Below are 56,204 nucleotides of genomic sequence, written 5' to 3' on the forward strand. Positions count from 1 at the left end.
GCACCGCTTCGACCCGCCCGAGACCCGTCTGGAGGCTGCCTCGTTCGCGGGGAAGGCGCTCGCCGTACGGCTGCACCGCGCCTTGGAAGAGGCCGCGCCGCCGCCCCAGGCCCGGGCGGCGGCGGCCGCGCCCTCGGTGACCTCGCGGTGGCGGGTCAGGCCCAGGTAGTCGTTGCCGGCGAGGTCCAGGAGCGGCGAGTGGGCGGGGCGGGGACGCAGCGTCCGTACGAGTCCGGCGCGGCGGCGTCGGTCCGCCTCCTCGTCTATCCAGCCGAACGCCATCGGTCCTCCAGAGCTTTTGTAGGCAGTGCACAGACACTAGCGGGGCGGCCAGCCGCCCCGGATGTGGTGATACCCACACCTCGAAGCGTCAGAGTTGTGTGAACTCTCCTTGGCCCCGGACGGCTCCTTAGGACAGGATCGGCTCTCATGGACCTGCTGAACACGCTGGTGGACAAGGGGCTTCGGCGCGAGGTGCCGAGCCGCGAGGAGGCGCTGGCCGTCCTCGCCACTTCCGACGACGACCTGCTCGATGTGGTGGCCGCGGCCGGCAAGGTGCGTCGGCACTGGTTCGGCCGGCGGGTGAAACTCAACTATCTCGTCAACCTCAAGTCGGGCCTGTGCCCGGAGGACTGCTCCTACTGCTCGCAGCGGCTCGGCTCCCAGGCCGGCATCCTCAAGTACACCTGGCTCAAGCCCGACGAGGCCTCGAAGGCGGCGGCGGCCGGATTGGCGGGAGGTGCCAAGCGGGTCTGTCTGGTGGCGTCCGGGCGCGGGCCGACCGACCGGGACGTGGACCGGGTCTCCGACACCATCAAGACGATCAAGGAGCAGAACGAGGGCGTCGAGGTGTGCGCCTGTCTGGGACTGCTCTCGGACGGCCAGGCGGAGCGGCTGCGCGAGGCGGGCGCGGACGCGTACAACCACAACCTGAACACCTCCGAGAGCACGTACGCGGACATCACGACCACGCACACGTACGCCGACCGGGTGGACACGGTGCACAAGGCGCACGCGGCCGGTCTGTCCGCCTGCTCCGGTCTGATCGCCGGGATGGGCGAGAGCGACGGGGACCTGGTCGACGTGGTGTTCGCGCTGCGCGAGCTGGACCCCGACTCGGTGCCGGTCAACTTCCTGATCCCGTTCGAGGGCACCCCGCTGGCCAAGGAGTGGAACCTCACCCCGCAGCGGTGTCTGCGGATCCTGGCCATGGTGCGGTTCGTCTGCCCGGACGTGGAGGTGCGGATCGCGGGCGGCCGGGAGGTCCATCTGCGCTCGATGCAGCCGCTGGCCCTGCACCTGGCCAACTCGATCTTCCTCGGCGACTACCTGACCAGCGAGGGCCAGGCGGGCAGGGCCGACCTGGAGATGATCGCGGACGCCGGTTTCGAGGTGGAGGGCACGGACCAGGTGACGCTGCCCGAGCACCGGACGACGGCCCAGGGCGGATGCGGGTCGCATGCGGAGGCCGGTGACGGGTGCGGGCCCCACGAGGGCGCCGGCGGGTGCGGGTCGCGGGACGGTGCGGGCAGCGGGGTGTGCGGGTCCGCTCCGGCGCCGGCGGCCACCGCCCGGGCGCCCCGGACGGATCTGGTCGCCGTGCGCCGTCGAGGTGCCGGAACGGACCTCGCGCCCAATGCCTGACCTGACCGTGCCCGAGCTGCTGGAACTGGACCGGCGGCACGTGTGGCATCCGTACGGGCCCATGCCGGGCCGGCGTGACCCGCTCGTCGTGGAGTCGGCGAGCGGGGTGCGCCTGCGGCTGGCGGACGGCTCGGGCGAGCTGGTCGACGGCATGTCGTCCTGGTGGTCGGCGATCCACGGCTACAACCACCCGGTGCTGAACGAGGCCGCGCGCGAGCAGCTGGGCCGGATGAGCCATGTGATGTTCGGCGGGCTCACGCACGAGCCCGCCGTACGCCTCGCCAAGCATCTTGTCGACATGTCGCCCGACGGTCTGGAGCATGTGTTCCTCGCCGACTCGGGTTCGGTGTCGGTCGAGGTCGCGGTCAAGATGTGCCTCCAGTACTGGCGTTCGCTGGGCCGCCCGGCGAAGCAGCGCCTGCTGACCTGGCGCGGCGGCTACCACGGCGACACCTGGCAGCCCATGTCGGTGTGCGACCCCGAGGGCGGGATGCACGACCTGTGGACCGGAGTGCTGCCCCGGCAGGTCTTCGTGGACGCGCCGCCCGCCGCCTACGAGGAGTCGTACGCCGAGCGGTTGCGCTCGGCGGTCGAACGGCACGCCGGCGAGCTGGCCGCGGTGATCGTGGAGCCGGTGGTGCAGGGCGCGGGCGGGATGCGGTTCCACTCCCCCGCGTATCTGCGGGTGCTGCGGGAGGCCTGCGACGCGCACGACGTGCTGCTGGTGTTCGACGAGATCGCGACCGGGTTCGGGCGGACGGGCGCGCTGTTCGCGGCGGAGCACGCGGCCGTGACGCCGGACGTGATGTGCGTGGGCAAGGCGCTGACCGGCGGCTACCTGACGATGGCGGCGACGCTGTGCACCGCGCGGGTGGCCGACGGCATCTCCCGGGGCGAGGTCCCGGTGCTCGCCCACGGCCCCACCTTCATGGGCAACCCGCTGGCGGCGGCCGTCGCCTGCGCCTCCGTCGAACTGCTGCTGGGCCAGGACTGGCTGTCCGAGGTCAAGCGGATCGAGGCGGGCCTGCGGGAGGGACTGGCTCCGGCCGCGGAGCTGACGGGGGTGCGCGACGTACGGGTGCTCGGGGCGATCGGGGTCGTCCAGCTCGACCACGCCGTCGACATGGCGGCGGCCACCGAGGCCGCCGTACGCGAGGGCGTGTGGCTGCGGCCGTTCCGGGACCTGATCTACACGATGCCGCCGTACGTCACCGGCGACGCGGACGTGGCACGCGTCGCGCGCGCGGTGTGCGCGGCGGCGCGCGAGGGATGAGCGGGAGGAACGGCAGAGGTGAGCAGAGGTGATGACGTGCCGGTCCTGGTGATCACGGGCACGGGCACGGAGGTCGGCAAGACGGTCACGACCGCCGCCGTCGCCGCCGCCGCCCGTGCGGCCGGACGCTCGGTGGCCGTGCTGAAGGCCGCGCAGACGGGCGTACGGCCGGACGAGCGGGGAGACGCCGCGGAGGTGGCCCGGCTCGCGGGTGCCGTGACAACGGCCGAACTGGCCCGGTATCCCGAGCCGTTGGCGCCGGCGACCGCGGCGCGGCGGGCCGGGCGGGCGCCGGTGCACCCGCGGGAGATCGCCGAGGCCGCCGCCAAGCTGGCCACCGAGCACGACCTCGTGCTGGTCGAGGGAGCGGGCGGGCTGCTCGTCCGGTTCGACGCTGCGGGCGGGACCCTGGCCGACGCGGCCGAACTGCTGGCGGCGCCGGTGCTGGTGGTGGCGCCGGCGGGTCTGGGCACCCTGAACGCGACGGAGCTGACGGCACGTGAACTGCGCGCCCGGGGGCTCGACCTGGCCGGGATCGTGATCGGCAGCTGGCCCGACGCGCCGGACCTGGCGTCCCGCTGCAATCTGGCGGACCTCCCCGACGTGGCCGGAGCCCCGCTGCTCGGGGCCCTGCCCGCCGGGGCCGGCGCGCTCGCGCCCGCCGGCTTCCGTGCCGCGGCGCCGGGCTGGCTGGCACCCCGGCTGGACGGGACGTGGGACGCGGAGGCGTTCCGCAGGCGGGAGGCTCCCGGCCCCGGGACCTGAGACGCCTCAGCCTCCGCGCGGCGGCGGACCGACGCGACGCAGCCGACCGGCCGGCGCCACGCTGCCGGCGGGCCGGCCCGTCATGATCGGTCACCCCGGTGTCCGGGAACCGGGGCGGGACTTCACCCGGTGACGTGACATCGGGGGTGCGACGGGCCCGTCGGGGGGACAATCGGGGTGAGGCCCGCCTGTGAGGGAGGTTGCCATGCGGCTACGGTCCGCCCGTTCGGCGAAGGTGTCCCGGGATCCCGTCCATCATCCGCTGTTCGCCCGGTACTACGCCCGGATCAGTGTGGGCGCCGAGTCCCGGATGGGCATGGGCTCGGTACGCCGGAGGCTGCTCGCCGGGCTGTCCGGGCGGGTGATCGAGATCGGCGCGGGCAACGGCCTGAACTTCGCGCACTACCCGGGCACGGTCGCGGAGGTCGTGGCGATCGAACCGGAGCGGGTGTTGCGGCAGTTGGCGGTGGAGTCCGCCCTGCGTTCCGGGGTTCCCGTCGATGTCGTGCCGGGTGCGGCGGAGGCACTGCCGGTCAAGAGCGAGGCCTTCGACGCGGTGGTGCTCTCCCTGGTGCTGTGCAGTGTGCGGGACGTGCAGCGCGCCCTCGGTGAGGCGCGTCGGGTGCTGCGGCCCGGGGGCGAGGTGCGGTTCTTCGAGCACGGGCGGGGCGGCGGCCTAGCGATGACCTTCACCCAGCGCGCCCTGGACCGCACGGTGTGGCCGCCGCTGATGGGCGGCTGCCATCTGGCCCGCGACCCGGTGGCCGCGCTGCGGGACGCCGGGTTCGAACTCGGGCCCTACCGGCGGATGTCGATGCCGGAGAACGGCCCCACGCTGCCCACGTCGTACTGCGTGCTGGGCACCGCCTGGCGCCCCGCGCTCACCCGGCGGTGATCACAGGCTCCACCGGCGCAGCTCCCGCGCGATGTCGTCGACGGACGCCTCACCGCTCTTGACCAGCCGGGCCAGTTCGCGCACCTGCTCGGGCGAGGTGACGACCTTCAGACCGCTGGCGACGAGGTAGGCGTAGGCCACGGCGGACGCGAACAGGGCGTTGGACCGCTCCAGCGCGGGGACGTGGATGAGGAGTTGGAGCAGCGCGGCGGCGCGCGCCTGCGGGCTGTCGTAGACCGGGACGTCGAATATCTCCGCCTGGTGGCGGGCGACGGCGGCGACCAGGGCGCCCCAGTCGGTGACCTGGGGGTCTCCCGGGGTCTTCTGTTCGGCGAGCATGAGGAGCCAGGCCAGGTCGATCGTGAGACGGCTCAACGGATCAGTGGCGACCTTCGCTCGGGCCCTCGCGGTCCTCTCCCGCGCTTGAGGCCGCGTGCGCGGGGCCGCCCCCGTCGAACTCCTCGGCGAAGACGGACTCGTACTGCTTCATGAAGTCGGCGGCGGCCTCGACGAAGGTGTGGCCGACCTCGCCGGTGTCCTGCCGGACCAGTTCCTCGATGTAGCGGTTGACGCTCATCCCGCGGGCCAGGGCGCGTTCGCGGGCGGCGCGGGCCGTGTCCTCGTCCACGCGCACGTTCAGCTGGGTCTTCGCCATACCCTGACGCTAGCGCCGGAACGCTAGCAGCGGCAAGGCCCTCTCACTCCGGGACCCTCCGCGCGGAAAGTGCCCCTTACACGGGCATCGGGGACCCGACCTGGGGTGGAGGGCGGCTCGGCCGCAGGGAGGATTCCGGCTGTGGGCTCCGTCACACTACCCTCGGCCTCCTGCGTACCGGAGCGAGGAGGCAGTCTTGTCCACCCCTGCTGCTCAGCATGTGCCGGGTCAGGCGTCGGCCGACGGAATCGCCGCCCGCGCCCGCGGCCTGACCAAGGCGTACGGCTCGGGCGAGACGACCGTGCTGGCGCTGGACGCGGTGGACGTGGACATCGCGCGCGGCCGGTTCACCGCCGTGATGGGGCCGTCGGGCTCCGGCAAGTCCACGTTGATGCACTGCCTCGCGGGGCTCGACAGCGTCTCGGCCGGTCAGGTGTGGCTCGGCGACACGGAGATCACGGGCCTCAAGGAACGGGAGCTGACGCGGCTGCGACGGGACCGGATCGGGTTCATGTTCCAGTCGTTCAACCTGATACCGACGCTGAACGCGGCCGAGAACATCACACTGCCGATGGACATCGCGGGCAAGAAGCCCGACGAGAAGTGGCTGGACCAGGTCATCGACACACTGGGGCTGCGGGACCGGCTGAGGCACCGGCCCTCCCAGCTCTCCGGCGGCCAGCAGCAGCGGGTCGCGTGCGCGCGGGCACTGGCCTCCCGGCCCGAGCTGATCTTCGCGGACGAGCCGACCGGCAACCTGGACTCGCGGGCGGGGCTGGAGGTCCTCGGGTTCCTGCGCGAGGCCGTCGACCAGCTCGGGCAGACCGTCGTCATGGTCACCCACGACCCGGGCGCCGCCGCCCACTCCGACCAGGTGCTGTTCCTCGGGGACGGGCGGATCGTGGACGAGTTGGAGCGGCCGACGGCGGAGGCGGTCCTCGAACGCATGAAACGGTTCGACGTGAGCCGCGCCCCGTACGACGGGACTCCCCGGGACGGGAGCGAGGGCGAGGGCCGGGGCGCCTCCGCCGGGGAGGCCTGACCCGTGCTGAAGGCGACGCTCCGCAGTTTCCTCGCGCACAAGGGACGCCTGCTGCTGTCGGCGCTGGCCGTGGTGCTGTCCGTGGCGTTCGTGGCGGGCAGCCTGATCTTCTCCGACACGCTCAGCCGGACCTTCGACCGGCTCTTCGCCACGACCGCGCCGGATGTCACCGTCAGCCCGAAGAAGACCCTGGACGAGGCGGTGCCGTCCGGGATGACGGTCACGCTGCCCGCCGCGCTCGCGGAGCGGGTGGCCCGCCTCGACGGAGTCGCCGAGGCGCGCGCGGACGCCGAGGCGGCGAACATCACCGTCGTCGACAGCGAGAACGAGTCCGTCGGCCCGACCACGGGCGCCCCCACGATCGGCACGGACTGGAGCCCCGACCGGCGCAGTCCCGTCGAGCTGACCTCCGGCCACGCGCCGCGCGGGCCGGGTGAGGCGCTGCTCGACTCGGAGTCCGCCGACCGCCGGGACGTACGGATCGGGGACACGCTCACCGTGATCGCCGGACCGGGTTCGTTCAAGGTCGAGGTCGTCGGCATCGTCACGTTCACCACCACCAACCCCGGCGCCGCGCTGGTCTACCTCGACACCGCGACCGCGCAGTCCAAGCTGCTGGGTGACGCGAAGGCCGCCACCAGCATCTCGGTGGACGCCGAGGAGGGCGTGAGCGACGCGCAGCTCAAGCAGCGGGTGGCCGCCGCGCTCGGCACGGACCGCTTCGAGTACCGCACCGCCGACGAGCAGGCCGAGTCGGACGTCCAGCAGCTGGGCGGATTCCTCGACGTCATCAAGTACGTCATGCTCGGCTTCGCCGGAATCGCCGTGCTGGTCGGCGTGTTCCTGATCGTCAACACCTTCTCGATGCTGATCGCCCAGCGCACCCGCGAGCTGGGTCTGCTGCGCGCGCTCGGCGCCGACCGGCGCCAGGTCCGCCGCTCGGTCCTCACCGAGGCGCTGCTGCTCGGCCTGGTCGGCTCCACGCTGGGCCTGGCCACCGGCATCGGGCTCGCGGCCGGGCTGATCGCGCTCATGAACACGCTCGGCATGAACATCAGGTCGAGCGAGATGGTCATCGGCTGGGTCACGCCCGTGGCGGCGTACGTCGTCGGTGTCGGCGTCACCTTCGTCGCCGCGTACCTCCCGGCCCGGCGCGCGGCGGGGGTGTCGCCGATGGCGGCCCTCGCGGACGCGGAGATCGCCGGCGTCGGCAGGCCGCTGCGGACGCGGGCCATCGTCGGCGCGGCCGTGGGGGCGGCCGGCACGGCGGCGCTGGTGGGCTGCGCCCTCGCGTCCGAGACCGGTTCGGCGGCCTCCCTGCTGGCCCTCGGTGTCGTCCTGACCCTGCTGGCCACGGTGATCGCGGGCCCGCTGCTGGTGCGGCCGGTGATCCGGGTGCTGGGCGGGGCCTTCCCCGCCCTGTTCGGGTCGGTCGGCCGGATGAGCCAGCGCAACGCGCTGCGCAATCCGCGCCGCACCGGCGCCACCGCCGCCGCGCTGATGGTGGGCCTCGCCCTGGTCGGCGGGATGTCGGTGGCGAGCGCGTCGATGACCGAGTCCTTCGACCAGCAGATCGACAAGACGCTGGGCGCCGACTACGTGATCCAGAACGGCAGCTTCCTGCCCTTCCCGCGGGAACTCACCGAGGCGGTGCGCGTAACTCCGGGCGCGGGGCTCGTCGTCCGGTCCCGGTTCACCCCGGTCGCGGTCCGGCTGCCGGACGGCGACCGGGTCGAGACGACCGCCGCGGCCTACGACCCCCGGCTCGACGAGGTCGCCCGCATCACGTACGCCGAGGGCGACACCTCCGCGGCGCTCGCGCCCGGCCGGATCGCCATGGACCTGGGCTTCGCCCGCGACCACGGTGTCCGGCTCGGCAGCGCGATCCCGGTCGAGTTCCAGGGCGGGCGCACCACCGAGCTCACGGTGGGCGCCCTCACCGACCAGGACGCCGCCGAGGGCTTCGGCACCCAGGGCGGCCTGTACGTCGGCATGGCCACGCTGGAGGAGTTCGCGCCGGGCGGACAGGACTCCGCGCTGTACGTGAACGCCGCCTCCGGGACCGGCGACGACGACCTGCGCGCGAACCTGGAGCGGACGCTCGACCCGTATCCGCAGGTGCAGGTGCGTGACCTCGCCGACTACAAGGAACTGATCCACGACCAGATCGCGGTCCTGCTCTACCTGGTGTACGCGCTGCTCGGGCTGGCGATCGTGATCGCGGTGCTCGGCGTGGTCAACACCCTCGCCCTGTCGGTCGTGGAGCGGACCCGGGAGATCGGGCTGCTGCGGGCCATCGGGCTCGCCCGGCGCCAGCTGCGCCGGATGATCCGGCTGGAGTCGGTGGTGATCGCGGTGTTCGGCGCGGTGCTGGGGCTCGCCCTGGGACTGGTGTGGGGGGTGTGCACCCAGCAGGTACTGGCGTTGCAGGGCATGAAGGCGCTCGCCGTGCCCTGGATGACGATCGTCGCGGTGGTGGTCGGCTCGGCGGTGGTGGGCGTCGTGGCGGCGCTGCTGCCCGCGCTGCGCGCGTCGCGCATGAACGTGCTGGCGGCCATCGCGCACGAGTGACGGACGCGCACCGCTGGGCATCTCGGCGGGGTTCCGGGCCGGTGGCTGTCCGGATGCTGGAATCCCGTGTCCCGGGCCGGTGCCCGTGATGGGATCACCGTATGACCGACCTGCGGATACGGGCCGCGGCGCCCGACGACCTCGACGCCGTGCTGGCCTTCTGGAAGGTGGCCGCCGAGGGCACGAGCATCAGTGACGACCGGACCGGCGTGGAGCGGCTGGTCGCCCGCGACCCCGAGGCGCTGATCCTGGCCGAACTCGACGGCGAGCTGGCCGGCACGGTGATCGCGGGCTTCGACGGCTGGCGCTGCCACCTGTACCGGCTCGCGGTGCATCCGGACCACCGCCGCCGGGGCATCGGCGGTGCCCTGCTGGCGGCCGCCGAGGAGCGGTTCGTACGGCTGGGCGGGCGCCGCGCGGACGCGATGGTGCTGACCCGCAACGAGACCGCGCAGCATGCGTGGCGGGCGGCCGGGTACGTGCCCGAGGAGCAGTGGCGACGCTGGGTCAAGCCCCTCACGGGCTGAGGTCCCGGTCCGCCCGTCGCGCTCTTTTGCCCATCCTTTACCCTGGACGGGCCACTCGTTCCTCCATGAAAGGTGTGAGCGTCCGCCCATGGGCGAGCCTCCCAGTACGCGACATCGCGCGATCCTCCCCGCTCTGCCGGACCATGGGACGGAGGTGAACCGATGATCGAAGTGCTCCTCCTGCTGGTGGCGATCCTGCTCTCGCTCGCCTGTGGTGCCTTCGTCGCCGCGGAGTTCTCGCTGACCACCGTCGACCGCGGCGAGCTGGAACGTGCCGCGGAGCGTGGCGAGCGGGGTGCGGCCGGCGCCCTGAAGGCGGTACGCAGTCTGACCTTCCAGCTCTCCGGCGCGCAGCTCGGCATCACGGTCACCAACCTGGTGGTCGGCATGCTCGCCGAGCCGTCGATCGCCGCGCTGATCGCGAGCCCGCTCAGGTCCGTGGGCGTCTCCCGGTCGACGGCGAGTTCGCTGGCCCTGGTGCTGGGGACCGCCCTGTCGACCGTGTTCCTGATGGTCGTCGGCGAGCTGGTGCCCAAGAACTGGGCGATCTCCTCGCCACTGGCCGTGGCCAAGCGGGTGGGCAACGCGCAGCGGTGGTTCTCCGCCGTCTTCCGGCCCTTCATCACCCACCTCAACAACACCGCCAACCGCGCGGTACGCCTCTTCGGCCTGGAGCCCGCCGAGGAACTGGCCTCCGCGCGCGGACCCCAGGAGCTGGCCGCGCTGGCCCGGCACTCCGCCCGGGAGGGCGCCCTGGAGCCGGACACCGCCGAGCTGTTCGTGCGGACGCTGAACCTGGCCGACCTGACCGCGGAGAACGTCATGACACCGCGCGTGCAGGTCATCGCCCTGGAGGTCCAGGCGACCTGCGAGGACGTGGCGAACGCGACCCGGGCGACGGGCCTGTCCCGGTTCCCGGTCTACCGCGGCAGCCTCGACTCGGTGGTGGGCACCGCGCACATCAAGGACGTGCTGGCGATTCCCGCCGATCGCAGGCCCCGGGTCCGGGTCTCCGAGATGATGCGTGAGCCGCTCCTGGTCCCGGAGTCGCTCACCGTCGACCGGCTGCTGGACCGGCTGTCCGGCAAACGGACGATGGCCGTCGTCATCGACGAGTACGGCGGTACGGCGGGCGTGGCCACCCTGGAGGACATCGTCGAGGAGGTCGTCGGCGAGGTGCGGGACGAGCACGACCCGCACGAGACGCCCGACCTGGCCCCGGCCGGCAGCGACGACGAGGGCCGCACCCTCTACTCCGCCGACGGCTCCGCCCGCATCGACCAGCTCGCGCGGGTCGGCCTGCGGGCGCCCGGAGGACCGTACGAGACACTGGCCGGCCTCGTCGCGACGGAACTCGGGCGGATCCCCGCCGTCGGTGACCGGGTCGAGGTCGCGCACTGGCGGCTGGACGTGGTGGACGCGTCGGGCCGCAGGGCCGCACGGCTGCTGCTGCACGCCCCGGCGCACGAGCACGAGACGGAGGTGGAGGGCGCGTGACCGCCGTCCAGTTGTTGATCGGTCTGGCGACCCTCGTCGTCAACGCGTTCTTCGTCGGCGCCGAGTTCGCGCTGATCTCCGTGCGCCGCAGCCAGGTCGAGCCGTACGCCGAGGAGGGCGACCGGCGCGCCAAGAGCGTGCTGTGGGGGCTCCAGCACGTGTCCGCGCTGATGGCGGCCGCACAGCTCGGCATCACGCTGTGCACCCTGATCCTCGGTGTGGTCGCCGAGCCGGCCATCGCGCATCTGCTGGAGCCGGCGTTCCACGCGGCGGGCGTGCCCGAGGGCGCCGGGCACGCGGTGTCCTTCGTGATCGCGCTGACCCTGGCGACCTATCTGCACATGCTGCTCGGCGAGATGGTGCCGAAGAACATCGCGCTCGCGGAGCCGGTGCGCAGCGCGCTGCTGCTCGGGCCGCCGCTGGTCGCCCTGTCCCGTGCGCTGCGCCCGGTGATCTTCACCATCAACGCCTTCGCGAACGCCCTGCTGAAGCTGCTCCGGGTGGAGACCCGGGACGAGGTCGCGGCCACGTTCTCGGACGCCGAGCTGGCCCGGATCGTGCGGGACTCCGGCGAGGCGGGGCTGATCGACGACCGCGCGCAGGAGCGGCTGCGGGACGCCCTGGAGCTGGGCCGCAGGGCGGTGCGGGACGTGGTGCTTCCGCTGGACGCCGTCGCCTACGTGTATCTGGGGGTCACCCCCGAACAACTGGAGGTGCTGTCGGCCGAGACCGGCTACTCCCGTTTCCCGGTCGTCGACGAGGGGCGCCGCATCATCGGCTACCTGCACGTCAAGGACGCTCTGGACAAGACTCCGCGAGAGCTGCCGTTCCAGCTGCGGGACATGCGGCCCATCGCGCGCGTGCGGGAGAGCACGCCGCTGGACGACGTCCTCACGGCGATGCGGGGCAGCCGTACGCACCTGGCGGCCGTGCTGGGGGCGGACGGGCGGCTCACCGGCCTGGTGACCATGGAGGACGTGCTGCGGGAGCTGTTCGGTCAGCGGACGTGAGCCCCGGTGAGGGCAGTCCGGGCCGACCGACCGCTGGGTATGGCGGCCGGGTAGCATCTCTGTCGCCATGCAGACGAACCCCACTCACACCAGCCTGGTAGCGGTCGGCGACTCCTTCACCGAGGGGATGTCGGACCTGCTCCCGGACGGCACCTACCGGGGCTGGGCCGACCTCCTGGCCGGACGGATGGCGGCCCACTCCCCCGGCTTCCGGTACGCGAACCTCGCGGTGCGCGGCAAGCTGATCGGGCAGATCGTCGCCGAGCAGGTCGACGTGGCCGCGTCCATGCGGGCCGACGTGGTCACGCTGGTGGGCGGGCTGAACGACACCCTGCGCCCCAAGTGCGACATGGGGCGGGTGCGCTCCCTGCTCACGGAGGCCGTGGAGCGGCTCGCCCCCTCCTGCAAGCAGCTGGTGCTGATGCGCAGCCCGGGCCGCCAGGGCCCGGTCCTGGAGCGGTTCCGGCCGCGCATGGAGGAACTGTTCGAGATCGTCGACGGCCTCGCCCAGCGGCACGGCGCGCTCGTGGTCGACCTCTACGGAGCCCCCTCGCTCGGTGACCCGCGCGTGTGGGACGTGGACCGGCTGCATCTGACGGCCGAGGGGCACCGCAGGGTCGCGGAGGCGGTGTGGCAGGGGCTCGGGTACGAGCCCGAGGACACCGAGTGGCGCACTCCCCTGCCCCTGACACCGCCGCCGGGATGGGCCGCGCGCCGGGTCGCCGACGTGCGCTTCGCCCGGCAGCACCTGCTGCCGTGGATAGGCCGCCGGCTGACGGGCCGCTCCTCGGGTGACGGCCTGCCCCCGAAGCGGCCCGACCTGCTGCCGTACGAGCGGGCTCACGAGCAGCCCGCGGAGTGACAGGCCACGGCCGAGCGGGGTGACCGTCCCTGCGGGCGGGCGGGGTGACCGTCCCGGCGGGCGGGCGCGGGCCGGGCCGTCGGTGGGAGCCGGGCAGTTCTTCGTCGGTTCCTACGAACCCACCCGTGGCTCCGGCCTGCAGGAAGCGCCAGTAGAATCCGTCCACGTGACTTCCGCTCCCGCCAAGCCCCGCATCCCGAACGTCCTCGCCGGACGCTACGCCTCCGCCGAGCTCGCCACGCTCTGGTCGCCCGAGCAGAAGGTGAAACTGGAGCGTCAGCTCTGGCTCGCCGTGCTGCGGGCCCAGAACGACCTGGGGATCGAGGTGCCGGACGCGGCGATCGCCGACTACGAGCGCGTCCTCGGCCAGGTCGACCTCGCCTCCATCGCCGAGCGCGAAAAGGTCACGCGGCACGACGTGAAGGCGCGGATCGAGGAGTTCAACGCCCTCGCCGGGCACGAGCACGTGCACAAGGGCATGACGTCCCGCGACCTCACCGAGAACGTCGAACAGCTGCAGATCCGGCTCTCGCTGGAACTGATGCGCGACCGTACGGTGGCCGTCCTCGCCCGCCTGGGGAAGCTGGCCGGGGAGTACGGCGAGCTGGTCATGGCGGGCCGCTCGCACAACGTGGCCGCGCAGGCCACCACCCTCGGCAAGCGGTTCGCGACGGCGGCCGACGAGCTGCTCGTGGCGTACGGGCGGGTCGAGGAGCTGCTGGGCCGCTACCCGCTGCGCGGCATCAAGGGCCCGGTGGGCACGGCGCAGGACATGCTGGACCTGCTCGGCGGGGACACCTCCCGGCTCGCGGAGCTGGAGCAGCGGATCGCGCGGCACCTCGGCTTCTCGCAGGCGTTCACGTCGGTCGGCCAGGTCTACCCGCGCTCGCTGGACTACGAGGTCGTCACCGCGCTGGTGCAGCTGGCCGCCGCGCCCTCGTCGCTGGCGAAGACGATCCGGCTGATGGCGGGCCACGAGCTGGTGACCGAGGGCTTCAAGCCGGGCCAGGTCGGTTCGTCCGCGATGCCGCACAAGATGAACACCCGCTCCTGCGAGCGCGTCAACGGCCTCATGGTGATCCTGCGCGGCTACGCCTCGATGACCGGCGAGCTGGCGGGCGACCAGTGGAACGAGGGTGACGTGTCCTGCTCGGTGGTGCGCCGGGTGGCCCTGCCCGACGCGTTCTTCGCCCTGGACGGTCTGCTGGAGACGTTCCTGACCGTGCTCGACGAGTTCGGCGCGTTCCCCGCTGTCGTGGCGCGGGAGCTGGACCGCTACCTGCCGTTCCTCGCCACCACCAAGGTGCTGATGGGCGCGGTGCGCGCGGGGGTCGGCCGTGAGGTCGCGCACGAGGCGATCAAGGAGAACGCGGTCGCCTCCGCGCTGGCGATGCGCGAGCGGGGCGCCGAGCGCAACGAGCTCCTCGACAAGCTCGCCGCCGACGAGCGCCTGCCGCTGGACCGCGCCGAGCTCGACGCGCTGATGGCCGACAAGCTGTCCTTCACGGGCGCCGCGGCCGGCCAGGTCGGTGTCGTCGTCGGCCGGATCGAGGAGATCGTGAAGCGGCACCCCGAGGCCGCGGGCTACACCCCCGGAGCGATCCTCTGACCCGCTTCACTGCCGAGGAGCTGGAGGCCGCCCGCGACCGTCTCGTGCCGGACGTCGTCGCGGACGGCCTCCATGTGCTGTTCTGCGGCATCAACCCCGGTCTGATGACCGCGGCGACGGGCCACCACTTCGCCCGCCCCGGCAACCGGTTCTGGCCGGTGCTGCATCTGTCCGGGTTCACGCCGAGGCTCCTGAAGCCGTCCGAGCAGCGGGAGTTGCTGACGTACAGGCTCGGCATCACGAACGTCGTGGCGCGGGCGACCGCGCGGGCCGACGAGCTGAGCGCGGAGGAGTACCGGGAGGGCGGGCGGCTGCTGACGCTCAAGGTGGCGCGGCTGCGGCCACGCTGGCTGGCCGTGGTCGGGGTGACCGCCTACCGGGCCGCCTTCGACGACCGCAAGGCGCAGGTGGGCCCGCAGGAGCGGACGATCGGCGACACGCGTGTGTGGGTGCTGCCGAACCCGAGCGGGCTGAACGCGCACTGGACCGCGCAGACGATGGCGGAGGAGTTCGCGCGGTTGCGGGTGGCGGCCGAAAGCGGCTGACGAGCAGGGTTGCGCGGGTCTGTGTCCGCGCCGGAGTCCGTGGGGTCCGTGTCTGTGTCCGTGTCTGTGTCTGTGTCTGTGTCGGTGGCCGCGGTGAGCGGATCATGGCGGGTCGGTGTCCGTGACGACGGCGAGCAGGTGGACCTCGTCGTCCAGGTCGCGGTCCGCGACGCCGAGGGCGAGCCAGCGCTCCGTGCCAGGGGGCTGCCAGAGGTTCAGCTCGTCCACCAGCGCGCTGACGGTGGCCCAGGGCTCCGGTATCGGCTCGCCGCGATCGATGCGCACCACGATCGTCCCCATCCACCACGGCGACTGCTGCTCGCCCCAACGGGCGTTCAGCATCAGCGACATGTGCTCCTTGAGGGCGTGGAAGTCCTCCACGACCGGTGCCCGCCGCGCCGCGTCGTCCGTCGGCAGTTCGTGACTCGCCGCCAACGACTCGATGCGGTATCCGGGGCCCGCCATGAACGCGTCGGACTCGCCGTGCGCCGCGGCGAGGTCCCCGGTGCACAGCGAGTCGATCCTGGCGAGGTACGTCGCACTGTCCATGTGCTCCAGTAAACCGGTGACCACTGACAATTGGCGGTCCGTCAGGCGTCCCGGGGGTCAGGCGTCCCGGTGTCGTACGCTCCACGCCCCCGCCAGCAGCGCGGCTCCCGCCCAGAGGGCGGTCACCGCGAGGCCGGTCCAGGGGCCGAGGGAGCCGTCCCAGGTCCCGTGGAACACGACCTGGCCCGCGCGGTCGGGCAGGAAGTCGGCGACGTTCCCGGACATGTCGCCGACCACGAACGACACGACCAGCAGGAACGGGATGAGGACACAGAGCGTCGTGAGGCCGCTGCGCAGGACGGCGGTGAGGCCGGCGGCGAACAGGGCCATCAGCGTGAGGTAGATCCCGCAGCCCACGGCGGCGCGCAGCCCTTCGGCGGTGCCGAACCCGCCGGCCCGCGCCCCGAGGACCGCGCCGCCCACGGCGAGGGTCACCAGACCGGTGAGGAGACCGACGGCCAGGACCGGCAGGGCGATGGCCGCCAGCTTGGCGGCGAACCAGCGACCGCGCCGAGGCACCGCCGCCAGCGACAGGCGCAGCGCGCCGCTCTGGAACTCGGCCGCCACCGCCGTCACGCCGAACGCGATCGCCGCGATCTGCCCGAAGCTGACGCCGAAGAAGACGGTGAGGAGCGGGTCGAAGTCGTCGCCCGTGTCGGCGCCGCCCGTGTCGGCGCCGGCCAGCGCGGAGAAGGCGACCGTGACGAGCGGGACCGCGCTCAGGGCGCCGACCTGCGACCGCAGCGTACGGATCTTGATCCACTCGGCGTGGAACGCGGGGGTGAACGCCATGGTCAGGCCTCCTGCGGCTGAGCCGCGAACTCGGCGTCGGCGGCGGTCAGATCGAGGTAGGCCTGTTCCAGCGTGCCCTGCTCGGCGGTCAGTTCGAGCAGCGGGACCCCGGCGTCGGAGGCGAGGCGGCCGATGTCGTCCACGCGCGCGTGGTGCACGATCCAGTGCCCGTCGTCGTGGGGGACGGCCTGCCGGCCGTGGCGGGCGAGGGCCTCGCCGAGCGCGGCGGGGTCGGTGGTGCGGATCCGTACCCGGGGCCGCACGCGCGCGTCGATGAACTCCCGCATCGGGGTGTCGGCCAGCAGGCGGCCCCGGCCGAGGACGACAAGGTGGTCGGCGAAGGCGGCGGTCTCGTTCATCAGGTGACTGGAGACCAGGACCGTGCGTCCTTCCCGCGCGAGCCGGCGCAGCAACGCGCGGATCCAGACGATCCCTTCGGGGTCCAGGCCGTTGGACGGCTCGTCGAGCATGACCACCTCGGGGTCGCCGAGCAGGGCGGCGGCGATGCCCAGGCGCTGCCGCATGCCCAGGGAGTACGTCCGCACCCGGCGGTGCGCCACCGAGGCGAGCCCTGCCTCCTCCAGCACCTCGTCGACCCGGGGGACCGGGATGCGGTTGCTCGCCGCCAGGGCACGGAGGTGGTCGCGGCCGGTGCGGGCCCCGTGCGCGGTCTGCACGTCGAGCAACGCGCCGACCCGGCGCAGGGGTTCGTCGAGCGTGGCATAGGGACGGCCGCCGATCGTGGCGGTGCCCGAGGTGGGCCGGTCGAGGCCGAGCACGAGCCGCATGGTGGTCGACTTGCCGGCGCCGTTGGGACCGAGGAAGCCGGTGACCCGGCCCGGCAGGACACGGAAGGTGAGGGCGTCCACGGCTCGCCGCATCCCGTACTCCTTGGTGAGGGCTTGGACGTCGATGCTGGTCATGACGGCAGCCTTGCCGCCGCTCCCGGGCCGGGGCCTCCCCCGCGCGGGGGGATCCGCTCCCCCGCGCGGGGGAGGCCGGTTGTCGGCGCCGGCTGCCACGATGGCGTGATGGCCCGCTTTCTGCGCCCGCTGCTGCGGGGGACGACGTACACGCGCCTGCTGCACCTGTGGGTGCCGGCGCTGGTCGCCAGCGTCTGGCTGTGGATCGACATGTCGAAGCCGTGGGTGCCTGTTCTCGCGCTGGTCCCGCTCGGTCTGGTCCCGGCCGTGCGGGTGGGCGAGGGCGTGCAGGCGAGGCTGCTGCTGACGCCGGGCGAGGCGGACACGGACATCTCCGTGGAACCGTCGGCGACCTGGCGGGACCGGCTGCGGACCGTGCTGTGGCTGCAGGTGCGCATGGCTCTGGCGGCGGTGGCGACGTTCGGCGCCGTCTGGTTGCCGTTGCTGTCGTACGCGCTGGCGGAACTCTCGTTCGTGAGCGGGTCACCCGAGGACTTCCCGGTCCTGCGCGAGGCGGCGCCGCACTGGGCGTACGCCTTCCTGGTGCCGCTCCCGCTCGTCGCGTTGTACGGACTGGTGGTCGGCCTCGGCGAGTTGATCACCCTGCTCGCACACCGGCTTCTCGGGCCGTCCGCCGCGGAGCGCCTCGCCGCTCTGGAGGAACGCACGGAACAGCTCCTGGAGCGCACCCGCATCGCCCGTGAACTGCACGACTCCATCGGGCACGCCCTGACGGTGGCGGTCCTCCAGGCCGGCGCCGCGCGCGCGGCCGGCGATCCGGCGTTCACCGACCGGGCGCTGGAGGCCATCGAGGAGACCGGCCGGACGGCGCTGGAGGACCTGGAGCGGGTGCTCGGCGTCCTGCGGGAGTCGGAGCGGCCGGTGAGCGGCCGGCCGACGCTGACCGAAGCCGGCCGGCTGCTGGAGTCCGCCCGTGTCTCCGGCGCGAAGATCGACGCCGAGCTGACCGGGCCCCTGGGCACGGTGCCCGGCCCGGTCTCCCGTGAGGGCTACCGCATCCTCCAGGAGTCGCTGACGAACGTACTGCGGCACGCGGGAGCCGTCCCCGTCCGGGTCCGTGTGGAGGTCGGCGCCGGCACGCTCGGCCTGGAGGTGCGCAATCCGCTCACCGCCGCGGCACCGGGGCACAGGCGGGGCAGCGGGCTGCGCGGCATACGCGAGCGCGCGGCCCTGCTCGGGGGACGCGCGCGGACCGGTCCGGACGCGGGTGACTGGCAGGTGCACGTGGAGCTGCCACTGCACTGATCTACGCTGGCCGGATGCCGGTCACCGTGCTCCTCGTCGACGACGAACCCCTGGTCCGCGCGGGACTGCGGGCCGTGCTGGAGGCGCAGCCCGACATCGAGGTCGTCGGGGAGGCGGCCGACGGGGCGGCGGTGATCCCGCTGGTGCGGCGGCTGCGGCCGGACGTGGTCGCCATGGACGTGCGCATGCCGTTGCTGGACGGGATCGAGGCCACGCGCGCGGTGCTGCGGACGGTCGACGAACCGCCGAAGATCCTCGTGGTGACGACGTTCGAGAACGACGAGTACGTGTACGAGGCGCTACGGGCCGGCGCCGACGGGTTCCTGCTGAAGCGGGCCCGGCCGGCCGAGATCGTGCACGCGGTACGGCTGGTCGCCGAGGGCGAGTCGCTGCTGTTCCCGGCGTCGGTGCGGCGGCTCGCCGCCGAGTACGGCGACGACGGCGGCAACCGCGCGGCACGTGACGTGCTGGCACGGGCCCGGCTGACGGAGCGGGAGGCGGAGGTACTGCGGCTGATGGCCCGGGGGCTGTCCAACGTGGAGATCGCCGCCCGGCTGGTCGTCGGGACGGAGACGGTGAAGACGCATGTGAGCGCCGTCCTGGCCAAGTTGGGAGCACGCGACCGCACGCAGGCCGTGATCGCTGCGTACGAGTCGGGGTTCGTCGCACCTGGCTGACATGGCCCGCGGCGGAAGCGGAGGCGGAGCCGGGGCGGACCGCAGTGGCCGGCGGACCGGACACGGTCCGCGGGGACGGGCCGCGGCGACGGCCGGTGGGGCGACGGGACGCCGACGGCAGGGCGCGCGTGACCTGCGGCGGACCCGGACAGCAGGGACCGTGCGACCCCCGGCGCACGCCGACGGCAGGGGCGGACGGCCGGCTGAGCGGACGGCGTCGGCAGAAGCCGCGGCCGTCCCGCGTGGTCCGGCACTCGCCCGGGTGCGCCGTGCCGAGTACGATCCGGCCAACACGCGCACGAGCTGGGAGGGGACGGACGTTGGGGCGGCTGACCGGCGGGGATCCCTCGCTGCTGCGAAGGATCAACTCCGCGGTGGTGCTGCACGCGCTGCGTGCCACGGACTGCGCGACGCTGACCGAGATCACCCGGGTGACGGGGCTCTCCCGGCCGACGGTCGAAGGGGTCGTCGAGGGGCTCATCGAGGTGGGGTACGTCGTCGAGAAGGCGGCCGACGAGAGCGTCGTGCGACGTCAGGGGCGGCCCGCGCGACGGTTCCGGTTCCGGGCCGAGGCCGGTCATCTGCTGGGCCTGGAGATCGGGGCGCACCGCGTCGCCGCGCTCCTGTCCGACCTGGACGGCCGGATCATCGGCGCGCAGGCCAAGGACGTCGACGAGACCGCGTCGCCGGACGAGCGGCTGGAGCGGCTGCGTACCGCGGTGGCCGATCTGCTGCGCCGGGCCGGCGTCGCCCGCGGCTCCCTGCGCGCGGTGGGCGTCGGGACACCGGGGATCGTCGAGGCCGACGGCACGGTCCGGCTGGGCACCGCGCTGCCCGAGTGGACGGGGCTGCGCCTGGGTGAACGGCTGAGCCGCTCCTTCAAGTGCCCGGTCCTGGTGGAGAACGACGCCAACGCCGCCGCGGTGGCCGAGCACTGGAAGGGCTCCGCGACCGAGTCCGACGACGTGGTCTTCGTCCTGGCCGGGTTGAGTCCGGGCGCCGGTGCGCTGATCGGCGGGCGGCTGCACCGGGGGTACGGCGGCGCCGCCGGGGAGATCGGCGCGCTGCATCTGCTGGGCCGGGAGGCGACTCCGGAGACGCTGCTGTCCACCACGGACGAGCCCCTGCACCCGCTCGACGAGCAGGCGGTCGCGAAGGTCTTCGCGCAGGCCCTTGAGGGCGACCAGCGGGCCCGTGCCGCCGTGGACCGCTTCATCCAGCGGCTGGTGCACGACGTGGCCGCGCTGGTGCTGGCCCTGGATCCCGAGCTGGTCGTGATCGGCGGCTGGGCGGCCGGCCTGGACGGCGTACTGGAGCCCCTGCGACGGGAGTTGGAGCGCTACTGCCTGCGCCCTCCGAAGGTCGCCCTGTCGCTGCTGGGCGAGGCTGCCGTGGCGACCGGCGCGCTGCGGCTGGCCCTCGACCATGTGGAGGAGCAGCTGTTCGCGGTGGAGGGCACGGTGACGGCCCGGCGCTGACGGGTGCCGGGCCGACGGGGACTGCCGGCGCCGGTACCGGCACCGCGGTTCCCGTTCCGGCATTGAGGCCCCCACGAGACCCGTCCCGGTCCCGGACACGGCCGCGCGCCCGGGGATCCCGGTCCCCGGGGCGTCGACGCGGTGGCGGTGCGGTGTTCAGGACGCCCGGCGCTCCGGGTCCTGGTGGATCTCCACGCCGCCGGGGTCCCCGAAGGTCAGCCGGCAGGTGTCCGCCCGGTAGGTGGCGACGGAGAGCGCGGCGGTGCGGCCGCCGGCGAGGTAGCGGGTGGTGACGACGAGGACGGGCGCCCCGGGGAGCCGGTCCAGCTGCTTGGCGTCGTCGGCGCGGGCGGACCCGAGTTCGACGGCGCTCTCCTGGCCGTCCAGCTCCAGCCGCTGGAGCTCGCGCAGCACGGCACGCGCGCGTGCGGCTCCGGACGGCGCGTCGATGGCGGACAGCTCGGGCACCGCCGGCTCCGCGATGTAGAGCAACTCGGCGGCGACGGGCTGGCCGTGGGTCGTGCGCGAACGGCGGACCGTGTGCACGGGCTGGTCGTCCCCGGTCTGCAGAGCGGCGGCGACGGCCGCGGGCGGCACCTCCAGGGTGCAGTCGACGGGCTGCCAGACGTCCCCGGCCCCACCCGGCCAGTCGTGCTGCTCCGTGCCGACGGCCACGCCCACGCGCGGCGGGGCGACGGTCGTCCCGACACCGCGGCGGCGCTGGAGCCTGCCCTCCAGTTCGAGCTGTTCCAGCGCCTGGCGGAGCGTGGCGCGGGCGACGCCGAAGCGGGCGGCGAGGTCGCGCTCGTTGGGCAGGATCTCACCCACGGAGAATTCGGAGTCCAGTGCCTCAGTGAGCACGGTCTTGAGCTGCCAGTACTTCGGTTCCGGCACCGTTTCCAGCTGCGTGGTCCCCACCCTGTCCTCCGCAATCGCCGTGGTCCGGCGGCGTTTTCACGCCCTTGTTTATTAAAGGTTGTTTCACTTGTCTGCGACCATAGGACGGCCCCCACCCTTGGTCAAGACCAATCGAGGCGGTTCGGGACGGTCCGGGCGCCCAGGGTCTCAGCCGGAGGCCAGGGACAGCAGCTTGTCGGGGTTGCGGATGATGTATACGGCTTGAATCCGTCCGTCCAGGACGTCCAACTGGAAGACCGCGTCGGGCTCGGCGCCGGACAGGGCGAGGATCGCGGGGCCGCCGTTGAGCTCCAGGAAGCGGAAGGACAGGTCGGGGACACCCTTGCGGGCGGCGCCGAGCAGGAAGCGGCCCACCTTGTCGGCCGTCTCCAGGACCCGCAGCGGCGCCTTGGCCTTGCCGCCGCTGTCGCCGACGAGGCGGACGTCCGGGGCGAGCAGCGCCATCAGGCCCTCCAGGTCGCCACCCCCGGCCGCGGCCAGGAACCGTTCGGTGAGATCGCGGCGCTGGGCGGGGTCGACCTGGTAGCGGGGCCGCCGCTCCTCGACGTGCCGGCGCGCCCGCCCGGCCAGCTGGCGCACGGCGGGCTCACCCCGGTCGAGCATCGCGGCGATCTCGGCGTACGGGTAGCCGAAGGCCTCCCGCAGGACGAACACCGCGCGCTCCAGCGGTGACAGCGACTCCAGGACGACGAGGACGGCGAGGGAGACGGTGTCGGCGAGCACCGCCCGTTCCGCGGTGTCGGGCACGGTGTCCCCGAAGTCGGTGACGTACGGCTCGGGCAGCCACGGGCCGACGTACGTCTCGCCGCGCGCCTTGACCTGGCGCAGCCGGTCGACGGCGAGGCGGGTGGTGACGCGCACCAGGTAGGCGCGCGGCTCGCGCACCTCGCCGCGGTCGGCGCCCGACCAGCGCAGCCAGGCCTCCTGCACGACGTCCTCGGCGTCGGCCACCCGGCCGAGCATGCGGTAGGCGACGCCCAGCAGGACGCGGCGGTGCGTTTCGAAGACGTCGGTCACGGTGTCGGCGGTCACGGCTCCATCCCAGCCGAGCGGCGCGGCCGTGTCCAGGCGATCGGCGGTGGGCCCCGTTGGGGGCTACCCGCCGGTATTAATTGCTGACAAGCTGTCTACCCCGTGTCCGTCTGTGAGTCCGCCAGTCCGCCGAGGAGCATCCCCATGTCCGTCACCCTCTCCTTCGACGTGCCCTCTCCCAGGGGCCCTCAGCCCGTCACCGTCTCCTACACGCGCGCGGGCAGCGGTGCTCCCCTGCTCCTGCTGCACGGGATCGGGCACCACCGGCAGGCCTGGGACCCGGTGGTGGACATCCTCGCGGCCGAGCGCGACGTGATCAGCGTGGACCTGCCCGGATTCGGGGTCTCCCCCGGCCTGCCGGACGGCCTGACCTACGACCTGGCCACGACCACCGCGGTGTTCGGCGCCTTCTGCGAGGCGCTGGAACTCGACCGGCCGCATGTGGCGGGCAACTCGCTCGGCGGACTGCTCGCCCTGGAGCTGGGCCGGGAGAAGCTCGTACGGTCGGTCACCGCGCTGTCCCCGGCCGGGTTCTGGACACTGGCCGAGCGCCGCTACGCCTTCGGCGTGCTCCTCACCATGCGGCGGATAGCCGAGCGGATGCCGCTCCCGCTGGTGGAGCGGCTGGCGCGGTCGGCGGCCGGCCGCGCCGCCCTGACGAGCACCATCTACGCCCGCCCGGGCCGCCGTTCGCCCGAGGCCGTCGTCGCCGAGACGCTGGCGCTGGCGCGGGCCACGGGCTTCACCGAGACCCTGCGGGCCGGCACCAGCGTGCAGTTCACCGAGGACGTCCCCGGCATCCCGGTCACCCTGGCCTGGGGCACGCGGGACTGGCTGCTGGTGCCGCGTCAGGGCGTCCGGGCCAAGCGGATCATTCCCCGGGCGCGGCTGGTACGGCTCCCCGGCTGCGGCCACGTCCCGATGAACGACGACCCCGCGCTCGTCGCGCGCGTCCTTCTCGACGGCAGCCGCTGAGGGGTGCCGGGCAGCGGCTCGTGCGGGTCCTGCCCGGCCGGGAACCCGAAGGGGGCCCGGCCGGGTGCGGTGCCCCCCGCAAAAGTGGAGGCGGTCCTGAACCGGCGCGTCTAGGGTCCCGTTCCATGACGTCGTCATCGACCGGTCCCGGCCACCGTCCGGCCGCCGGCTCCGGGGCCGCCGCGTGGGAGCTGCTCCTGCCCGCGGCGTCGGCGCCCGCCCGCACGCGGGGACGTGCGCTTCAGGCCGCCCTGCGTGCGGCGGTCCGCTCGGGGCGGCTCACGGCGGGCACACGGCTGCCGTCGAGCCGGGACCTCGCGGCCGACCTCGGCGTGTCGCGGGGGCTGGTCACGGAGGCGTACGAGCAGTTGACGGCGGAGGGGTATCTGCGCAGCGGCCGCGGGGCCGGGACCTGGGTGGGCGACGCCGTGCGGGCCGCGCGTCCCCGCGCGCGTGATCTCGCCCCGCGCTCCCCCGGCGCCCGCGCCGACTTCGTTCCCGGGACCCCGGATCTGTCGCTGTTCCCGCGCGCCGCGTGGGCCGCGGCGCAGCGCGGTGTGCTGGCCGAAGTGGCGCACCAGGAACTCGGCTACCCCGACCCGCGCGGGCTGCCCCGGCTGCGCACGGCGCTGGCCGGACTCCTCGCGCGGCGCCGGGGCGTGGTCGCCGACCCGGAGCGGATCGTGGTCGTCGCCGGAGTGACCCAGGCGACCGCGCTGCTCGGTTTCGTCCTGCGCGCGCGGGGGGTGCGTTCCGTCGGTGTCGAGGACCCCGGAAGCCCCCAGCACGCCGAGCTGTACGCGGCGGCCGGTGTCACCACGGTGCCCGTGCCCCTGGACGGCGAGGGGCTCGTCGTGGAGCGGCTGCGCGCCTCGGGCGTACGGGCCGTGGTGACGACCCCCGCCCACCAGTTCCCCACCGGGGTCGCCTACTCCGCGCGGCGCCGCGCCGACCTGCTCGCCTGGGCACGGTCCGTGGACGGCCTCGTCCTGGAGGACGACTACGACGGCGACTTCCGCTACGACCGTGCCCCCGTCGGCGCGTTGCAGGGGCTCGACCCGGACCACGTGGCCTACACGGGTTCGGTCAGCAAGTCCCTCGCACCGGGGCTGCGGCTGGGCTGGCTGCTGGTCCCGGACTCGCTCGTCGAGGAGGTCGTCGTCCGCAAGCGGACCCTGGACCTCGGGCATCCCTCGCTGGACCAGGCGCTGTTCGCACGGTTCGTGGAACGCGGCGACTACGACCGCCAGTTGCGCCGCTGCCAGCGCGCCTACCGGGAACGGCGGGACGCCCTCGTCGCCGCTCTGGAGGAGCACTTCCCCGGCACGGAGGTGTCCGGGATCGCCGCGGGGCTGCACGTCATCGCCGCGCTTCCGGAGCGTTACGGCCCACAGGAGCGGTTCCTCACGGACCTGGCGGCTGCCGGGGTGACCGTACGCCCGCTGTCGGACTGCCGGCACGCGCGTGCCGAGGCCGACGGCAAGGGCGAGGTCCGCCTGGTCCTCGGGTACGCGCACCTGTCGCCCGCGCGGATCCGGGACGGCGTACGGATGATGGCCGCGGCGGTCGCCCCCTGACGCGCGTGACGGTCACATGGGGGGCGGCGCCCGGCGGGTGCGCCCCCGGCCTGCCCGGCGGGCCCCCGTCACCGGACCGCCTCGCACACGGGTTCCCTCGTTGTCGCGGTCAGTTGTTCACCTGTGGTTTCCGTGGGCGCTGTGACGTCCCCGTAGTTGTGGCACTGCACACTGGCCGGATCCCGTCCCCGGAGGCGTCTCCATGTCCCACCGTCCGCTCCCCGGCCGCCGCAGTGTTCTGCGCGGCTCCCTGGCCGCCTCGGCGGCCCTGACCCTGCCCGGCGCGCTCGGCGCGGCGCCGGCCTTCGCCCTGTCCGGACGCCCGAAGGCCGGCTGGGGCGTGCAGACGGGCGACGTGAGCACCGACTCCGGACTGGTGTGGGTGCGGTCCGACCGGCCGGCCCGGATGATCGTCGAGACGTCCGCGACGGAGTCGTTCCGCGACCCGCGCAGATGGCACGGCCCGCTGCTCGGCAAGGACACCGACTTCACCGGTACGACACGGCTGCGCGGGCTGCCGTCGGGCGAGCAGATCCACTACCGCGTCCTGCTCGCCGACCCCGACGACCCGCGCCGCACCGGCGAGCCGGTCACCGGGACCTTCCGTACCGCGTCCGCCAGGCGGCGTGCCGGCGTGCGGTTCGTCTGGTCCGGTGACCTGGCCGGACAGGGCTGGGGCATCAACCCGGACCTCGGCGGCTACCGCATCTACGACGCGATGGCAGAGCTCGACCCGGACTTCTTCCTGTGCAGCGGCGACAACATCTACGCCGACGGCCCGATCAGCGCGACCGCCGCCCTCCCCGACGGCAGCACCTGGCGGAACATCACCACCGAGGAGAAGTCCAAGGTCGCCGAGACCCTGGCCGAGTTCCGCGGCAACTTCAGATACAACCTGCTGGACGACAACCTGAGGCGGTTCAACGCCCAGGTGCCGTCCATCATCCAGTGGGACGACCACGAGGTCACCAACAACTGGTACCCGGGCGAGATCCTCGGCGACGCCCGGTACACGGAGAAGCGGGTCGACGTCCTCGCCGCCCGCGCCCGGCAGGCGTTCTCGGAGTACTTCCCGGTCTCGACACTGCGCCGCCCCGGCGGCCGGGTCCACCGGGTGCAGCACCACGGCCCGCTGCTGGACGTCTTCGTCCTGGACATGCGCACCTACCGCAACGCGAACTCGACGGACGACCAGATCGCCGACGCGCAGGGCATCCTCGGCCGCGAGCAGCTGGAGTGGCTCAAGCGCGAGCTGGCCCGCTCCCGCGCGGTGTGGAAGGTGATCGCCTCCGACATGCCGATCGGCCTGGTCGTCCCGGACACCGGCGACGGCAAGCCCCACATCGAGGCCGTCGCGCAGGGCGACCCGGGCGCGCCGCTCGGCCGGGAGCTGCAGATCGCCGAACTGCTGCGGTTCGTCAAGCACCGGCGGATCACCGGCACGGTGTGGCTGACGGCCGACGTCCACTACACCTCCGCCCAGCACTACGACCCGTCGCGGGCCGCGTTCAAGGACTTCGCGCCGTTCTGGGAGTTCGTCTCGGGGCCGCTGAACGCGGGCGCCTTCCCGGCCAACACGCTGGACGGCACCTTCGGCCCGGACCGGGTCTTCGTCAAGGCGCCCACCGTGGCCAACGTCTCGCCCGCCGGCGGCTACCAGTTCTTCGGCGAGGTCGACATCGACGGCGACAGCGGGGACATGACCGTGCGGCTGCGGGAGCAGGACGGCACCGTACTGTTCACGCAGATGTTGCGGCCGGGCCGGGTCGGCCAGTGACTCCGTACTGCCGAGGGGCCGCCGCGCACCGGCGTCATCTCCTGGTGCGCGGCGCTCTGGCGCCTCTTTCCGGTCCGCGCCGCGTCAGCGCTGATCCCAAAGGGGACAGAACGATGCTTTACCGATCAGTCACAGAGAGTTCGTGATCACGCAACACCGTTCCTTCACAGTGGCTGCATGACTCGAAAAATGTCGGTCGCGACACGCACCAAGGACGGCCGCCCCGTGCACCACTGGCGGCGCGACGTCATCGAACTCGCCGCCCTGTTCACGGCCGTCGCGGTGGCGGACGCCGTGGCGAACCTGGTCGGCCACGGTCCCGACGGTCCGGCGCTGCTGGTGGTCTCGGCGGTCCTGCTGATCGCCACGGCGTCCTTCCACACATGGTGGGCACGCCACCACGGTCACGCCCCGCCGTCCGGTGATACCGGTGCCCGGCCGCTGCCCGAGGAGCGGCCGGCCGGGCCGTCCGACCAGTCCGCCGCGGAGCCGGTGGCCGGGGAGAGCACCCTGTGGCGGATGCGGACGACGGTGCGGGACACGCCGGGCTCGCTGGCCACCCTGTGCACGGCCCTCGCCGGGGAGCGGGTCGACATCCTGAGCCTGCAGACACATCCGCTGGCCGACGGCACGGTGGACGAGTTCCTGCTGCGCGCTCCCGCCGCACTCGCGGGCTCCGAGCTCACCCGGGCGGTCGCGCTGGCCGGCGGTACCGACACCTGGATCGAGCGGGCGGACGCCCACGATCTGGTGGACGCGCCGACCCGGATCCTCGGCCTGGCCACCCGTACGGCACTGGACGCGGCCGAACTTCCGCTGGCACTGCGGCAGTTGCTGGGCCGGTGCACCATCCGTTCGCTGCCCGCCAAGCCGGTGGCCAAAAGCGGCCTCAGTCCGCAGGCCGTGCCGGTGGAGGGGGTGCTGGAGGACACCGTGATGCGGCTGCGGGCGCCGGAAGGCGGAGTGATCACCGTGGAGCGGCCGTATCTGCCGTTCACCCCGACCGAGTTCGCGCGGGCGCGGGCCCTGGTGGAGCTGGACGCGCGGCTCGGTCCCCGGGTGCCGCACGCCCAGGACGTGCTGACGCTGCCCGAGGGCAACGCGATCACCGTGCGCCGGGCCGGCATCGGTGACCTGGATGCCGCCAAGGCGATGCACGAGCGGTGCTCGGCGCGGACGCTCGGGATGCGTTACCACGGGCCGGTCGGTGACGCCGACCGCTATCTGAACCACCTGCTCAGCCCGCGTTTCGGCCGGACCCTCACGGTGCAGGCCGCCTCCGGGCGCATCGTCGGACTCGGCCACCTGCTGTGGGACGGGGACGAGACGGAGGTCGCGCTGCTCGTCGAGGACGCCTGGCAGCGGCGTGGCGTCGGCGCGGAACTCCTCGGCCGGCTGGTGGCGATGGCGGTCGAGGCCGGCTGCGCGAGTGTGTACGCGGTGACGCAGTCGTCCAACACCGGCATGGTCGCCGCGATGCGGGGCCTGGGGCTCCCCCTCGACTACCAGATCGAGGAGGGCACCCTGGTGATCACGGCCCGCCTGGACACGGCCCCGGTCGGCGCGCAGGCGGCGCACGGGCACCGGCAGGAGCGGGAGTTCGACGAGGAGGTCGTGCGGGACTAGCGGGAGGATCGTGCGGGACTAGCGAGAGGGGCGGGATCGGCGGACCGGCGAGAGGGGCGGAAAGGGCGGGCGGGTAAGGGCGCGTGGGTTAGGGCGGGAAGAGCCGGTCAGCGGGACGGGCAGGCGCTCGTGTCGGCTCGGGGAACGGTTCGGCGAACGGGGCCGGGCCGTTCGCCGAGCGCCCGGTCCAGGTCCCGCCACAGGTCCTCGACGTCCTCCAGCCCCACCGACAGCCGCAGCAGCCGGTCGCTCACCCCGGCGCCCCGTCGGTCCTCGGCGTCCACGACACGATGGCTGATCGAGGCCGGGTGCTGGAGGAGCGTGTCGACGCTGCCGAGGCTCACGGCCGGAGTGATCAGCCGGACCCCGCCGATGACCTCGTGCGGATCGCCGTCCACTTCGAAGGCGATCATCGCGCCGCCGAGGCGCGGGTAGCGGACGCGGCCGACGCGCGGGTCGGCGGCGAGGCGCCGGGACAGTTCGGCGGCGGTCGCGGACGCGGCGCGCACCCGTACCGGAAGCGTCGCCAGACCGCGCAGCAGCAGGTATCCGGCCAGCGGATGCAGGACGCCGCCGGTGGCGAAGCGGACCTGCCGCAGCCGTCCGGCGAACTCCTCGTCGCAGGCCACCACGCCCGCCATCACATCGCCGTGGCCGCCGAGGTACTTGGTGGCGCTGTGCAGCACCAGCCGCGCGCCGTGCTCCGCGGGCCGCTGGAGCACCGGGGTGGCGAACGTGTTGTCCACCAGCAGCGGCACCGAACCGCAGGCGTGGGCCACGGCACGCAGGTCCGCCTCCACGAGCGTCGGATTGGCCGGCGACTCGACCATCACCAGCCCGGTGTCCGGGCGCAGGGCGTCCGCGATCCCGGCCGGATCGGTCCAGGTCACCTCGGAGCCGAGCAGTCCGGCGGTCAGCAGGTGGTCGCTGCAGCCGTACAGGGGACGGACGGCCACGACGTGCCGCAGGCCCCGCGACGCCCGTACCAGGAGGACGGCGGTCAGCGCGGCCATCCCGCTGGCGAAGGCGACCGCGGCCTCGGTGCCCTCCAGCCGGGCCAGCGCGGTCTCGAACCGGGCGACGGTCGGGTTGCCCAGCCGGCCGTAGACCGGCGGACCGTCCGGCTCGGCGCCGGTGGCGGCGAAGGCGTCGACCCGGGCGGCCTCGCCGCGGCTGTCGGAGGACGGATAGGTGGTGGACAGGTCGATCGGCGGGGCGTGCAGGCCCTGCCGGGCGAGGTCGTCGCGGCCGGCGTGGACGGCCTCGGTGGCCAGTGCTCTGGGTGCGGTGCGCGCTGAGTCCATGGACCGAAGAATGAACATCGACCGAGTTCGCGGGGCCGAGTCCCGTGTTACGTTCGGCGTATGACCGAGTCTGTCGTACTGGATCCGGTGGACCTTCATCTGCTGCGGCTGCTGCAGAACGACGCCCGGACCACCTACCGGGATCTCGCCGCGCAGGTCGGTGTCGCGCCCTCGACCTGTCTGGACCGGGTGACCCGGCTGCGCCGCTCGGGCGTCATCCTGGGGCATCAGCTGCGGCTGGACCCGGCCAAGCTGGGGCGGGGCCTGGAGGCCCTGCTGTCCGTGCAGGTCAGGCCGCACCGGCGGGAGCTGGTGGGGCCATTCGTGGAGCGGATCCGGGCGCTGCCGGAGTCGCGGACGGTCTTCCATCTGACCGGGCCGGACGACTACCTCGTGCAGGTCGCGGTCGCCGACATGGCGGACCTTCAGCGGCTGGTCCTGGACGAGTTCACGTCCCGGCGGGAAGTGGCACGCGTGGAGACCCGGCTGATCTTCCAGCAGTGGGACTGCGGGCCGCTGCTGCCGCCTACGCCCTCGGCTCAATCCGAGTGACGTGCGGCGGCCCCTCGTACGAGGATGGACCGCATGTCAGAGACCAAGAGCCCGCTGCCCCGCGAGGTCGCCGACGCCTACGTCGACGAGCTCATCGCCCTCGACCCGGTCACCGGAACGTACCTCGGCGTGCAGGAGAGTTCACGCCGTCTGCCCGACCTCTCGCCCGCGGGCCAGGAGGCTCTCGCGGAGCTGGCACGCCGGACCCTCACGCGGCTCGACGAGGCCGAGCGGCGGCCCGGCGCGGACAGCGACATCGAGCGCCGGTGCGCCCGCCTGCTGCGCGAGCGGCTCACCGCGGAACTCGCCGTGCACGAGGCCGGCGAGGGCCTGCGCGCGGTCGGCAACATGGCCACGCCCGCCCACTCGGTGCGCGAGGTCTTCACCGTCACGCCGACCCAGACCGACGAGGACTGGGCGGCCGTCGCCGAGCGGCTGCGCGCGGTGCCGGCCGCGCTGGCGGGCTACCGCGCCTCCCTCGCGCTGGGCCTGGAACGCGAGCTGTACGCCGGACCGCGGCCGACCGCCACCTTCCTCGGCCAGCTCACCGAGTGGGCGGACACGGACGGCAAGGGCACCGGCTGGTTCGAGGACTTCGCGTCGGCGGGCCCCGGGACCCTGCGCGCGGAACTCGACGAGGCCGCCCGCGCGGCGACCGCCGCCGTGGCCGAGCTGCGGGACTGGATGCGCGAGGTGTACGCGCCGGCGGTCGAGGGCGCCCCGAACACCGTGGGCCGTGAGCGGTACGCCCGCTGGGCGCGCTACTTCAACGGCATCGACCTCGATCTGGACGAGGCGTACGCGTACGGCTGGGCGGAGTACCACCGGCTGCTCGCCGAGATGACGAAGGAGGCCGAGAAGATCCTCCCCGGCGCCGGGACGCCGTGGGTGGCGCTCGCCCACCTGGACGAGCACGGCAAGCACATCGAGGGCGTCGACGAGGTGCGGGACTGGCTCCAGGGCCTGATGGACCAGGCCATCGACGCGCTCGACGGCACCCACTTCGAACTCGCCGAGCGGGTGCGCAAGGTGGAGTCGCGCATCGCCCCGCCCGGCGGCGCGGCGGCTCCCTACTACACACCCCCGTCGGAGGACTTCTCCCGTCCGGGCCGCACCTGGCTGCCGACGATGGGCCAGACCCGCTTCCCGGTCTACGACCTGGTCTCGACCTGGTACCACGAGGGCGTCCCGGGTCATCACCTCCAGCTCGCGCAATGGGTGCACGTCGCCGGGGACCTCTCCCGCTACCAGGCCTCCGTCGGCATGGTCAGCGCCAACGCGGAGGGCTGGGCGCTGTACGCGGAGCGGCTGATGGACGAGCTGGGCTTCCTCACGGACGCGGAGCAGCGGCTCGGCTACCTCGACGCGCAGATGATGCGGGCGGCCCGGGTCATCGTCGACATCGGCATGCACCTCGAGCTGGAGATCCCGGCGGACTCCCCCTTCCATCCCGGCGAGCGCTGGACACCGGAGCTGGCGCAGGAGTTCTTCGGCGCGCACAGCAGCCGTCCGGCGGACTTCGTGGAGAGCGAGCTGACCCGCTACCTGACGATCCCGGGGCAGGCGATCGGCTACAAGCTCGGCGAGCGGGCCTGGCTGCTGGGCCGGGAGAAGGCACGCGAGCGGCACGGCGACGCCTTCGACCTCAAGGCCTGGCACATGGCGGCCCTGTCCCAGGGCTCGCTGGGCCTGGACGACCTGGTGGACGAGCTGTCCGCTCTCTGAACGACACGGCGGTCAGCGCCGGAAGCCGCCCTCCGCGTCGATGACCTGACCGGTGATCCGGCCCGCCTCGTCCGTGGCCCGCCACGCGATGAGGCGGGCGGGGTCCTCGGGCATCCGCCAGCGGCCGGCCGGCAACATCGCGGCGACGGCGTCGTACACCTCGCCGGTCAGGTGATCCGTGTCCACAGGACCGGGGTCGACCGGTGTGCGGGGTGGGCCGGCTGGGCGTGCGATGTCCGCGCCCTGGCGCCGGACCCGCGGTCACCTCACGGTCGAACGGACACGCGGAATCCGCAGACGCCCTGGGCCAGGGTCCGCGCCCTGGCACCGGGCACCGCGGCCCGCATGCGGTGGCGGCCGGGCTCACGGTGAGGCTGACGATGAGCGGTCCCCGCGGTGAGACCGGGCGCACCGTGAGCCGTGCCCGCGGTGCGCGTCACACCGAGCCGCCCCCGCCGGCGAGGCCCGCCCTCCGGCGAAACCGCCCCGCGACCGCCCTCGCTCCGGCCTCCCCCTGCGGGTCAGTTCGGCAGTCGCCGCAGCTGTACGAGGCTGAGCCAGGTCTCGGGGCCGGGCTGGACCTGGGCGGCGCGTACCGCGTAGCTGCCCGGATCCAGTGCGACCCGGACGTGGTCGGCGTGTGCGGAGTCGTGGCCCGGCCAGGCCGCGTCGAAGAGGACGACCGGTCCCGGCACGGTCCAGCGCACCTCCTCCTCCCAGTCCGCCGTGGCGAGGGCCGTCGGCACTTTGGCGAGCAGGTCGGCCTCGGAGTCGGCGGCGCCCCAGCGGACGAACGTCTCGTGGTCGGGCAGGAACGCGGTGGAGGCGGGTTCGTCCCCGAGGACCAGCGCCGCCGAGTCCCCGACCGGCAGCAGTCCGACGGTCCCCTCGACCTCGCAGGCCCGGTCGTAGTCCGAGGCCGTCTCGTCCCCGTCGGCCCCCGCCCAGAACGGCCGGACCGTCTCCGGCACCGCTATGAGCGGCCCGCCGCCCGACTCGACCCACTCCACCGCGCCCGGCTCCGCGTATCGCACCATGCGGCAGAACCTACACGCCCGCTCACTCCCGCGAACCCGGGCCTCAGCAGCCGCAGTTCTCCACGTCCACCGGAGCGGTCAGCGGGTCGGCGGTCAGCCGTTCGCGGCCCTCCCAGGTCTCGAACGCGAAACCCTCGCGCGCCCAGTACTCGAAGCCGCCGAGCATCTCCTTGACCTGGTAGCCGAGTTCGGCGAGGGCGAGCGCGGCCCGGGTCGCGCCGTTGCAGCCGGGGCCCCAGCAGTACGTCACGACCGGCACGTTCTTGTCGAGGATCCGCTCGGCCTGTGCGGGGATGAGCGCGGTGGGCAGGTGGACCGCCCCCGGCACGTGCCCCTGGTCCCAGGACTCGGCGGAGCGGGAGTCCAGGACGGCGAACCCCGGGTCTCCGTCGGCCGCGAGCGCGGCGGCGACGTCGGACACGTCGGCGTGGAAGACGAGGCTCGCGCGGAAGTGGGCGGCGGCCTCGGCGGGGGTCGCGGGGGCGACCCGCAGGACGGGATTGACGGTCGTGGTCGTGGCGCTGTTCATGGGCCGGCCCTTTCACCTGCGGTGGGAGGCGATGCGATGATGCGGCGATGGTGTGATCGCGTGATGCGATGGGATGCGCCGCGGTGGTGACCAGAAATCTACGGGCGTCGATCGTCTTTCAGAAGGTGTGATCCCCGGCGTTCCGCTTGCTCCGCCGGTGATTCCCCTGCTATCCCTCGGGCATGACCGCGTTTTCCCCGGACGCCACCGACTGGCGCATCCTCGACGTCCTCCAGCGGGAGGGCCGGGCCAGTTTCGCCGAGCTGGCCCGTGCCGTGTCCATGTCCGCGAGCGCGGTGACCGAGCGGGTGCGACGGCTGGAGGAGGCGGGGGTGATCCAGGGGTACGCGGCCGTGGTGGACCCGGACCGGCTGGGACTGCCGATCCTGGCGTTCGTGCGTCTGCGCCATCCCACCGGGAACTACAAGCCGTTCCACGACCTGGTCGACTCCACTCCCGAGATCCTGGAGGCGCACCACGTCACGGGCGACGACTGTTTCGTCATCAAGGTCGCCGCGCGCTCCATGCGCCATCTCGAAGAGGTGTCGGGAAGGATCGGCACGCTGGGTTCGGTCACCACCAGCGTGGTCTACTCGTCCCCGCTGCCCCGGCGCCCGCTCGGCCGCTGACCTCAGCCCCGCCGGCCGCTGACCTCAGCCGGTGCCCCGCTGCCGCAGTGTGGACCCCGAGCGGCCCTTCACCACTTCCAGCTGCGCGTGGATCCGCCGCCGCAGATCCGGGACATGGCTGACGATGCCGACGCTGCGGTCACGTTCGCGCAGGGAGTCGAGCACGTCCAGGACCTCGTCGAGCGTCTGGTCGTCGAGGCTGCCGAAGCCCTCGTCGATGAAGAGCGTGTCGAGCCGCACCCCGCCGGCCTCGTCGGTGACGACGTCCGCGAGGCCGAGCGCGAGGGCGAGCGAGGCGAAGAAGGTCTCGCCGCCGGACAGCGTCGCCGTGTCCCGCTCGCGCCCGGTCCAGGCGTCGACGACGTGCAGCCCGAGCCCGCTGCGGCCCCGGCCGGTGCGGCCGTCGGAGTGGACGAGGGTGTAGCGGCCGGAGGACATGCGCTGCAGCCGGAGGGTCGCTGCCGCGGCCACCTGTTCCAGCCGGGCTGCCAGGACGTACGACTCCAGGCGCATCTTGCGTTCGTTGTCCGCCGAGGTGCCCGCGGCGAGGCCGGCCAGCCGGGCCACGCGGTCGTACTCCGCGCGCAGCGGCGCCAACCGCCGCACACCGGCGAGCGCGCGCGCGGAGAGCCGGTCGAGTTCGGTGCAGCGCCGGTGTGCCGCGTCGCGGGCGGAGGCGGCCTCGCGCAGGCGCCGGGCCGCCGCGGCGGCGGTCCGCTCGGCCGCGGCGAGGTCGGCGGGCGGCTGCTGGGCGGCGGTCGCGGTGTCGGCCTCGGCGAGGACGGAACGTACCGACGCCTCCTCCGACTGCCAGGCGTCCAGGCGGCGTTGCAGCTCGCGGTGGGCCGACTCGTCCAGCAGGGCGGCGGCCGCGGCCTGCGGGGTGTCGAAGCCGGCCCGGAAGGCGGCGTCGGCGAGCCGGGCGTCGGCGTCCTTGAGGCGCTGGGCGGTGTCCTCGGCCACGCGCGCGGAGTCGGCGGCGTCGGTGAGCAGGGCGGCCCGCCGCTCCAGCTGCGCGGCCCGCGCGGCCACGCTGTCGGCGGCGCCGCGCGCCTGGGCGAGTTCGGTGTCCAGGGCGGTCTTCTCGCGGTCCAGCCGCTCGCGACGGCCGACCCGGGCCGCGGCCCGCACGGCCGCCTGCTGCTGGGCGGCGGTCCGCTGCCCGTGCTCCTCCTGCGCCCGCCGCAGCTCCTCGCGCGCCGAGTGCAGCCCGGAGGCGTCGCGGCGCGCTCGCGCGTACAGCCGCTCCAACTCCTCCGCCTCCGAGGCGAGTTGCGCAGTCGGCGTGTCTTTGGCTTCGGCGGTGGCGGCGGCCAGGGCTTCCCGTACGACGCCCAGGCGCCGCTCGTCCTCGGTGCGCTGTTCCTCGGCCCGCTGGTAGGCGGCGAGGGCGCGCTCCTCCGCTTCGCGGTCGACGTGCCCGGCGTCCTTGCGGGCCGGGGCGGGGTGTTCGGTGGCGCCGCAGACGGCGCACGGCTCACCGTCGGTGAGGCTCGCGGCCAGTTCGGCCGCGATGCCGTTCAGACGCTGTTCCTTGAGGTCGAGCCAGTGCGCGCGGGCCTGGACGGCGCGTTCGGCCGAGGCGAGGGCCTGCTGCTGCGCGGCGTCCGTGTCACCCGCGAACTGGTCGCGCTGCCGGGCGGCCTGAAGCCGCCGCTGGGCGGGATCGCGCTGGACGGCGAGTTGTTCGGCCCGGGCGGCGGCCTCCTGCGCGGACTCGATACGGCTCTGGAGACCGGCCCGGGCCGCCTCCCACCCGGCGAGCCAGGCCTCCGCCTCCTGCCGGACGTCCTCGTCGGCCCGCTCCTGACGCTCCAGGTCGCTCCGCTCCGCGACGAGTTCCGCCACCCTCCGCTCCGCGCGACGCGCCGACTCCAGACCGCCCAGCTCCTCGGCGGCCCGGCGCGCGGCGGCGGCGAGTCCGGCGGCACCGGCGTCCGCGAAAGCGATCCGCGACCCGGCACAGGCGTGGGCGTGGGTGTCGGTCCCGTCGTGAGCGTCGTCCTCCGGCCGGGCACTCCCGTGTATGCCGCCCCGGGCGTCCTTCGGCCGTCCCTGTGCCTCACCGTCGTCGCCGAGCGCGTCCCGCAGCAGGGCACGCGCGCGTGCCTCCGCGGCTGCGGCCCGTCGGTGGTCGGCGTCGGCCGCCTCCCGCAGCTCCAGGGCCGGGGCCACCGCCTGGGCCTTGCGGGCCCGCTCCATGCGGGCCTGTGCCTCGCGGTAGGCGTCGACGCGTTCCTCCAGGCGCGCGGCCCGCTCCCGCGCCTCCGTGAACCGCCGCTGGAGGCGCGCCAGTTCGCGCACCTCGGCCAGGTCGCGGTCGGCGGCCGCCTGCGCGGACTCGGCGGACGTGAGACGGCAGTGGGCGATCGTCAGCTGCTCGCGGGCGGTGCTGCGGGCGACGGCCGCCGCGCTCAGGACGGCGTCGGCCAGGCCCGGTTCGCCCGGGGTCAGGTCCGGCAGCTCCATGGCACCGCCGGCCGCCTGCTGCATGCGGTGCGCGTCGGCCAGCAACCCGGCGTCCCCGTCGCGGACCTGGGCCTCGGCCGCCCGCCTGCGCTCGGCGAGCCGCTTCTCCACCTCCGCGAAGCGGTGGGTGTCGAAGAGGCGGCCGAGCAGCCTGCCGCGCGCCTCGGCGTCGGCGCGCAGGAAGCGCGCGAAGTCGCCCTGGGGCAACAGCACGACCTGGCAGAACTGCTCCCGGCTCATGCCGAGCAGCTGGGTGATCTCCTCGCCGATCTCCTGGTGGGAACGGCTGAGGTCCTTCCAGACGCCGCCCGCCGCGTCGTACTCGCGCAGCCAGCTCTGTGCCTTGTCGAGGGTCGTGCCCGAGCCACGCTTCTTGGGGCGCTCCCAGGGCGGCTGCCGGGTGATCTCCAGCCGGCGCCCCGCCACGGTCAGGTCGAGACGGATCTCCGTGCGTATGCCGACGGCGGCGTGGTCGCTGCGCAGGGTCAGCCCCTGGCCGCTCTGCCGGGCGCCGGGCACGGTGCCGTACAGCGCGTAGCACACCGCGTCCAGGACGGACGTCTTCCCCGCGCCCGTCGGCCCGTGCAGCAGGAAGATCCCGGCCGCCGACAGCTCGTCGAAGTCGACGGTCTGGGAACCGCCGAACGGACCGAACGCGGTGATGTCCAGCCGGTGCAGCCTCACCGCGCGACCTCCCGCACGACCGCGTCCGCGCGCACGGTGTCGAACGCGTCCCGCAGCACCGCCTGTTCGCGGGTGTCGGGTGCGGCACCGCGCACATGGGCCACGAAGTCCTCCGCGATCTGCTGGTCGCTGCGGCCGGCGAGCCGTCTGGCATACGACACGGCGGGATCGTCCGGGGCCCGCTCGGGGTCGAAGACGAGGCTGAGCGTGTGCGGGAAGCGCTCGGTGAGCCGGGCCATGGGGTCGGCGGGCCGGACCGGGTCGGTGAGCGTCGCCTCGACCCACGCGTCCTCGTGCCGGGCGAGTGCCGGATCGGCGAGCAGGTCCTCCAGCGTGCCGCGGAGGCGGGCCAGCGGGCGCGGCACCGGACAGTCGACGCGTTCGGCGGTGACCGAGCCGTCGGCGTCCAGGTCGACGAGCCACATGCTCTTGCGGTGGCCGGCCTCGGAGAAGGAGTACGGCAGCGGGGAGCCGGAGTAGCGCACGCGCTCGGTGATGACCTGGCTGCCGTGCAGGTGCCCGAGGGCCGCGTAGTCGACGCCGTCGAAGACCCCGGCGGGTACGGCGGCCACCCCGCCGACGGTGATGTCCCGTTCGCTGTCACTGGCCTCGCCGCCGGTGACGAAGGCGTGCGCGAGGACGACGGACCGTGTCCCCCGCGCGCGGGTGGCCAGGTCGGCGCGGACGCGGTCCATGGCGGCGGCGAGCACGGCCTCGTGCCCCGCCTTCTCCACCGCGAACTCGTCCTTGACCAGGGCGGGTTCGAGATAGGGCAGGCCGTAGAAGGCCACCTCCCCGAAGGCGTCCGCCAGGACCACGGGCGTGCCGCACGCCGAGGGCTCGGTCCGCAGGTGGATGCCCGCGCGGTCGATGAGGCCCGCGCCCACGCCCAGACGGCGGGCCGAGTCGTGGTTCCCGGAGATCATCACCGTGGGTACGCCGAGGCCGGCGAGGCGGTGCAGGGCGTCGTCGAACAGCTCGACCGCGGCGAGCGGCGGCACCGCCCGGTCGTACACGTCACCCGACACGACCACCGCGTCCACACCGCGCTCCCGCACGGTCGCGACGAGGTGACCGATGAACGCGGCCTGGGCGTCGAGCATGTTCACCCGGTGGAACGCCCGGCCGAGATGCCAGTCGGAAGTGTGCAGCAGCCTCATGATCCCCGAGACTAACGGCCGGGTCTGACACCACGGGCGGTTACTCCCGTATCGACCCGTCATGACAGGCTTCACGAAAGCCCGTTATGCCCTATTCACGTAGACCGTCATACGTCCCTGGGTCGTCACACGTCCCCGTAGGCCTCTCCGCCCAGTTCGAACCCGGCGGTCCCGGCGGTCGCGTCCGCGAGCCAGGCGCGGAAGGCGGCCACATCGGTGTCCGGCAGCCCGATCTCGATCGTGACGGCCTCGCCGTAGCGCACGTCCCGTACCTCGCGTCCCGTGGAGCGCAGGTCGTTCTGCACCTTGCCCGCCCGCTGGTGGTCCACCGTCACCGTGGCGAGCCGGAACCGGCGGCGGGTGACCGTGCCGAGGGTGTCGAGCGCCTCGCCGACCGCGCCGCCGTACGCCCTGATGAGTCCGCCCGCGCCGAGCTTGACGCCGCTGTAGTAGCGGGTGACGACGGCGACGACGTACCGCATGTCGCGGCGCAGCAGCATCTGGAGCATGGGGGCGCCGGCGGTGCCGCCGGGTTCGCCGTCGTCGCTCGCCCGCTGGATCGCGGCGTCGGCGCCGATGACGTACGCGAAGCAGTTGTGCGTGGCGTCCGCGTGCTCCTTGCGGACGGCCGCGACGAAGTCCTGGGCCTCCCGCTCGGTGGCCGCCGGGGCGAGGGCGCACAGGAAGCGGGAGCGGTTGACCTCGGTCTCGTGCACTCCCGCGCGGGCGACTGTGCGGTACGCGTCCTGCATCGGGCCAGCCTATGCGCACCGCCGTGCGCTGCCCGCACCGCGCGGAACCCGACCGGGAGCAAGGGCCGCACGCCGGCCGGCTATGGCTTCTTCCCGCCCCGGGCGACGAGCACGTTGGTCAGGAGCGCCGCCCCCGGTACCAGGTCCCGCCAGTCGGTGCCCCGCCAGGCCAGCACGGCGAGGGCCGAGGTCGGGAACTTGCGGCGGACCTCGTCCAGGGTGTCGTCGAGACCGTCCCCGGCCAGGTCGAGGACCAGTTCCTCCAGTCCGGGGTTGTGTCCGACCACCAGCATCGTGTCGGCCTCGGCGGGCACGGCGTGCAGGACGTCCAGCAGTTCCGGTACGTCGGCCCCGTACAGCCGCGGGTCGAGGCGCACCGGCGGCGGCGTGCCCCACTGCGCGGACGCCAGTTCCCAGGTCTGGCGGGCCCGTACGGCGGTGGAGCACAGGGCGAGGTCGGGGAGCAGGCCGACGTCGGCGAGGGCCCGCCCCGCGGCCGGGGCGTCCCGGCGTCCGCGCTGCGCCAGCGGGCGTTCGTGGTCGGTGACGCCGTCGGGCCAGGCGGACTTGGCGTGCCGCAGCACGACCAGGTGCCGCAGCGGGCCCGCTCCCGCCCGGGCGATCACGCCGGGGCCCCCAGGTCGCGGGTGAGTTCGAGACCGAGCAGCCGGTCGGCGTAGGCGTACGTCTCGAAGCGGGCGCCCTCGGGCAGGTCCGAGGTCTCCACCTGTCGCAGCACCCCGAGCACGGCGGGCACGTCCAGGTCGTCCTCCCAGGCGGCACGGAGCTGCGCACGCACCTCCTCGGGAACGGCCCGGGACGGAAGCCGCGCCCAGTCGGCGACGGCGCGCCGCCAGCGTACGAGGGTGTCCCGGGCCGCACTCAGCGCCTCGGCGTCGAGCCGCACGGACGCGCTCCGCGGCCGGGACAGCAGTGCCAGACGCACGACGGCCGGATCGGCGCCTTCGGGCATCCCGACCCCGGTCATCGCGTCGACCCCGGCCGTTCCGTCGACGCCCTCGGCCGTCCCCGCGCCCGCTGTGTCGACGGGGATGGCAGGGGCGACGGAGATACGGACGGCGTCGGGGGTCCGGCGGGCGGCGGCCCCGGCCCGGGCAGTGACGGAGGCCGCCCGGCCGGTCTCGCTCCCGCCCGCGTCCTGTCCCTGGACCATCACGTGAATCACCTGCGCCTCGCCCAGACCTGCCCCGACATCCCCGTCGTCCCCGTCGTCCTCGAAGGGGCGGATGCCGAGGGCCGCGGCGGCCGCCCTCAGCTCCGGCCGCCGCTCGCCGTTCAGCACCGCCCAGACCGGCGTGCCCCCCATCTCCAGGGCACGGATCAGGAGGTCGGCGACCAGCAGGACCCGCAGGGCGGTCGGGTCGCAGCCCGCCGTATGAGCCTCGACCCGGGTCAGGCCGCGGCGGGCGGGAGCGGCGTCGACGGGCTTGCCGGTCCGGGCGTCGTTGATGCGCAGCACGGCCCGAGCGTAGGCGCGCGGACGTCAGCGCGCCACCGTTCACCCGAACAGACGTTCAAGCCACACGGGTCGGAGCGGCCACGGACACGGACACGGCCGGGAATCCGCGGACGCCGTCCGCTGTTCCCCGATACGCCAGCCCATCCGCGAGCCCGAGGAGATCCACGGTGTACGGCGACGAGGCAACGGTCCGCAAGATCCTCACCGAGCTCGGCGACACCTGGGCCGTGGTGGGCCTGTCGTCGAACCGGCGGCGTGCCGCGTACGGCGTCGCCGAGGTGCTCCGGCGTCACGGCAAGCGGGTCGTGCCGGTCCACCCCAAGGCGGAGACCGTGCACGGGGAGCAGGGGTACGCCTCCCTCGCGGACATCCCCTTCGACGTGGACGTCGTCGACGTGTTCGTGAACAGCGACCTCGCCGGGGCGGTCGCCGACGAGGCCGTGGCCAAGGGCGCCGGCGCGGTCTGGTTCCAGCTCGGTGTCGTGGACGAGGCCGCGTTCGCACGCACCCGGGAGGCCGGCCTGGAGATGGTGATGGACCGCTGCCCCGCCATCGAGATCCCCCGCCTGGGCTGAGCGCCCCCGGCGGGCAGCGCGCCGACGTGTCCCTCACGTGTCCCGGCACTCCCCGCCCGCGCGCGGGCGCCGACATAATGTTCGGGTGACCTCCCCCACCCCCGACACCGGAGCGCTCCGAGCCCAGGATGCCCCGCAGCGCTTTCCGGTCGTCGTCGTGGGCGCCGGCCCGGCCGGGCTCACCGTCGGCAACATCCTGCGGGCCGCCTCCGTGGACTGTCTCGTCCTGGAGACCGAGACGCGCGCGTTCATCGAACAGCGGCCCCGGGCGGGTGTCCTGGAGGAGTGGGCGGTGCGCGGGCTCCGGCAACGCGGCCTCGCCGACACCCTGCTGGAGCGGGCGCAACTGCACACCGACTGCGAGTTCCGGTTCGCCGGGGAACGCTTCCGCTTCTCCTACGTCGAGCTGACGGGGCATCACCACTACATCTATCCGCAGCCGTTGCTGGTGACGGACCTGGTGCGCGAGTACGCGGACGTGCGGGGCGGGGACATACGGTTCGGCGTGCGGGACGTCCAGCTGCACGACCTGGACACGGATGAGCCGTCGGTGTCGTACGTCGACCCGCGCACGGGCGGGCGCGAGACCGTCCGGTGCGACTTCGTCGCCGGCTGCGACGGCGCGCGCGGCGTGACGCGGACCGGCTTGCCCGCGTACGCGCGGATCGCCCGGCACGACTACGGCGTCGGCTGGCTGGCGCTGCTGGCCGAGGCACCGCCGTCCAACGACTGCGTCGTGTTCGGCATCCATCCGGACGGTTTCGCCGGGCACATGGCGCGCAGTCCCGAGGTGACCCGCTACTACCTGGAGTGCCCGCCCGGCGACGACCCGGAGAACTGGTCCCACGAACGGGTCTGGTCGGAACTCCGCCAGCGGCTCGCGGCGTCGGACACCGGGCCGCTGACCGAGGGCCGGCTGATCGAGAAGCGCGTCCTCGACATGCACAGCTACGTCGTGGAACCCATGGTGTTCGGCAGGCTCTTCCTCGCCGGGGACGCCGCCCACCTGACCGCGCCGATCGCGGCGAAGGGCATGAACCTCGCCCTGCACGACGCCTTCCTGCTCGGCGACGCGCTCGTGGCATACCTCACGAAGGGCGAGGAGACCGGCCTGGACGGCTATTCGGAGGCGTGCCTGCGGCGGGTGTGGGACTACCAGGAGTTCTCACAGTGGCTGTCCGAGGTGTACCACGGGACCTCGTCGGGCGACGCCTACCGGGCGGGCACCACCTTCGCCCGGCTGCGGCGGCTGTTCACCTCCCCCGTCGCCGCGGCGGCTTTCGCGGAGCAGTACCTCGGGACGGCTCCCGCCTACTGACCGGCGTCCGCCGGCCGCACGGCCCCGCCCGCGGTGTCAGTCGTGCGGCGGCCGGTCGCTGAGCCGGTGGTCGGCCACGCTCAGCGCCTCGTCCACGAGCCGGCGCAGGTGCCCGTCCCGCAGTGCGTAGACGACGCGTCGGCCCTCCTTGCGGGTGCTCACCAGGCCCGCCAGCCGCAGCCGGGCCAGGTGCTGGCTGACGGCGGGCCGCGCCGCCCCGCACGCCTCGGTGAGCGTGGTGACATCGGCCTCGCCCGCCGTCAGGGCGTGCAGCAGCGTGAGCCGGGTGCGGTCGCCGAGCAGGGCCAGCAGCTCGGCGGCGAGCGCGAACTGCTCCTCGCCCGGGGTGTGCGGATGCGCATCCTGCGCAGGTGACAGGTGCATGCGTGCGCTCATACGCACATAATGGCGTCGTGGACATCTCACGTCCACTCCCGCGCGCACCGGAAGGTGATCCACGTGAGCGACCGGCACGACCACGGGCATGGGCACGCACAGGACCACAGGCATGGACACGGGCCTGAGCACGGGCATGGGCACGCACAGGACCACAGGCATGGGAATGGGCATGGGAATGGGCACGGGCGACCCGACCGCCCTCCCCACCCCCACTCCCCCCGCCCTCTGCGTCACCGTCTCGCCCACCTCCTCACCCCCCACTCCCACGAGAGCGCCGACAAGCTCGACTCCGCGCTGGAGTCCTCGGCCCGCGGCATGCGCGCCCTGTGGATCTCGCTGGCGGTCCTCGGGGTGACGGCCCTGGCGCAGGCGGTCGTGGTGGCCGTCTCCGGGTCGGTGGCGCTGCTCGGGGACACGGTGCACAACGCCGCGGACGCGCTGACCGCCGTACCGCTCGGGATCGCCTTCGTGCTGGGCCGGCGGGCCGCGACGCGGCGTTTCACCTACGGCTACGGCCGTGCCGAGGACCTGGCGGGCATCGCGATCGTGCTGACGATCGCCGCGTCCGCGGCCTTCGCGGGCTGGGTGGCGATCGACCGGCTGCTGGATCCGCGCCCGGTCCAGCACGTCCCGGCGGTCGCGGTGGCCGCGCTGGTCGGCTTCGCCGGCAACGAGTGGGTGGCCCGCTACCGGATCCGGGTGGGCCGGGACATCGGCTCGGCCGCCCTGGTCGCCGACGGGTTGCACGCCCGTACGGACGGATTCACCTCACTGGCCGTGCTGTTGGGGGCCGGCGGTTCGGCTCTGGGCTGGCAGCTGGCCGACCCGGTCGTGGGGTTGGCGATCACCGCGGCGATCACGCTGGTGCTGCGGGACGCGGCGCGCGAGGTGTTCCGGCGGGTGATGGACGCCGTCGACCCGGCCCTGGTGGACCGGGCCGAGGCGGCTCTGCGCGAGGTCGAAGGGGTGCGCGGGGTGGGCGAGTTGCGGCTGCGCTGGATCGGGCACCGGCTGCGCGCGGAGGTGGCCGTCGTGGTGGACGGCGAGGCGACGGTACGTCAGGCGCACGCGGTGGCCGTCGACGCGGAGCACGCCCTGCTGCACGCGGTGCCCCGGCTCACCGCGGCCCTGGTGCACGCCGACCCGGCGCCGGTGCCGGGCGGGACCGACCCCCACTTGCTCCTGGCCCACCACAGCCCGGCCTGACCCCCGGACCCGGTTCGACGCCGAGTCGCCCGGCAGACCCGATCCGGCCCACGGCTCAGGCGACTCCCAGCCCCTCCAGCACCACCGCGCCCGGCAGCTCCGTGAACGCCTTTCCGGGCACCAGGAGCTTGCCGCGCCGGCGGCCGCTGCCCACCAGGACGTAGGGCAGGTCGATGACGGCCGAGTCGACCAGGACCGGCCAGTCGCGCGGGAGTCCGAGCGGGGTGATGCCGCCGTACTCCATGCCGGTCTCCCCCGTCGCCGTGTCCGTCGAGGCGAACGAGGCTTTCCGGGCGCCGAGTTGGCGGCGGACGACCCCGTTGACGTCGACCCGGGCGGTGGACAGCACCACACACGCGGCGAGGGTGATCTCACCGCCCCGCTTGCCGGCCACGACCACGCAGTTCGCCGACTGCTCCAGCAGTTCCCTGCCGTAGTGCTCCACGAAGACGGCGGTGTCGGCCCACTGCGGGTCGGTGTCGACGTAGACGATCTGCTCGGCGGGGACGCTGCCGCTCCAGTGGCGTACGGCGTCGGCGACCGGGCGGGTCAGTTCGCCGAGGCAGTCGGGGGCGGGCGTGGCGTGATCGAAGTGTCCGATGGGTGCGTCCATGACGGCACGCTAACAGGACGGAACGGGCGGCCTCAGCGCACGCCAGGGACCGAGACCGTCAGCATCATCTCCATCGGGGCATCGCCCTGATTGGCGTACGTGTGCGCGGCGTCGGCCTCGAAGGTGACGCTGGATCCGGCCGGGACGCGGTACTCCACGCCCTCGACGGTGAGGGTCAGTTCGCCCTCCGTGACGTGGGCGATCTCGACCGTGCCGGCGGGGTGGGGGTCGGATCCGCTGCTGTCGCCCGGCATCAGCCGCCAGTCCCACATCTCCAGCGGGCCGGGGGCCTCCGCGCCCGCGAGGAGCCGGCTGTAACTGCCCGCGTCGGTGTGCCACAGCCGCACCACCTGCTCGGGCGGGACGATCCGCACCTTCGGCCCCTGCTCGTAGTCGAGCAGGGTGGTGATGCTGATCCCGAGCGCGTCACCGATCTTGACGACCGTGCCGAGGCTGGGGTTGGTGCGGGCCTGCTCGATCTGGATGAGCATGCCGCGGCTGACTCCGGCGCGGGCGGCGAGCGCGTCCAGGGTGAAACCCCGCTCGGCGCGCCAGCGCTTGACGTTGCGCGCCAGGGACTGGGTCAGCAGGTCGAGGTCCGACACATTCCGTCCAAGGTTCTCAGGGCCCACATCAGGCGTCCAATATTCTGGATGACAGAGTTCACTCCGCTGCACTACGGTGTGGTGCACCCGATCGTTCACCGAACTGTACTGCGAGGCGGCCGTGACAGCATTCTTCGCCCTGGCCACCAGCCTGCTGTGGGGGCTGGCCGACTTCGGCGGCGGTCTGCTGACCCGGCGTACCCCGGCACTGACCGTGGTCGTGGTCTCGCAGACCGTCGCGGCGGCCGTGCTCGGCGTGATCGTGCTGGCCACGGGAGGCTGGAACGAGGCCGGTCCGCGCCTGTGGTTCGCGTGCGCGGCGGGCCTGGTGGGGCCGGTCGCCCTGTTCTGCTTCTACAAGGCGCTCGCGCTCGGCCCGATGGGCGTGGTCTCCCCGCTCGCCACCCTGAGCGTGGCCGTCCCCGTGAGCGTGGGTCTCTTCTTCGGCGAGCGGCCCGGTCCGGTGCAGGTCGCGGGGATCGCGGTCGCCGTCACCGGCGTCGTCCTGGCGGGCGGACCCCAGCTGCGCGGCGCGCCGGTGCAGCGCCAGGCCGTCCTCCTCACCCTGATCGCGGCCCTCGGCTTCGGCACGGTGTTCGCGCTGATCGCCGAGGCGTCGACGACGCTCACCGGCCTGTTCCTCGCGCTCTTCGTGCAGCGCGTGGTCAACGTGGCGGTGGGCGGCGCCGGTCTGTACCTCTCGGTGCGGCGCGGCGGGGCGGCCCTTCCGGCGGGCGGCTTCCCCTGGGCCTCGCTGCCGGCGCTCGGTTTCGTCGGCCTCGCGGACGTCGCGGCGAACGGCACGTACTCGATCACCGCCCAGCACGGCCCGGTCACCGTGGCCGCCGTCCTGGCCTCGCTGTACCCGGTGGTGACGGCCCTGGCCGCCCGGGGCTTCCTCAGCGAACGCCTGCGGGCGATCCAGGCGGCGGGAGCGGGACTCGCCCTCGCCGGCACGCTGTTGCTGGCCGCGGGCTAGGTGTATTGACCCGTGAGGTTGGGGACGCGGCTGGCGGGTGGTGCGGTGCATCGCAAGGCGGAGGGTCGTCCGCGTACCGGGTGTACGTGGACGATCCCGACAACGCGGCGAGGTGCCGCGCCAGGCGTCGCGAGCCAGACGGGACTTTCGAAACACGCCCTGGACGCGCCTAGGCGTCGGCGTCCAGTTCGGCGAGCCGGGCCACGTCCTCCTCGGTCAGGTCGGCCAGCGCCAGCAGCTGTTGCGGGGTGACGCCCGCGGGGATCGGCACCGGGGCCGGGGTCCTCAGCGGCGGCTGCCAGCCGTCGGCGGACGTCCAGCGCCGTACGACCCGTGCGGGCGCGCCCGCCACCACGGCGTGGTCGGGCACCGGACCGCGCACCACGGCACCGGCCGCCACGACGACGTTCCGTCCGATCCGCGCCCCCGGCAGGATCACCGCACCGGTCCCGATCCAGCAGCCCGCCCCGATCTCGACCGGCTCCATCCGCGGCCACTGCTTGCCGATGGGCTCGTGCGGATCGTCGTACGAGTGATTCGTGGACGTGACGTAGACGTACGGCCCGAAGTAGCAGTCGCTGCCGATGGTGACCGTGGTGTCCGCGATGACGTGACTGCCGCGGCCCAGGACGACTCCGTCCCCGATGCGCAGGATGGGGTCCGGGCCGAGGTCGAGGCCGGGCATCAGACCAGCGGTCAGCGTGACCTGTTCGCCGACGATGCAGTGGGCGCCCAGATGGATCCAGGGCTCGCCGAAGACCGTGCCGAGCGGGAAGGCGAGCCGGGTGTCCGGGCCCATGGCTCCGAAGCGGAAGCGGCCCGGGTGGTCGGCGGTGACGGAGCCGGTGCGCTGCACCCAGGCCCAGCCCGCGTGCACGGCCCGCTGCACTGCGCGGCGCCGCCATGACGAGAACGTGTTCTTGCGCTTGGGCACCCGCTCACCGTACTCAGCGTGACGTGAACCCATGAGTTAGGGGAGCTGTGATCTTCGCCCCACCGGTGGCGTACGGTGCGCGGGTGTCGACAAGCGAGGAGAGGGCGAGGAGAGGGCGATGACGCACAAGGCGTTGATCACGGGCATCGGCGGCAAGGAACCGAAGATCCACGAAGAGGCGTTCGTGGCGCCCACGTGCTCCGTGATCGGGGACGTGACGCTGGAGGCGGGCGCGAGCCTCTGGTACGGCGCGGTGGCGCGCGGCGACGTCGAGCGGATCTCGGTCGGGGCGCGGAGCAACATCCAGGACAACTGCACGCTGCACGCCGACCCGGGCTTCCCCGTCACCATCGGCGAGCGGGTCTCCGTCGGCCACAACGCCGTCGTCCACGGGGCGACGGTCGGGGACGACTGTCTGATCGGGATGGGCGCGACCGTGCTGAACGGGGCGGTGATCGGGGCGGGTTCACTGGTCGCCGCGCAGGCGTTGGTGCCGCAGGGGATGCGGGTGCCGCCGGGCTCACTCGTCGCGGGCGTCCCGGCGAAGGTGAAGCGGGAGCTGACGGAGGAGGAGCGTCAGGGGGTCACGCTGAACGGAACGCTGTACGCGGACCTGGCGAAGGCACACAGCGACGTGCACGAAGGCTGAGCGCCAAGCGGCATGCACGAAGGCTGAGCGCCAAGCGACGTGCACGAAGGCTGAGTGCCAAGGGACGTGCACGAGGGCTGAGTGCCGGAAGGACCGCTCTCGTCCCGGAAGCCGGGTCTCAGTCGGCGGCCGGGACGGGTTCCGGCTCGGGTCCGGCCGCCTGCCGCTCGGCCGTCGCCTGCTTCGCCTTGCGCCTGAGCACCAGCATCGACGTGAGCCCCACCAGCACCGCCGCCACGAGTCCCAGCCACGAGAACCGCTTCAGCCACGACTCCGCGACGATCCCGACGTAGTAGATGACCGCGGTCGTGCCGCCCGCCCACAGGATGCCGCCGAACACGTTGGCGATCAGGAACTTCCAGTACGGCATCCGCAGGACGCCCGCCAGCGGCCCCGCGAAGATCCGCAGCAGGGCGACGAAGCGGCCGAAGAAGACGGCCCACATGCCCCACTTCTCGAAGGACCGCTCGGCCGTGGCGATGTGCCCCTCGCTGAAGTGTCTGGGGAACTTCTTGCCGAGCCAGGCCAGCAGGGGGCGTCCGCCCTTGCGGCCGATGGCGTAGCCGATGGAGTCGCCGACGATCGCGCCGACGCTGGCACAGACGCCGAGGATCAGCGGGTCGATGCCCGCGTGCTGCGAGGACAGCAGTGCCGCGGAGACCAGGATGATCTCGCCGGGCAGCGGAATGCCCAGGCTCTCCAGGCCGATGACGATCCCCACGAGGGCGTAGACGGCTGCCGCGGGCACCGTGTCGAGCCAGTCCTGGACGTGCAACGCCGGTCCTTCCCATCGCTTGCCTGCATTCCCGGCGTGCGTCCGGCAGGGACGCACGCCGGGAAGCCTACCGGGTCACCGGGAGCCTCCGGCGTCCCACCGGTCACGGCGGCCGCCCGCCTCAGCCGCACCCGTGAGCGCCCGTGAGCGCCCGTGCGCGGCCGTGCGCGCCGGTCGGCAGCCCCGAATCCCCACGAGCCTCAGGCCCCAGAGGGGAGTGGGTCACCCGGCGTGGGAGTGCCCCCGGGTGACTAGCGGAGCACGGAGGCGAGGCCGGTGGTGACCGTGCCGACGGTCGACGCCGCGGCGCCCGCTGCCTCGTCCACGACGGTGGCCGCCTCGTCGGCCGGAGCCGCCGGCTCTGGTGCGGCGCAGCAGTCGTCGACCTGGGCGGCCCGCGTCTCGAACTGCTCCGGCGGCGCCTGCGGTTCGGCCGGCGCAGGCCGCAGGACGTCGGGCGCCCCGGGAACTCCGGGGCCGGAGGGCTCGCGCAGGGTGTCCTCCTCGGGCGACGACGGGGCGGGCCTGGGTGCGTCGGACGGCGTGGACGGGTCGCCGTCCTGCGCGCCGCCGCCGGGCAGCCCGTCGCTCCGCGGGGACCCGGACCGGCCGCCCGGGGACTCCAGCACCCACCGCTGTCCGGCTGTTCCGTCGCGTTCGGCGACGATCACGGACCGGCCCGGTCCGGGGGCGACGAGCAGCCCGGCACCGCGGCGCAGCAGCAGTTCGCCCCGCACGGTGAGGTCGTAGCGCACCTCGCCGGCGTGCACGATGCAGTCGGCCAGGACGACGATGCCCTCGTCGGCGTCGGCATCGAGGCAGAGGGTGGGGTCGGCGGCGGACCGCAGCAGCCCGTCGTCCTGGTACGACCACTGCTGGGAGCCGGCCGACGAGCACGCCGCCAGGACGGCCCCGGTGCCGTCGCCGGTCCGGCCGTCCCGCAGGTCGAGGCAGAGTCCGGCGACCGGGTTGCGGAGCCTGCCGTGTCCGACCTCGGCGGGGTGTCCGACGGAGGCGGCGGACGGGGATCCGGCGCCGGGCGAGTCGCCCGTGGCCCCCGGGGAGACGGAGTGGCCGCTCACCGCTCCCCAGGTGGCGCCGGGCGCGGGGACGCCGCCCTCGTCGGACCAGCTCCTGGCGACGAGGACCGTGGCCAGCAGGGCGAGGGAGGTGAGGCCCGCGCCCACGAGCACGGCCCTGGTGCGCCTGCGGGCCGGGGCGAGCGGGGCCGCCGAGGCGGGGCGATGGCGCCCGCCGGTCCTCGGCCGTGCGGTCAGGCCGGCGATCGAGCGTGCGGGACGCGCCGTGCCGGCCCCGTCCCGGCCGGGCCGTGAGTCGAGATAGCGGCGGGCGCCCCAGCCGAGCACGGTCTCGGCGAGCAGTACGTCCAAACCGCCCTCGAAATGGCTGAGTTGCTCGGCGGCGTGCCGGCAGTAACGGCACTCCGTCAGATGCCGCTGGACATCGGGCAGCAGGGTTCCGCCCCGGCGAATGGGGACATCGAGGAGACGGTTGTAGAAGCGGCATTCCCGGGTCGGCGCGAGTTCCCGGTGGGCCCGCGCGCACCCCGCCCGGAATTGTTCGCGCGCCTGCTCCAGCGCGGCCGACGCCCTGGCCGCGTCCACCCCGAGCAGACCGGCCGGTACGGATATGGGTTCGGCTTCGACCTCCGTGTGCCACAGCAGGCATTGGGAAGCTCCCGGAAGAGCGCCGAATGCGCGCTCGGCGAGCTTGCGCCTTTCGGGGGTGACCGACCTCGCCGCGCGCAGCCCACGGCCGCCGGTCGTTTTGCGGAGTTCCGGCATGGCGGCGGAAATCCGGTCGTCCGCGGCCCACTCCTTCACCGTCTCCCGCACCGCCCCGAGCAGGTGGGGCCGTACGGCGCCTGAGCCCGCTTGGCCGAGCACCCGGTGGAACGCGGCGGCGGTCACCGTGGACGCCGAATCCGCCGACGCGGCCAGGCAGATCACCGCGTAGTCGTGGGCCGCCCGCCAGTGCCGGGCCATCAGCAGCGCGACGGCGTGGGCGTCCGGGGTGCTTGCGCCCAGCCGGGCGACGAGTTCGCGGTCGGACTGTGCGGGACTCGCTCCGGGACGGGGCGGATACGGGGGACGGGGTGGGTACGGGGATTGCACTGGACCATTTCCTTCCAGGCCGCAGGACGGCATGGGGGTGCGCGTCCGTAGGAAAGCAGGTGCCTGATTGGTGCATACCTGTGCCGCGTGGAGTGCGGGTCGGTTATGGAGCGGGGAGCGGTCGGCTGCGGGGCCGCTCACTTTCGCACAATTGACACACTGGAAACAAGAAGTTCGAGTGACCGATGTTCAAAACGGGGGCGCTTCAAAAAAGTTACCGGCGGTATCCGTACCCGCTTTCGAAAAACTCCGGAGCGAGCAGGTCAACTTGTGTGCGGCCCAGTCCCGTTGGCACACGAAATCTCCCACTTCCGGGCCGCCCCACAGCACAGTCAAAGCCTTCTCCGGGGGCGTTCTCATCCCCGTACCCCAGCATGAGCCGCATGACCGTCCCCCACACCACGCCCACCCCCGCCTCCGCCTCCGCCCGCACGGTGCGCAAGGCGGTCGTCCCGGCCGCGGGTCTCGGCACCCGCTTCCTCCCCGCGACGAAGGCGACGCCGAAGGAGATGCTGCCGGTCGTCGACAAGCCGGCCATCCAGTACGTCGTCGAGGAGGCCGCCGCGGCCGGGCTCGACGACGTCCTGATGGTCACCGGCCGGCACAAGCGGGCCATCGAGGACCACTTCGACCACGCCTTCGAGCTGGAGCAGGCGCTCGCCGCCAAGGGCGACGCGGTACGGCTGGACGCCGTGCGCGACCCGGCCCGCCTGGCCGACATCCACCACATCCGCCAGGGTGAGCCGCTGGGCCTCGGACACGCGGTGCTCTGCGCCCGCCGCCACGTGGGCGACCAGCCGTTCGCGGTCCTGCTCGGCGACGACCTGATCGACCCGAGCGAGACCCTGCTCAGCCGGATGCTCGACGTCCGCGACCAGCACGCCGGCAGCGTGGTCGCCCTCATGGAGGTGCCCCGCGAACAGATCCACCTCTACGGCTGCGCGGCCGTGGAACGGACCGGGGAGGACGACGTCGTCCGCGTGACCGGCCTCGTCGAGAAGCCGTCGCCCGAGGCCGCGCCGAGCGCGTACGCCGTGATCGGCCGGTACGTCCTCGACCCCGCGGTCTTCGACGCCCTGGAGCGCACCCCGCCCGGCCGCGGCGGCGAGATCCAGCTGACCGACGCGCTGCAGCAACTCGCCGCGGGCGGCACGGTCCACGGGGTCCTCTTCGACGGACTGCGCTACGACACCGGCGACAAGGCGGACTATCTGCGCACGGTGGTCCGGCTGGCGTGCGACCGCCCGGACCTCGGTCCCGCGTTCGTGGCCTGGCTCAAGGAGTTCGTCACCGGCCTGGAACGTGACGGAACCGCCGGCCACCGCCGGCTCGCCGCCTGACGCGACGGCACAGGCCCCGGCCGGGGGACGAACCGGCCGGGGCCCGAAGGCCGGGTGAGGCATCGCCGACCGCCGGCGCCACACCCAGGGACCTCCGCGGCCTCCGCCCCGGCACGGCGCGGGGCTACGAGTCGGCGTACGGCCCGGTCGCCACGGCCCGGTCACCACGACTCGGTCGCCACGGCCCGGTCACCACAACCCGGTCACCACGGCCTGATCGCCACGGCCTGATCGCCACGGCCCAGTCACTACGACCCGGTCACCACAACCCGGTCACCACGGCCTGGCGCGACGGCCCGACCGGCATACGACCCGTTCGCGTACGGCCCGACCGGCGTCCGTCCGGCTGCCGCTCAGCCGTTGGGCCGGAGGGTCCACACGACGGTCATCTCCCCGGTGACCGCGCCGTCCTCCCGCTGAATGGCCACGGCCACCGGGAACTCCGGCCGCTTGCCCTCGTCGAGCTCGGCGACGACCTCGGCGGCGGGGCGCCCGAGCGTCGCGGTGGCCGTGACCGGCCCCAGAGCGATCTTCTTGAACGCGATCTCGGCGGTCACCGGAAGCGGTACGGCCCGCGAGAGCTGGTCCCCGAAGGCCGCCAGCACGATCGCCCCACTGGCCGACTCCCCCAGCGTGAACATCGCCCCGGCGTGCGGCCCGCCCACGTGGTTGCGGTACTCGCCCTGGTCCGGAAGGGCCAGCACGGCCTTCTCCGGAGTGGTCTCCAGGTACTCCAGGTTCAGGGTCCGAACCATCGGCACCGTGGCGGCGAGCAACTCGCCGATCGACATCTGGTCTGCGCTCATGAAGGCAGGTTACCCACGAGTAGCCTCGTCTGACCAGGGCCGTCGGCGGATCGCCGTGGGCCGCCGTCCACGCGGCCAGGACGGCGGCAGCCCGGGGACGGGCAGTGCCCGCCGTCCGGCCGGCGCCGCGGCACCCGGGCCGCCGGACTCCGGGCGGCGCGTCAGGGTGATCGCGCTCACCGTGGCCGCGTCCGTCGCAGTGTGGGGGTTCACCGACGAGCGCTGATTTTGCTACGTCCCTGACAAGAGGCAGTGACCGAATCGTGTCCCTGGCGGGGCTAGGGTGGCTGCTCATGTGGCCAGGACAGCAGCAGCCGCCCGGGGGCGAGCAGAACCCGCAGCAGCCGAACAACCCGTACCAGCAGCCGGGGTACCAGCAGCCGAATCCGTATCAGCAGCCCGGTTTCCAGCAGCCCGGAGTCCCGCAGCCCGGGGTCCCGCAGCCCAACCCTTATGCGCAGCAGCCGCAGTGGGGGGCGCCGGGACCGGTGGGGGCGCCCGAGCAGCCGCCCGGTGGTGGTGGCGGAAACCGGACCAAGGTGGTCGCGATCGTGGCGGCCCTGGCGGTGATCGTGGCGGCCGGCGTGACCGGTTTCCTGGTCCTCGGCGGGGACAAGGACGACGAGGCGGACGGCGGCAAGGACGCGAAGCCGTCGGCGACCGCGTCCACCGATCCGAGCACCTCCGCGTCCGCGTCCGCCTCCGAGGGCAATCCGCGTGGCGGTGAGGGCGAGAAGGCGACCGTCGCGGGCTGGAAGATCGTCGTCAATCCCAAGTGGGGCACGGCCTTCGACGTACCGGCGGACTGGGAGGTCCAGTCCCCGACGTCGGCCGTCGCGTTCGAGGAGGAGAACTCGGACGAGATCAAGCCGATCATCACGATGTCGGCGCCGGCGATCCTGAAGTCCAACTGGTGCGAGTCCGACGACGACAAGGACGGCCGGACCGACACCATGTCGCTGGCCGCGACCGGCACCAAGGGCGCCAACGGCGCCAAGGACACCGACGAGGTCGCCCTGAACACCCCGGCCTGGTGGGTCTACGGCGGGTACACGCAGCCGGACAAGAAGACCATCACCGCCGACAAGAAGGCCACGCCCTACACCACCGCGTCCGGCGTCAAGGGCAGTTACTCCTGGGCGTCGTCGACGGACACGCCCGCCAAGGGCAAGTGCGTGACCGACGGCAAGGCGATCACCTTCGGCTTCAAGAACTCGGCCGGCGACTTCGTGTCGTGGAACTTCTACGGCGCCAAGGGCGTCAAGGACGAGGTCCCCGAGGCGACCGTCATGAAGATCCTCAGCACGGTCCGGCTGCACGGAGAACCGACGGGCTGAGCCAGCGAACGCCCCGGTCCCGGTCCCCGGCCCTGTTGTTCACGGGCCGGGGACCGAGGCGTTCGGCGAGCCGGGGTGGTCGCCGGGCGCGGGGCCGGTCCCCGGGACCGGGGGCCCTCGGCCGCGGCTCACCCGATGCCGAACGCCCCGTCGGGAGGCTCGGGCGACGGTACGGCGTCCTCGTCCCGCACCGGCCGCGCACCGCCGATGAAGTCCCGTAGCGCGGGCCCGTGTTCGACCCGGGCGGGGAAGGCGTCGGAGGCGGTGAGCCGGGCCAGGGCGGCCGTGTCGACGGGGTGGTGCGCGGCGACGAGCACGGCGTTGCCGAAGCGGCGCCCGCGCAGCACACCCGGCTCGACGATCAGCGCGAGCTCACCGAACACGGCGGCGAACGTGGCGAGTTGAGAGCGCAGGAAGGTGAAGGGCACGGAGTCGGCGAGGTTGGCCAGGTAGACGCCGGCGGGCCGCAGGACCCGCGCGGCTTCCCGGGCGTAGGTGACGGACGTCAGGTGCGCCGGGACCCGCGAACCGCCGAAGACGTCGGCGACCAGCACGTCGGCCGAGTCCGCGGGGGCCGTTTCCAGCCAGGCGCGGGCGTCCGCCGCGTGCACGGCGACCCCGGCCCCGTCGGGCAGCGGCAGATGCTCCCCGACCAGCTCCAGCAGCGCCCCGTCCGCCTCGACCACGTTCTGCCGGGAGCCGGGCCGGGTCGCCGCCAGGTACCGGGGCAGGGTGAGCGCGCCCCCGCCGAGATGCAGGGCGTCCAGCGGACGCCCCGGCTCGGCCACGGTGTCCAGCACGTGCCCGAGCCGCCGCGCGTACTCGAACTCCAGGTGCTCCGGCTCGTCCAGGTCGACGTACGACTGCGGCGCCCCGTCGACCGTCAGCAGCCAGGCCCGTTTCCGGTCCACGTCGGGCATCAGCTTGGCGACCCCGTGATCGACGGTCCGGGTGACGGGGATGGGCTCGTTCACCGTCCCATTGTGCCGGTGCCCGCTCCGCCGCCGGGGGCGCGGGCGGCCCTGGAGGGGCAAGGTGCCGTGCGGTCGTGCTGTGCCGTCGTACGGCTCCGTGCGCGGGCGCGACCGGCCACGACCGGGCCCGCGGCGCCCACGCACGGCAGCCGCCCTCACGCGACGGCTGTCACCGTTCCCGCCCCCACGGTCCGCCCGCCCTCGCGGATGGCGAACCCGAGCCCCGGCTCCAGCGGCAGGTCGCGCCCCAGCTCCACGGTCACGGCGACCGTCTCGCCGGGCCGTGCCACCGCCGCCTCGCCGAGGTCCAGGACCCCGGCCACGTCCGCCGTACGGAGGTAGAACTGCGGCCGGTATCCGGTCGAGACGGGCGTGGTCCGACCGCCCTCCCGGGCCGACAGCACGTACACCCGGGCCGAGAACCGGCGGCTGGGCACCACGCTTCCCGGCGCGGCCACGACATGCCCGCGTCGGACGGAGTCCCTCGGCACGCCGCGCAGCAGCAGCGCCACGTTGTCCCCGGCCTGCGCCTCCTCCATCGGCTTGCCGAAGGTCTCCAGGCCCGTGACCACCGTCTCCACGTCGGCCCCGAGCACCTCGACCCGGTCGCCGACGCGCACCGTGCCCCGCTCGACGGCGCCCGTGACGACCGTCCCCCGGCCGGTGATGGTGAGCACGTTCTCGACCGGCAGCAGGAACGGCGCGTCCAGGTACCGCTCGGGCATCGGCACGTACGTGTCCACCGCGTCGAGC

The 56,204-nt window shown here is 73.6% G+C and carries 53 protein-coding genes and 2 pseudogenes (1 of these 55 running past the window's edge); 29 read left to right on the forward strand and 26 right to left on the reverse strand.

All coding sequences use genetic code 11. The features are described 5' to 3' along the window. Positions 1-282, reverse strand: a pseudogene (locus ACWD0J_RS24110) (hypothetical protein); the annotation flags it as partial. Between the two features lie 147 nt (positions 283-429). On the opposite strand from ACWD0J_RS24110, the gene bioB reads away from it, so the two are divergent. The 4 genes from bioB to ACWD0J_RS24130 all read left to right on the forward strand — a co-directional run bounded on the left by bioB (position 430) and on the right by ACWD0J_RS24130 (position 4,577). Beyond that, complete coding sequence (gene bioB, locus ACWD0J_RS24115; protein WP_451497893.1) at positions 430-1,644, forward strand: biotin synthase BioB; 1,215 nt, start codon at positions 430-432, stop codon at positions 1,642-1,644. Then, on the forward strand, positions 1,637-2,917 hold the full coding sequence (locus ACWD0J_RS24120; protein ID WP_451497894.1) for an adenosylmethionine--8-amino-7-oxononanoate transaminase: 1,281 nt from the start codon (positions 1,637-1,639) through the stop codon (positions 2,915-2,917). Before bioB ends, ACWD0J_RS24120 begins: the two co-directional genes overlap by 8 nt. Before the next feature lie 36 nt (positions 2,918-2,953). Next, positions 2,954-3,682, forward strand: a complete 729-nt coding sequence (bioD, locus tag ACWD0J_RS24125; protein ID WP_451497963.1) for a dethiobiotin synthase — start codon at positions 2,954-2,956, stop codon at positions 3,680-3,682. A gap of 205 nt (positions 3,683-3,887) precedes the next feature. After that, positions 3,888-4,577, forward strand: a complete 690-nt coding sequence (locus tag ACWD0J_RS24130) for a class I SAM-dependent methyltransferase (RefSeq protein WP_451497895.1) — start codon at positions 3,888-3,890, stop codon at positions 4,575-4,577. Here the strand turns inward: ACWD0J_RS24130 and ACWD0J_RS24135 are convergent, their stop codons facing one another. Together ACWD0J_RS24135 and ACWD0J_RS24140 are read right to left on the reverse strand one after the other, a co-directional pair. Beyond that, complete coding sequence (locus tag ACWD0J_RS24135; protein ID WP_451497896.1) at positions 4,578-4,952, reverse strand: fic family toxin-antitoxin system, toxin component; 375 nt, start codon at positions 4,950-4,952, stop codon at positions 4,578-4,580. Positions 4,953-4,956: 4 nt separating this feature from the next. Further along, positions 4,957-5,232 (reverse strand): toxin-antitoxin system HicB family antitoxin, encoded by a 276-nt coding sequence (locus tag ACWD0J_RS24140; RefSeq protein ID WP_451497897.1) that lies wholly within the window; start codon positions 5,230-5,232, stop codon positions 4,957-4,959. 196 nt (positions 5,233-5,428) lie between these two features. On the opposite strand from ACWD0J_RS24140, the gene ACWD0J_RS24145 reads away from it, so the two are divergent. The 8 genes from ACWD0J_RS24145 to mug all read left to right on the forward strand — a co-directional run bounded on the left by ACWD0J_RS24145 (position 5,429) and on the right by mug (position 14,895). After that, the gene (locus tag ACWD0J_RS24145; RefSeq protein WP_451497898.1) at positions 5,429-6,274 is read left to right on the forward strand and encodes an ABC transporter ATP-binding protein; all 846 of its coding nucleotides are present in this window, start codon (positions 5,429-5,431) and stop codon (positions 6,272-6,274) included. A 3-nt stretch (positions 6,275-6,277) separates the two neighbouring features. Continuing rightward, positions 6,278-8,845, forward strand: a complete 2,568-nt coding sequence (locus ACWD0J_RS24150; RefSeq protein WP_451497899.1) for an FtsX-like permease family protein — start codon at positions 6,278-6,280, stop codon at positions 8,843-8,845. A gap of 101 nt (positions 8,846-8,946) precedes the next feature. Further along, complete coding sequence (locus ACWD0J_RS24155) at positions 8,947-9,372, forward strand: GNAT family N-acetyltransferase (RefSeq protein ID WP_451497900.1); 426 nt, start codon at positions 8,947-8,949, stop codon at positions 9,370-9,372. A gap of 162 nt (positions 9,373-9,534) precedes the next feature. Further along, positions 9,535-10,869, forward strand: coding sequence for a hemolysin family protein (locus ACWD0J_RS24160; protein WP_451497901.1), 1,335 nt, complete (start codon positions 9,535-9,537; stop codon positions 10,867-10,869). Then, entirely contained in the window at positions 10,866-11,879 is a 1,014-nt protein-coding gene (locus tag ACWD0J_RS24165) for a hemolysin family protein (protein WP_451497902.1), read from the forward strand. Before ACWD0J_RS24160 ends, ACWD0J_RS24165 begins: the two co-directional genes overlap by 4 nt. A 67-nt stretch (positions 11,880-11,946) precedes the next feature. Further along, positions 11,947-12,741 carry an SGNH/GDSL hydrolase family protein gene (locus ACWD0J_RS24170; RefSeq protein WP_451497903.1) on the forward strand — a complete coding sequence of 265 codons (795 nt, stop codon included), beginning with the start codon at positions 11,947-11,949 and terminating at the stop codon, positions 12,739-12,741. A 166-nt stretch (positions 12,742-12,907) separates the two neighbouring features. Next, on the forward strand, positions 12,908-14,350 hold the full coding sequence (purB, locus tag ACWD0J_RS24175) for an adenylosuccinate lyase (protein WP_451497904.1): 1,443 nt from the start codon (positions 12,908-12,910) through the stop codon (positions 14,348-14,350). A gap of 44 nt (positions 14,351-14,394) precedes the next feature. Continuing rightward, positions 14,395-14,895 carry a G/U mismatch-specific DNA glycosylase gene (mug, locus tag ACWD0J_RS24180; protein WP_451497905.1) on the forward strand — a complete coding sequence of 167 codons (501 nt, stop codon included), beginning with the start codon at positions 14,395-14,397 and terminating at the stop codon, positions 14,893-14,895. A 102-nt stretch (positions 14,896-14,997) separates the two neighbouring features. Here the strand turns inward: mug and ACWD0J_RS24185 are convergent, their stop codons facing one another. From ACWD0J_RS24185 to ACWD0J_RS24195, 3 genes are read right to left on the reverse strand one after another with little or no spacing between them, the layout of a single operon-like run. Next, the gene (locus tag ACWD0J_RS24185; protein ID WP_451497906.1) at positions 14,998-15,444 is read right to left on the reverse strand and encodes a hypothetical protein; all 447 of its coding nucleotides are present in this window, start codon (positions 15,442-15,444) and stop codon (positions 14,998-15,000) included. 57 nt (positions 15,445-15,501) lie between these two features. After that, on the reverse strand, positions 15,502-16,236 hold the full coding sequence (locus ACWD0J_RS24190) for an ABC transporter permease subunit (RefSeq protein WP_451497907.1): 735 nt from the start codon (positions 16,234-16,236) through the stop codon (positions 15,502-15,504). A 2-nt stretch (positions 16,237-16,238) separates the two neighbouring features. After that, entirely contained in the window at positions 16,239-17,159 is a 921-nt protein-coding gene (locus ACWD0J_RS24195; RefSeq protein ID WP_451497908.1) for an ATP-binding cassette domain-containing protein, read from the reverse strand. A 108-nt stretch (positions 17,160-17,267) separates the two neighbouring features. Between ACWD0J_RS24195 and ACWD0J_RS24200 the strand changes: the two genes are divergently transcribed. From ACWD0J_RS24200 to ACWD0J_RS24210, 3 genes are all read left to right on the forward strand, one after another. Beyond that, a complete protein-coding gene (locus tag ACWD0J_RS24200) occupies positions 17,268-18,425 on the forward strand; it encodes a sensor histidine kinase (RefSeq protein ID WP_451497909.1) in 1,158 nt (385 codons plus the stop codon). 14 nt (positions 18,426-18,439) lie between these two features. After that, positions 18,440-19,102: a response regulator transcription factor gene (locus tag ACWD0J_RS24205; protein WP_451497910.1), complete on the forward strand. Its 663-nt coding sequence runs from the start codon at positions 18,440-18,442 to the stop codon at positions 19,100-19,102. Between the two features lie 320 nt (positions 19,103-19,422). Continuing rightward, positions 19,423-20,580 carry an ROK family protein gene (locus tag ACWD0J_RS24210; RefSeq protein WP_451497911.1) on the forward strand — a complete coding sequence of 386 codons (1,158 nt, stop codon included), beginning with the start codon at positions 19,423-19,425 and terminating at the stop codon, positions 20,578-20,580. Positions 20,581-20,736: 156 nt separating this feature from the next. On the opposite strand, the gene ACWD0J_RS24215 is transcribed toward ACWD0J_RS24210, so the two are convergent. Beyond that, entirely contained in the window at positions 20,737-21,498 is a 762-nt protein-coding gene (locus ACWD0J_RS24215) for a GntR family transcriptional regulator (protein WP_451497912.1), read from the reverse strand. 147 nt (positions 21,499-21,645) lie between these two features. Then, positions 21,646-22,530 carry an RNA polymerase sigma-70 factor gene (locus ACWD0J_RS24220; protein ID WP_451497913.1) on the reverse strand — a complete coding sequence of 295 codons (885 nt, stop codon included), beginning with the start codon at positions 22,528-22,530 and terminating at the stop codon, positions 21,646-21,648. A gap of 144 nt (positions 22,531-22,674) precedes the next feature. Between ACWD0J_RS24220 and ACWD0J_RS24225 the strand changes: the two genes are divergently transcribed. From ACWD0J_RS24225 to ACWD0J_RS24240, 4 genes are all read left to right on the forward strand, one after another. Further along, entirely contained in the window at positions 22,675-23,505 is an 831-nt protein-coding gene (locus ACWD0J_RS24225) for an alpha/beta fold hydrolase (protein ID WP_451497914.1), read from the forward strand. Positions 23,506-23,630: 125 nt separating this feature from the next. After that, positions 23,631-25,082 carry a MocR-like pyridoxine biosynthesis transcription factor PdxR gene (pdxR, locus tag ACWD0J_RS24230; protein WP_451497915.1) on the forward strand — a complete coding sequence of 484 codons (1,452 nt, stop codon included), beginning with the start codon at positions 23,631-23,633 and terminating at the stop codon, positions 25,080-25,082. A gap of 202 nt (positions 25,083-25,284) precedes the next feature. After that, the gene (locus ACWD0J_RS24235) at positions 25,285-26,859 is read left to right on the forward strand and encodes an alkaline phosphatase D family protein (protein WP_451497916.1); all 1,575 of its coding nucleotides are present in this window, start codon (positions 25,285-25,287) and stop codon (positions 26,857-26,859) included. Between the two features lie 177 nt (positions 26,860-27,036). Then, complete coding sequence (locus tag ACWD0J_RS24240) at positions 27,037-28,485, forward strand: GNAT family N-acetyltransferase (protein WP_451497917.1); 1,449 nt, start codon at positions 27,037-27,039, stop codon at positions 28,483-28,485. A 107-nt stretch (positions 28,486-28,592) separates the two neighbouring features. Here ACWD0J_RS24240 and ACWD0J_RS24245 read toward each other — a convergent pair whose 3' ends face one another. Further along, entirely contained in the window at positions 28,593-29,807 is a 1,215-nt protein-coding gene (locus ACWD0J_RS24245) for a trans-sulfuration enzyme family protein (RefSeq protein WP_451497918.1), read from the reverse strand. A 42-nt stretch (positions 29,808-29,849) separates the two neighbouring features. Between ACWD0J_RS24245 and ACWD0J_RS24250 the strand changes: the two genes are divergently transcribed. Together ACWD0J_RS24250 and ACWD0J_RS24255 are read left to right on the forward strand one after the other, a co-directional pair. Beyond that, a complete protein-coding gene (locus tag ACWD0J_RS24250; protein WP_451497919.1) occupies positions 29,850-30,341 on the forward strand; it encodes an Lrp/AsnC family transcriptional regulator in 492 nt (163 codons plus the stop codon). A 33-nt stretch (positions 30,342-30,374) separates the two neighbouring features. Then, positions 30,375-32,066, forward strand: a complete 1,692-nt coding sequence (locus ACWD0J_RS24255) for a DUF885 domain-containing protein (protein ID WP_451497920.1) — start codon at positions 30,375-30,377, stop codon at positions 32,064-32,066. 12 nt (positions 32,067-32,078) lie between these two features. Here the strand turns inward: ACWD0J_RS24255 and ACWD0J_RS24260 are convergent. The 3 genes and pseudogenes from ACWD0J_RS24260 to ACWD0J_RS24270 form a co-directional block, all read right to left on the reverse strand. Next, positions 32,079-32,267: pseudogene (locus ACWD0J_RS24260) on the reverse strand (SDR family oxidoreductase); the annotation flags it as partial. Positions 32,268-32,587: 320 nt separating this feature from the next. Continuing rightward, a complete protein-coding gene (locus tag ACWD0J_RS24265; RefSeq protein WP_451497921.1) occupies positions 32,588-33,103 on the reverse strand; it encodes an immunity 21 family protein in 516 nt (171 codons plus the stop codon). Between the two features lie 43 nt (positions 33,104-33,146). Next, positions 33,147-33,632: a rhodanese-like domain-containing protein gene (locus ACWD0J_RS24270; protein ID WP_451497922.1), complete on the reverse strand. Its 486-nt coding sequence runs from the start codon at positions 33,630-33,632 to the stop codon at positions 33,147-33,149. Between the two features lie 182 nt (positions 33,633-33,814). On the opposite strand from ACWD0J_RS24270, the gene ACWD0J_RS24275 reads away from it, so the two are divergent. Then, positions 33,815-34,261: an Lrp/AsnC family transcriptional regulator gene (locus tag ACWD0J_RS24275; RefSeq protein WP_451497923.1), complete on the forward strand. Its 447-nt coding sequence runs from the start codon at positions 33,815-33,817 to the stop codon at positions 34,259-34,261. 24 nt (positions 34,262-34,285) lie between these two features. Here ACWD0J_RS24275 and ACWD0J_RS24280 read toward each other — a convergent pair whose 3' ends face one another. The 5 genes from ACWD0J_RS24280 to ACWD0J_RS24300 form a co-directional block, all read right to left on the reverse strand. Then, positions 34,286-37,414, reverse strand: coding sequence for an AAA family ATPase (locus ACWD0J_RS24280; RefSeq protein ID WP_451497924.1), 3,129 nt, complete (start codon positions 37,412-37,414; stop codon positions 34,286-34,288). Beyond that, on the reverse strand, positions 37,411-38,574 hold the full coding sequence (locus ACWD0J_RS24285; RefSeq protein WP_451497925.1) for an exonuclease SbcCD subunit D: 1,164 nt from the start codon (positions 38,572-38,574) through the stop codon (positions 37,411-37,413). Before ACWD0J_RS24285 ends, ACWD0J_RS24280 begins: the two co-directional genes overlap by 4 nt. Positions 38,575-38,699: 125 nt before the next feature. Further along, positions 38,700-39,326, reverse strand: coding sequence for a YigZ family protein (locus ACWD0J_RS24290; RefSeq protein ID WP_451497926.1), 627 nt, complete (start codon positions 39,324-39,326; stop codon positions 38,700-38,702). Positions 39,327-39,406: 80 nt separating this feature from the next. Then, complete coding sequence (locus tag ACWD0J_RS24295) at positions 39,407-39,952, reverse strand: SixA phosphatase family protein (protein ID WP_451497927.1); 546 nt, start codon at positions 39,950-39,952, stop codon at positions 39,407-39,409. Then, positions 39,949-40,806, reverse strand: a complete 858-nt coding sequence (locus ACWD0J_RS24300; protein ID WP_451497928.1) for a hypothetical protein — start codon at positions 40,804-40,806, stop codon at positions 39,949-39,951. The genes ACWD0J_RS24295 and ACWD0J_RS24300 overlap by 4 nt, the downstream gene beginning before the upstream one ends. Positions 40,807-40,973: 167 nt before the next feature. Between ACWD0J_RS24300 and ACWD0J_RS24305 the strand changes: the two genes are divergently transcribed. After that, complete coding sequence (locus ACWD0J_RS24305; RefSeq protein WP_451497929.1) at positions 40,974-41,381, forward strand: CoA-binding protein; 408 nt, start codon at positions 40,974-40,976, stop codon at positions 41,379-41,381. Positions 41,382-41,466: 85 nt separating this feature from the next. After that, the gene (locus ACWD0J_RS24310) at positions 41,467-42,699 is read left to right on the forward strand and encodes a 4-hydroxybenzoate 3-monooxygenase (RefSeq protein ID WP_451497930.1); all 1,233 of its coding nucleotides are present in this window, start codon (positions 41,467-41,469) and stop codon (positions 42,697-42,699) included. A 36-nt stretch (positions 42,700-42,735) separates the two neighbouring features. Here the strand turns inward: ACWD0J_RS24310 and ACWD0J_RS24315 are convergent, their stop codons facing one another. Then, entirely contained in the window at positions 42,736-43,095 is a 360-nt protein-coding gene (locus tag ACWD0J_RS24315; protein ID WP_451497931.1) for an ArsR/SmtB family transcription factor, read from the reverse strand. A 63-nt stretch (positions 43,096-43,158) separates the two neighbouring features. On the opposite strand from ACWD0J_RS24315, the gene ACWD0J_RS24320 reads away from it, so the two are divergent. Further along, on the forward strand, positions 43,159-44,304 hold the full coding sequence (locus ACWD0J_RS24320) for a cation diffusion facilitator family transporter (RefSeq protein WP_451497932.1): 1,146 nt from the start codon (positions 43,159-43,161) through the stop codon (positions 44,302-44,304). A gap of 55 nt (positions 44,305-44,359) precedes the next feature. Here ACWD0J_RS24320 and ACWD0J_RS24325 read toward each other — a convergent pair whose 3' ends face one another. Both ACWD0J_RS24325 and ACWD0J_RS24330 read right to left on the reverse strand, forming a co-directional pair. Continuing rightward, positions 44,360-44,917: a YbaK/EbsC family protein gene (locus ACWD0J_RS24325; RefSeq protein ID WP_451497933.1), complete on the reverse strand. Its 558-nt coding sequence runs from the start codon at positions 44,915-44,917 to the stop codon at positions 44,360-44,362. 32 nt (positions 44,918-44,949) lie between these two features. Then, the gene (locus tag ACWD0J_RS24330; RefSeq protein WP_451497934.1) at positions 44,950-45,522 is read right to left on the reverse strand and encodes a helix-turn-helix domain-containing protein; all 573 of its coding nucleotides are present in this window, start codon (positions 45,520-45,522) and stop codon (positions 44,950-44,952) included. Positions 45,523-45,643: 121 nt separating this feature from the next. On the opposite strand from ACWD0J_RS24330, the gene ACWD0J_RS24335 reads away from it, so the two are divergent. Then, positions 45,644-46,501, forward strand: a complete 858-nt coding sequence (locus ACWD0J_RS24335; protein ID WP_451497935.1) for an EamA family transporter — start codon at positions 45,644-45,646, stop codon at positions 46,499-46,501. Between the two features lie 169 nt (positions 46,502-46,670). Here ACWD0J_RS24335 and ACWD0J_RS24340 read toward each other — a convergent pair whose 3' ends face one another. Continuing rightward, the gene (locus ACWD0J_RS24340; RefSeq protein ID WP_451497936.1) at positions 46,671-47,435 is read right to left on the reverse strand and encodes an acyltransferase; all 765 of its coding nucleotides are present in this window, start codon (positions 47,433-47,435) and stop codon (positions 46,671-46,673) included. A 118-nt stretch (positions 47,436-47,553) separates the two neighbouring features. Here ACWD0J_RS24340 and ACWD0J_RS24345 point away from each other — a divergent pair, with 118 nt between their 5' ends. Continuing rightward, positions 47,554-48,084, forward strand: a complete 531-nt coding sequence (locus ACWD0J_RS24345; RefSeq protein WP_451497937.1) for a gamma carbonic anhydrase family protein — start codon at positions 47,554-47,556, stop codon at positions 48,082-48,084. 118 nt (positions 48,085-48,202) lie between these two features. Here ACWD0J_RS24345 and ACWD0J_RS24350 read toward each other — a convergent pair whose 3' ends face one another. Both ACWD0J_RS24350 and ACWD0J_RS24355 read right to left on the reverse strand, forming a co-directional pair. After that, positions 48,203-48,859, reverse strand: a complete 657-nt coding sequence (locus ACWD0J_RS24350; RefSeq protein WP_451497938.1) for a DedA family protein — start codon at positions 48,857-48,859, stop codon at positions 48,203-48,205. 251 nt (positions 48,860-49,110) lie between these two features. After that, positions 49,111-50,994, reverse strand: a complete 1,884-nt coding sequence (locus tag ACWD0J_RS24355; protein WP_451497939.1) for an RICIN domain-containing protein — start codon at positions 50,992-50,994, stop codon at positions 49,111-49,113. A 383-nt stretch (positions 50,995-51,377) separates the two neighbouring features. On the opposite strand from ACWD0J_RS24355, the gene galU reads away from it, so the two are divergent. Further along, positions 51,378-52,334, forward strand: coding sequence for a UTP--glucose-1-phosphate uridylyltransferase GalU (galU, locus tag ACWD0J_RS24360; protein ID WP_451497940.1), 957 nt, complete (start codon positions 51,378-51,380; stop codon positions 52,332-52,334). Between the two features lie 353 nt (positions 52,335-52,687). On the opposite strand, the gene ACWD0J_RS24365 is transcribed toward galU, so the two are convergent. Continuing rightward, positions 52,688-53,125, reverse strand: a complete 438-nt coding sequence (locus tag ACWD0J_RS24365; protein WP_451497964.1) for a DUF4442 domain-containing protein — start codon at positions 53,123-53,125, stop codon at positions 52,688-52,690. Positions 53,126-53,433: 308 nt separating this feature from the next. Here ACWD0J_RS24365 and ACWD0J_RS24370 point away from each other — a divergent pair, with 308 nt between their 5' ends. Then, positions 53,434-54,477, forward strand: coding sequence for a hypothetical protein (locus ACWD0J_RS24370; protein ID WP_451497941.1), 1,044 nt, complete (start codon positions 53,434-53,436; stop codon positions 54,475-54,477). Between the two features lie 128 nt (positions 54,478-54,605). Here ACWD0J_RS24370 and ACWD0J_RS24375 read toward each other — a convergent pair whose 3' ends face one another. Continuing rightward, positions 54,606-55,451, reverse strand: a complete 846-nt coding sequence (locus tag ACWD0J_RS24375) for a spermidine synthase (protein ID WP_451497942.1) — start codon at positions 55,449-55,451, stop codon at positions 54,606-54,608. Between the two features lie 155 nt (positions 55,452-55,606). Further along, on the reverse strand, positions 55,607-56,204 hold the 3' portion of the coding sequence (tuf, locus tag ACWD0J_RS24380) for an elongation factor Tu (RefSeq protein WP_451497943.1). It continues 572 nt past the right edge of the window; 598 of the gene's 1,170 nt are visible here — the last part of the coding sequence; the start codon falls outside the window, past its right edge; its stop codon occupies positions 55,607-55,609.

This window comes from Streptomyces sp. NPDC003011 (assembly GCF_053591515.1).

Bases quoted from the DNA above. Each gene is read 5' to 3' on its own strand.
- bioB (WP_451497893.1), top strand. From the start codon at position 430: ATGGACCTGCTGAACACGCTGGTGGACAAGGGGCTTCGGCGCGAGGTG.
- ACWD0J_RS24120 (WP_451497894.1), top strand. From the start codon at position 1,637: ATGCCTGACCTGACCGTGCCCGAGCTGCTGGAACTGGACCGGCGGCAC.
- ACWD0J_RS24130 (WP_451497895.1), top strand. From the start codon at position 3,888: ATGCGGCTACGGTCCGCCCGTTCGGCGAAGGTGTCCCGGGATCCCGTC.
- ACWD0J_RS24140 (WP_451497897.1), bottom strand. From the start codon at position 5,232: ATGGCGAAGACCCAGCTGAACGTGCGCGTGGACGAGGACACGGCCCGC.
- ACWD0J_RS24155 (WP_451497900.1), top strand. From the start codon at position 8,947: ATGACCGACCTGCGGATACGGGCCGCGGCGCCCGACGACCTCGACGCC.
- ACWD0J_RS24160 (WP_451497901.1), top strand. From the start codon at position 9,535: ATGATCGAAGTGCTCCTCCTGCTGGTGGCGATCCTGCTCTCGCTCGCC.
- ACWD0J_RS24170 (WP_451497903.1), top strand. From the start codon at position 11,947: ATGCAGACGAACCCCACTCACACCAGCCTGGTAGCGGTCGGCGACTCC.
- ACWD0J_RS24185 (WP_451497906.1), bottom strand. From the start codon at position 15,444: ATGGACAGTGCGACGTACCTCGCCAGGATCGACTCGCTGTGCACCGGG.
- ACWD0J_RS24190 (WP_451497907.1), bottom strand. From the start codon at position 16,236: ATGGCGTTCACCCCCGCGTTCCACGCCGAGTGGATCAAGATCCGTACG.
- ACWD0J_RS24195 (WP_451497908.1), bottom strand. From the start codon at position 17,159: ATGACCAGCATCGACGTCCAAGCCCTCACCAAGGAGTACGGGATGCGG.
- ACWD0J_RS24200 (WP_451497909.1), top strand. From the start codon at position 17,268: ATGGCCCGCTTTCTGCGCCCGCTGCTGCGGGGGACGACGTACACGCGC.
- ACWD0J_RS24205 (WP_451497910.1), top strand. From the start codon at position 18,440: ATGCCGGTCACCGTGCTCCTCGTCGACGACGAACCCCTGGTCCGCGCG.
- ACWD0J_RS24225 (WP_451497914.1), top strand. From the start codon at position 22,675: ATGTCCGTCACCCTCTCCTTCGACGTGCCCTCTCCCAGGGGCCCTCAG.
- pdxR (WP_451497915.1), top strand. From the start codon at position 23,631: ATGACGTCGTCATCGACCGGTCCCGGCCACCGTCCGGCCGCCGGCTCC.
- ACWD0J_RS24235 (WP_451497916.1), top strand. From the start codon at position 25,285: ATGTCCCACCGTCCGCTCCCCGGCCGCCGCAGTGTTCTGCGCGGCTCC.
- ACWD0J_RS24240 (WP_451497917.1), top strand. From the start codon at position 27,037: ATGACTCGAAAAATGTCGGTCGCGACACGCACCAAGGACGGCCGCCCC.
- ACWD0J_RS24245 (WP_451497918.1), bottom strand. From the start codon at position 29,807: ATGTTCATTCTTCGGTCCATGGACTCAGCGCGCACCGCACCCAGAGCA.
- ACWD0J_RS24250 (WP_451497919.1), top strand. From the start codon at position 29,850: ATGACCGAGTCTGTCGTACTGGATCCGGTGGACCTTCATCTGCTGCGG.
- ACWD0J_RS24255 (WP_451497920.1), top strand. From the start codon at position 30,375: ATGTCAGAGACCAAGAGCCCGCTGCCCCGCGAGGTCGCCGACGCCTAC.
- ACWD0J_RS24265 (WP_451497921.1), bottom strand. From the start codon at position 33,103: ATGGTGCGATACGCGGAGCCGGGCGCGGTGGAGTGGGTCGAGTCGGGC.
- ACWD0J_RS24270 (WP_451497922.1), bottom strand. From the start codon at position 33,632: ATGAACAGCGCCACGACCACGACCGTCAATCCCGTCCTGCGGGTCGCC.
- ACWD0J_RS24275 (WP_451497923.1), top strand. From the start codon at position 33,815: ATGACCGCGTTTTCCCCGGACGCCACCGACTGGCGCATCCTCGACGTC.
- ACWD0J_RS24285 (WP_451497925.1), bottom strand. From the start codon at position 38,574: ATGAGGCTGCTGCACACTTCCGACTGGCATCTCGGCCGGGCGTTCCAC.
- ACWD0J_RS24290 (WP_451497926.1), bottom strand. From the start codon at position 39,326: ATGCAGGACGCGTACCGCACAGTCGCCCGCGCGGGAGTGCACGAGACC.
- ACWD0J_RS24315 (WP_451497931.1), bottom strand. From the start codon at position 43,095: ATGAGCGCACGCATGCACCTGTCACCTGCGCAGGATGCGCATCCGCAC.
- ACWD0J_RS24325 (WP_451497933.1), bottom strand. From the start codon at position 44,917: ATGGACGCACCCATCGGACACTTCGATCACGCCACGCCCGCCCCCGAC.
- ACWD0J_RS24345 (WP_451497937.1), top strand. From the start codon at position 47,554: ATGACGCACAAGGCGTTGATCACGGGCATCGGCGGCAAGGAACCGAAG.
- galU (WP_451497940.1), top strand. From the start codon at position 51,378: ATGACCGTCCCCCACACCACGCCCACCCCCGCCTCCGCCTCCGCCCGC.
- ACWD0J_RS24365 (WP_451497964.1), bottom strand. From the start codon at position 53,125: ATGTCGATCGGCGAGTTGCTCGCCGCCACGGTGCCGATGGTTCGGACC.
- ACWD0J_RS24370 (WP_451497941.1), top strand. From the start codon at position 53,434: ATGTGGCCAGGACAGCAGCAGCCGCCCGGGGGCGAGCAGAACCCGCAG.